Annotated in this window: 44 protein-coding genes and 2 pseudogenes (2 of these 46 only partly in view); 34 read left to right on the top strand and 12 right to left on the bottom strand. The window is 72.2% G+C overall.

The genetic code is table 11. The annotated features are described in order from the left end of the window. On the top strand, window positions 1-157 hold the 3' end of the coding sequence (locus AAT21_RS27830) for a class III extradiol dioxygenase subunit B-like domain-containing protein (RefSeq protein WP_046779672.1). It extends 566 nt beyond the left edge of the window; the window shows 157 of its 723 coding nt (coding positions 567-723); its start codon lies off the left edge, out of view; its stop codon occupies window positions 155-157. Between the two features lie 89 nt (window positions 158-246). Here AAT21_RS27830 and AAT21_RS27825 read toward each other — a convergent pair whose 3' ends face one another. Then, window positions 247-492 (bottom strand): antitoxin, encoded by a 246-nt coding sequence (locus AAT21_RS27825; protein ID WP_046779671.1) that lies wholly within the window; start codon window positions 490-492, stop codon window positions 247-249. A 23-nt stretch (window positions 493-515) separates the two neighbouring features. Continuing rightward, the gene (locus AAT21_RS27820; protein WP_235439237.1) at window positions 516-683 is read right to left on the bottom strand and encodes a gliding motility protein; all 168 of its coding nucleotides are present in this window, start codon (window positions 681-683) and stop codon (window positions 516-518) included. Between the two features lie 227 nt (window positions 684-910). Here AAT21_RS27820 and miaA point away from each other — a divergent pair, with 227 nt between their 5' ends. From miaA to hflX, 6 genes are all read left to right on the top strand, one after another. Beyond that, window positions 911-1,849, top strand: coding sequence for a tRNA (adenosine(37)-N6)-dimethylallyltransferase MiaA (gene miaA, locus AAT21_RS27815; protein WP_046779669.1), 939 nt, complete (start codon window positions 911-913; stop codon window positions 1,847-1,849). Window positions 1,850-1,981: 132 nt separating this feature from the next. Continuing rightward, window positions 1,982-2,494 carry a hypothetical protein gene (locus tag AAT21_RS27810; protein WP_107081408.1) on the top strand — a complete coding sequence of 171 codons (513 nt, stop codon included), beginning with the start codon at window positions 1,982-1,984 and terminating at the stop codon, window positions 2,492-2,494. Between the two features lie 42 nt (window positions 2,495-2,536). Then, entirely contained in the window at window positions 2,537-3,412 is an 876-nt protein-coding gene (dapF, locus tag AAT21_RS27805) for a diaminopimelate epimerase (RefSeq protein ID WP_046779667.1), read from the top strand. Between the two features lie 140 nt (window positions 3,413-3,552). Beyond that, on the top strand, window positions 3,553-5,634 hold the full coding sequence (locus AAT21_RS27800) for a RelA/SpoT family protein (protein ID WP_046779666.1): 2,082 nt from the start codon (window positions 3,553-3,555) through the stop codon (window positions 5,632-5,634). An 85-nt stretch (window positions 5,635-5,719) separates the two neighbouring features. Further along, window positions 5,720-7,189: a M1 family metallopeptidase gene (locus AAT21_RS27795; RefSeq protein ID WP_046779665.1), complete on the top strand. Its 1,470-nt coding sequence runs from the start codon at window positions 5,720-5,722 to the stop codon at window positions 7,187-7,189. A gap of 133 nt (window positions 7,190-7,322) precedes the next feature. Beyond that, window positions 7,323-8,828: a GTPase HflX gene (gene hflX, locus AAT21_RS27790; RefSeq protein ID WP_046779664.1), complete on the top strand. Its 1,506-nt coding sequence runs from the start codon at window positions 7,323-7,325 to the stop codon at window positions 8,826-8,828. Between the two features lie 151 nt (window positions 8,829-8,979). Here hflX and AAT21_RS27785 read toward each other — a convergent pair whose 3' ends face one another. Further along, entirely contained in the window at window positions 8,980-10,149 is a 1,170-nt protein-coding gene (locus AAT21_RS27785) for a trypsin-like serine peptidase (protein ID WP_046779663.1), read from the bottom strand. Window positions 10,150-10,388: 239 nt separating this feature from the next. Between AAT21_RS27785 and AAT21_RS27780 the strand changes: the two genes are divergently transcribed. The 6 genes and pseudogenes from AAT21_RS27780 (at window position 10,389) to AAT21_RS27760 (ending at window position 17,641) form a co-directional block, all read left to right on the top strand. After that, entirely contained in the window at window positions 10,389-11,774 is a 1,386-nt protein-coding gene (locus tag AAT21_RS27780) for a diaminobutyrate--2-oxoglutarate transaminase family protein (protein WP_200904471.1), read from the top strand. Between the two features lie 432 nt (window positions 11,775-12,206). After that, window positions 12,207-14,171 (top strand): IucA/IucC family protein, encoded by a 1,965-nt coding sequence (locus AAT21_RS27775; RefSeq protein WP_412180349.1) that lies wholly within the window; start codon window positions 12,207-12,209, stop codon window positions 14,169-14,171. Between the two features lie 32 nt (window positions 14,172-14,203). Beyond that, the gene (locus tag AAT21_RS27770; RefSeq protein ID WP_079025999.1) at window positions 14,204-14,920 is read left to right on the top strand and encodes a GNAT family N-acetyltransferase; all 717 of its coding nucleotides are present in this window, start codon (window positions 14,204-14,206) and stop codon (window positions 14,918-14,920) included. A gap of 184 nt (window positions 14,921-15,104) precedes the next feature. Then, window positions 15,105-15,338 (top strand): annotated as a pseudogene (locus AAT21_RS38480) (IucA/IucC family siderophore biosynthesis protein); the annotation flags it as partial. A 4-nt stretch (window positions 15,339-15,342) separates the two neighbouring features. Next, window positions 15,343-15,616, top strand: a pseudogene (locus AAT21_RS38475) (IucA/IucC family C-terminal-domain containing protein); the annotation flags it as partial. Window positions 15,617-15,670: 54 nt separating this feature from the next. Next, complete coding sequence (locus AAT21_RS27760; RefSeq protein ID WP_046779660.1) at window positions 15,671-17,641, top strand: ATP-dependent DNA helicase; 1,971 nt, start codon at window positions 15,671-15,673, stop codon at window positions 17,639-17,641. 109 nt (window positions 17,642-17,750) lie between these two features. Here AAT21_RS27760 and lexA read toward each other — a convergent pair whose 3' ends face one another. Continuing rightward, complete coding sequence (lexA, locus tag AAT21_RS27755; RefSeq protein WP_030961945.1) at window positions 17,751-18,548, bottom strand: transcriptional repressor LexA; 798 nt, start codon at window positions 18,546-18,548, stop codon at window positions 17,751-17,753. A gap of 469 nt (window positions 18,549-19,017) precedes the next feature. Between lexA and nrdR the strand changes: the two genes are divergently transcribed. From nrdR to AAT21_RS27725, 6 genes are all read left to right on the top strand, one after another. Further along, complete coding sequence (nrdR, locus tag AAT21_RS27750; protein WP_046779659.1) at window positions 19,018-19,530, top strand: transcriptional regulator NrdR; 513 nt, start codon at window positions 19,018-19,020, stop codon at window positions 19,528-19,530. A 145-nt stretch (window positions 19,531-19,675) separates the two neighbouring features. Then, the gene (locus tag AAT21_RS27745) at window positions 19,676-22,567 is read left to right on the top strand and encodes a vitamin B12-dependent ribonucleotide reductase (RefSeq protein WP_046779723.1); all 2,892 of its coding nucleotides are present in this window, start codon (window positions 19,676-19,678) and stop codon (window positions 22,565-22,567) included. A 625-nt stretch (window positions 22,568-23,192) separates the two neighbouring features. Beyond that, entirely contained in the window at window positions 23,193-23,798 is a 606-nt protein-coding gene (locus AAT21_RS27740; protein WP_063838155.1) for a YdbC family protein, read from the top strand. Between the two features lie 72 nt (window positions 23,799-23,870). Further along, a complete protein-coding gene (locus AAT21_RS27735; RefSeq protein ID WP_046779657.1) occupies window positions 23,871-24,530 on the top strand; it encodes a histidine phosphatase family protein in 660 nt (219 codons plus the stop codon). Window positions 24,531-24,541: 11 nt separating this feature from the next. After that, the gene (locus AAT21_RS27730; RefSeq protein ID WP_046779656.1) at window positions 24,542-25,459 is read left to right on the top strand and encodes an ADP-ribosylglycohydrolase family protein; all 918 of its coding nucleotides are present in this window, start codon (window positions 24,542-24,544) and stop codon (window positions 25,457-25,459) included. A gap of 184 nt (window positions 25,460-25,643) precedes the next feature. Next, window positions 25,644-27,353: a DUF4153 domain-containing protein gene (locus tag AAT21_RS27725; protein WP_046779655.1), complete on the top strand. Its 1,710-nt coding sequence runs from the start codon at window positions 25,644-25,646 to the stop codon at window positions 27,351-27,353. Window positions 27,354-27,427: 74 nt separating this feature from the next. On the opposite strand, the gene AAT21_RS27720 is transcribed toward AAT21_RS27725, so the two are convergent. After that, on the bottom strand, window positions 27,428-28,981 hold the full coding sequence (locus AAT21_RS27720; RefSeq protein WP_046779654.1) for an MFS transporter: 1,554 nt from the start codon (window positions 28,979-28,981) through the stop codon (window positions 27,428-27,430). A 141-nt stretch (window positions 28,982-29,122) separates the two neighbouring features. Between AAT21_RS27720 and AAT21_RS27715 the strand changes: the two genes are divergently transcribed. From AAT21_RS27715 to AAT21_RS27705, 3 genes are all read left to right on the top strand, one after another. Next, the gene (locus AAT21_RS27715; RefSeq protein ID WP_046779653.1) at window positions 29,123-29,725 is read left to right on the top strand and encodes a TetR/AcrR family transcriptional regulator; all 603 of its coding nucleotides are present in this window, start codon (window positions 29,123-29,125) and stop codon (window positions 29,723-29,725) included. 115 nt (window positions 29,726-29,840) lie between these two features. Further along, complete coding sequence (locus AAT21_RS27710; RefSeq protein ID WP_046779652.1) at window positions 29,841-30,551, top strand: ribonuclease HII; 711 nt, start codon at window positions 29,841-29,843, stop codon at window positions 30,549-30,551. A 59-nt stretch (window positions 30,552-30,610) separates the two neighbouring features. Next, complete coding sequence (locus AAT21_RS27705; RefSeq protein WP_046779651.1) at window positions 30,611-31,243, top strand: hypothetical protein; 633 nt, start codon at window positions 30,611-30,613, stop codon at window positions 31,241-31,243. A gap of 252 nt (window positions 31,244-31,495) precedes the next feature. Here AAT21_RS27705 and AAT21_RS27700 read toward each other — a convergent pair whose 3' ends face one another. Both AAT21_RS27700 and AAT21_RS27695 read right to left on the bottom strand, forming a co-directional pair. Beyond that, the gene (locus tag AAT21_RS27700) at window positions 31,496-32,122 is read right to left on the bottom strand and encodes a hypothetical protein (RefSeq protein WP_046779650.1); all 627 of its coding nucleotides are present in this window, start codon (window positions 32,120-32,122) and stop codon (window positions 31,496-31,498) included. 215 nt (window positions 32,123-32,337) lie between these two features. Further along, window positions 32,338-34,497 carry a RecQ family ATP-dependent DNA helicase gene (locus tag AAT21_RS27695; protein WP_046779649.1) on the bottom strand — a complete coding sequence of 720 codons (2,160 nt, stop codon included), beginning with the start codon at window positions 34,495-34,497 and terminating at the stop codon, window positions 32,338-32,340. Window positions 34,498-34,619: 122 nt separating this feature from the next. On the opposite strand from AAT21_RS27695, the gene AAT21_RS27690 reads away from it, so the two are divergent. The 7 genes from AAT21_RS27690 (at window position 34,620) to AAT21_RS27660 (ending at window position 45,130) form a co-directional block, all read left to right on the top strand. Continuing rightward, on the top strand, window positions 34,620-35,885 hold the full coding sequence (locus tag AAT21_RS27690) for a DUF4192 domain-containing protein (RefSeq protein WP_052758004.1): 1,266 nt from the start codon (window positions 34,620-34,622) through the stop codon (window positions 35,883-35,885). 209 nt (window positions 35,886-36,094) lie between these two features. After that, window positions 36,095-38,083 carry an amylo-alpha-1,6-glucosidase gene (locus AAT21_RS27685; RefSeq protein ID WP_046779648.1) on the top strand — a complete coding sequence of 663 codons (1,989 nt, stop codon included), beginning with the start codon at window positions 36,095-36,097 and terminating at the stop codon, window positions 38,081-38,083. A gap of 168 nt (window positions 38,084-38,251) precedes the next feature. Continuing rightward, the gene (locus tag AAT21_RS27680; protein ID WP_046779647.1) at window positions 38,252-38,998 is read left to right on the top strand and encodes an NUDIX hydrolase; all 747 of its coding nucleotides are present in this window, start codon (window positions 38,252-38,254) and stop codon (window positions 38,996-38,998) included. Between the two features lie 224 nt (window positions 38,999-39,222). After that, window positions 39,223-41,013, top strand: coding sequence for an ATP-binding cassette domain-containing protein (locus tag AAT21_RS27675; RefSeq protein ID WP_046779646.1), 1,791 nt, complete (start codon window positions 39,223-39,225; stop codon window positions 41,011-41,013). A 137-nt stretch (window positions 41,014-41,150) separates the two neighbouring features. Continuing rightward, on the top strand, window positions 41,151-42,092 hold the full coding sequence (locus AAT21_RS27670; RefSeq protein ID WP_327152762.1) for a FadR/GntR family transcriptional regulator: 942 nt from the start codon (window positions 41,151-41,153) through the stop codon (window positions 42,090-42,092). 391 nt (window positions 42,093-42,483) lie between these two features. Beyond that, window positions 42,484-44,067 carry an RNA polymerase sigma factor gene (locus AAT21_RS27665; RefSeq protein WP_268768207.1) on the top strand — a complete coding sequence of 528 codons (1,584 nt, stop codon included), beginning with the start codon at window positions 42,484-42,486 and terminating at the stop codon, window positions 44,065-44,067. Window positions 44,068-44,203: 136 nt separating this feature from the next. Beyond that, a complete protein-coding gene (locus AAT21_RS27660) occupies window positions 44,204-45,130 on the top strand; it encodes a S1 family peptidase (RefSeq protein ID WP_046779643.1) in 927 nt (308 codons plus the stop codon). A gap of 116 nt (window positions 45,131-45,246) precedes the next feature. Here the strand turns inward: AAT21_RS27660 and AAT21_RS27655 are convergent, their stop codons facing one another. Next, the gene (locus AAT21_RS27655; RefSeq protein ID WP_030028922.1) at window positions 45,247-45,480 is read right to left on the bottom strand and encodes a DUF7455 domain-containing protein; all 234 of its coding nucleotides are present in this window, start codon (window positions 45,478-45,480) and stop codon (window positions 45,247-45,249) included. A gap of 447 nt (window positions 45,481-45,927) precedes the next feature. Here AAT21_RS27655 and AAT21_RS27650 point away from each other — a divergent pair, with 447 nt between their 5' ends. From AAT21_RS27650 to AAT21_RS27640, 3 genes are all read left to right on the top strand, one after another. Continuing rightward, window positions 45,928-48,048: a DNA gyrase/topoisomerase IV subunit B gene (locus AAT21_RS27650; RefSeq protein ID WP_046779642.1), complete on the top strand. Its 2,121-nt coding sequence runs from the start codon at window positions 45,928-45,930 to the stop codon at window positions 48,046-48,048. 176 nt (window positions 48,049-48,224) lie between these two features. Then, window positions 48,225-48,710, top strand: coding sequence for a DUF485 domain-containing protein (locus AAT21_RS27645; protein ID WP_046779641.1), 486 nt, complete (start codon window positions 48,225-48,227; stop codon window positions 48,708-48,710). Beyond that, window positions 48,707-50,299, top strand: coding sequence for a solute symporter family protein (locus AAT21_RS27640; protein ID WP_046779640.1), 1,593 nt, complete (start codon window positions 48,707-48,709; stop codon window positions 50,297-50,299). The genes AAT21_RS27645 and AAT21_RS27640 overlap by 4 nt, the downstream gene beginning before the upstream one ends. A 67-nt stretch (window positions 50,300-50,366) precedes the next feature. Here AAT21_RS27640 and AAT21_RS27635 read toward each other — a convergent pair whose 3' ends face one another. The 3 genes from AAT21_RS27635 to AAT21_RS27625 all read right to left on the bottom strand — a co-directional run bounded on the left by AAT21_RS27635 (window position 50,367) and on the right by AAT21_RS27625 (window position 54,035). Further along, window positions 50,367-51,068 (bottom strand): DUF7342 family protein, encoded by a 702-nt coding sequence (locus AAT21_RS27635; protein ID WP_079025995.1) that lies wholly within the window; start codon window positions 51,066-51,068, stop codon window positions 50,367-50,369. Then, a complete protein-coding gene (locus AAT21_RS27630) occupies window positions 51,065-52,666 on the bottom strand; it encodes a sensor histidine kinase (protein ID WP_235439235.1) in 1,602 nt (533 codons plus the stop codon). Before AAT21_RS27630 ends, AAT21_RS27635 begins: the two co-directional genes overlap by 4 nt. A gap of 133 nt (window positions 52,667-52,799) precedes the next feature. Next, window positions 52,800-54,035: a citrate synthase gene (locus tag AAT21_RS27625; RefSeq protein WP_046779721.1), complete on the bottom strand. Its 1,236-nt coding sequence runs from the start codon at window positions 54,033-54,035 to the stop codon at window positions 52,800-52,802. Between the two features lie 65 nt (window positions 54,036-54,100). On the opposite strand from AAT21_RS27625, the gene AAT21_RS27620 reads away from it, so the two are divergent. Together AAT21_RS27620 and AAT21_RS27615 are read left to right on the top strand one after the other, a co-directional pair. Further along, window positions 54,101-55,276, top strand: a complete 1,176-nt coding sequence (locus AAT21_RS27620) for a citrate synthase (RefSeq protein ID WP_200904470.1) — start codon at window positions 54,101-54,103, stop codon at window positions 55,274-55,276. A gap of 31 nt (window positions 55,277-55,307) precedes the next feature. Beyond that, complete coding sequence (locus AAT21_RS27615) at window positions 55,308-56,435, top strand: CobW family GTP-binding protein (protein ID WP_046779636.1); 1,128 nt, start codon at window positions 55,308-55,310, stop codon at window positions 56,433-56,435. 164 nt (window positions 56,436-56,599) lie between these two features. Here AAT21_RS27615 and AAT21_RS27610 read toward each other — a convergent pair whose 3' ends face one another. Further along, window positions 56,600-57,671 carry the 3' portion of a restriction endonuclease gene (locus tag AAT21_RS27610; RefSeq protein WP_200904469.1) on the bottom strand. Its footprint extends 1,019 nt past the window's final position, so 1,072 of the gene's 2,091 nt are visible here — the last part of the coding sequence; its start codon lies beyond the right edge, outside the window; the stop codon is at window positions 56,600-56,602.

The following is a 57,671-nucleotide window of genomic DNA, read 5'->3' as shown; positions in this document are numbered from 1 at the left end:
CGGTATCGACGCCGCGCTCGCGGCCGACCTCCAGGCCGCCGGCCGGGCCCCCTGGCAGGTGCTGGCCGGCGCCGCCGAGGGTGCGGACCTCACCGGACGCCTGCTGTACGAGGACGCCCCGTACGGCGTGGGGTACTTCGTCGCCGCCTGGTCGTAGGGCGCGGGCAGGGGCGGCCCACGGGTCCGGGAATGCCGAAGGGGCGCGGAACCGGACGATGCCGGTTCCGCGCCCCTTCCGTGAACGCGTCAGGGGCCCGTCGGCGGCGTCGGCCCGCCGGGAGCGTCCTTGTGCGCGATCTTGCCCAGAGCGTCCTTCGCCTTGCCCGTCCCGCTCGTGATCTGGCCGCTGTACTTGCCCTTGGTCTTGGAGTCCACGGCCTTGGCGACCTTGTCCAGACCCTCGCTGATCCTGCCCTCGTGCTGGTGCGCGAGGTCACCGACCTTGTCCTTCGCCGGAGCGAGCTTGGCCTTCAGATTGTCCAGCAGGCCCATGGGTCACCTTCCGTTGGCGTGTCCTACGTCCGGGCGCCCTCGCCGGCCTCGCTGTCCGCGGCCACCTCGGCCGACTGCTGCTTCGGAATCTCCACGGCTTCCACCGGCTCGCTCTCCGCGACAGCAGCTCCGGCCTCGTCGGCCGCACCGGACTCCGCCGCCGGAGCCGCGGCCGCGACCTCCTCGGTCACGGCCTCGCCCCTACGACGGAAAAACCGATCAAAAACGCCCATGTCTACTCCCGTAACGTTACGCGTGCGAGTGAAGTTCCGCGGTGGCCGAACCGGTCTGCGCCGGGCGTGCGTACGGCGTGCGCCCGGCCGGAACCCCGCCAGGGCAACGACCCCCCTCCGGCCCCGTCACGTAGCTCGATCGGGTACATGGACGTGTCTTGACCGGGGGCTGAGAGACTGGGGCGGTGAGGAAAGCAGCCCCCGCCCCGCGGGTCATCGCCGTCGTCGGTCCCACCGCGGCAGGAAAGTCAGACCTGGGCGTAGCCCTGGCACGCCGGTTCGACGGCGAAGTCGTCAACGCCGACTCCATGCAGCTGTACCGGGGGATGGACATCGGCACCGCCAAGCTGACGACCGAGGAGCGCGGCGGTGTCCCGCACCACCTCCTCGACATCTGGGACGTCACCGACACCGCCAACGTCGCCGAGTACCAGCGGCTGGCCCGCCTGGAGATCGACAGACTGCTCGCCGAGGGCCGCACTCCCGTCCTCGTCGGCGGATCCGGCCTGTACGTCCGGGGCGCCCTCGACGTCATGGAGTTCCCCGGCACCGACCCCGAGGTCCGCGCCCGGCTGGAGGAGGAGGTCACCCTGCGCGGCCCCGGCGCCCTGCACGCCCGCCTCGCCGCCGCCGACCCGGAGGCCGCCCGGGCCATCCTGCCCAGCAACGGCCGGCGCATCGTCCGCGCGCTGGAGGTCATCGAGATCACCGGCAAGCCGTTCACCGCGAACCTGCCCGGCCACGAGTCCGTCTACGACACCGTCCAGATCGGCGTCGACGTGGCCCGGCCCGAGCTCGACGAGCGGATCGCGCTGCGCGTCGACCGGATGTGGGAGGACGGGCTGGTGGACGAGGTCCGCGCGCTGGAGGCCCGCGGGCTCCGGGACGGCATCACCGCCTCCCGCGCGCTGGGCTACCAGCAGGTGCTCGCCGCGCTCGCCGGCGAGTGCACCGAGGACGAGGCCCGGGCGGAGACGGTCCGGGCGACCAAGCGGTTCGCCCGCCGCCAGGACTCCTGGTTCCGCCGTGATCCGCGGGTGCACTGGCTCAGCGGGGCCGCCGCGGACCGGGGGGAACTCCCCGGACTTGCCACGTCGTTGGTCGAACGAGCGGTTACAGCCTGATCACGTGATGGCATCGGGAAGCCCCGGGCGCCCGTAGCGGGCCCGAGGGCGTGCCATCATCAAACTCCAGCGGGTGCGATCACCTGCGATGCATGGCGGCGTACTGAGTCCGAGTAGGGAGGGCGCGTGGCGATGGAGGCCGGCCCTCGCGACACCGGGCGGGACGACACCCGGCGGGAGGCGGATCCGATGCTTCTCGGCGGGACGGACGGGACCGCGGGCCTCGGGCTGCCCGCTGACCCCGCGCGACTGACCCCCGACGGCCCGGACGCCCCGGACACCGCCGAGGCCGAGGCGGCCGCCGGACCCGAGTTCGAGGTCGAACTGCGACCGCAGCGCCGTCTGCGCGTCTGGCAGATCGCCCCCATTGTGATGCTCGCCGCGGCCGGTTCGCTGATGTTCGCCTTCCCCCTCGCCTTCGAGTTCGGCGACGGCGGAGCCGTGGTCGCCATGCTCGGCTTCCTCATCAGCTGCTGCGCCGGAGGCTGGGGGATGATGGCCGCCCGACGGGTCGGCTACACCTGGCCCGGCCTCCCCGCCCGGGGGAGCGGCCGCCGCGCCGACTGGCGCATGGCCGCGCTGTACGCCGTGGTCGCGCTGGTCGTCGTGGGCCTCGCCGTGTACCGGGTCGCCCGGCTCCGCTGACCTCCACCGCGGCTCCGAGCAGGTGCTCGGTACGATGGGCGGGTGACGCAGACCACCCTCCCCTTCCTCAAGGGCCACGGCACCGAGAACGACTTCGTGATCGTCCCGGACCCGGACAACGCCATCGAGCTGCCCGCGTCCGCCGTCGCGAAGCTCTGCGACCGGCGCGCCGGCATCGGCGGCGACGGGGTCCTCCACGTCGTCCGGTCCGCCGCGCACCCCGAGGCGGCGCACCTGGCCGACGAGGCGGAGTGGTTCATGGACTACCGCAACAGCGACGGCTCCATCGCCGAGATGTGCGGCAACGGCGTACGCGTCTTCGCCCGCTACCTCCAGTACGCCGGTCACGTCGAACCGGGTGACCTCGCCGTCGCCACGCGCGGCGGCGTCAAGCACGTGCACCTCGACAAGGCGGGCGACGTCACCGTCTCCATGGGCCGCGCCGAGTTCCCCGAGGGCGAGGTCACCGTCAGCGTCGGAGCGCGCAGCTGGCCCGCCCGCAACGTGAACATGGGGAACCCGCACGCGGTCGCGTTCGTCGACAGTCTCGACGACGCCGGGAATCTGGACACCGCCCCGCCCTTCAGCCCGGCGTCCGCCTACCCGACGGGTGTCAACGTCGAATTCGTCGTCGACCGCGGCCCCCGGCACGTCGCCATGCGCGTCCACGAGCGCGGCTCCGGCGAGACCCGCTCCTGCGGCACCGGCGCCTGCGCCGTCGCCGTGGCCGCCATCCGCCGCGACGGCGTGGACCCCGCGACCACCGGCGAACCGGCCACGTACACCGTCGACCTCCCCGGCGGAACGCTCGTCATCACCGAACACCCCGACGGCCGGATCGACATGACCGGACCGGCCGTGATCGTGGCCGCGGGCGCGTTCGACGAGGCCTGGCTCACCGAAACGGCTTTCTCCTGAAGCTTCCCTCTAATGGGTGATCCGTTTCACGCTGCGCGAGAGGTGGACTGCGCCACGTGGTGGGGTCGGTAACATCAGGCACCGGCCCTGAGGGCTCACCCCATGCCCCCCACCGCCGGTCGAAGCCGCCGGAGGTGCCCATGAGTGCAGAGGCCACGAACCCCGAAGCACACCCCGAAGCGCGCCCTGAGCTCCGCAGACGGGGCCGGAGCAGGCTCGATCTGCGCCGGCTCGGGCGCGCGGCCCTGCTCGGGCCGACGTCCCGGGACCGGCTCCCGGACGCGATCGGCCACGTCGCCGAGGCCCATCGCGCCCACCACCCGGACGCCGATATGTCCATTCTGCGACGTGCCTATCTCCTCGCGGAGAGCTCCCACCGCGGCCAGATGCGAAAAAGTGGTGAGCCGTACATCACACATCCGCTCGCCGTTACCCTCATCCTCGCCGAACTGGGCGCCGAGACAACCACTTTGACGGCCTCTCTGCTGCACGACACCGTCGAGGACACCGACGTGACCCTCGATCAGGTCCGTGCCGAGTTCGGCGACGAGGTCTGCTTCATCGTCGACGGCGTCACCAAGGTCGAGAAGATCGACTACGGCGCCGCCGCCGAGCCGGAGACCTTCCGCAAGATGCTCGTCGCCACCGGCAACGACGTCCGCGTGATGTCCATCAAACTCGCCGACCGGCTGCACAACATGCGCACCCTGGGCGTGATGCGCCCCGAGAAACAGGCACGCATCGCCAAGGTCACGCGGGACGTCCTGATCCCGCTGGCCGAGCGGCTCGGCGTACAGGCCCTCAAGACCGAACTGGAAGACCTCGTCTTCGCGATCCTGCACCCCGAGGAGTACGAGAGCACCCGCGCCCTCATCGCCGCCCACGCCGGCGAGAGCGACCCGCTGCCCGGCATCGCCGACTCCGTACGGACCGTCCTGCGCGAGGCCGGCGTCGCCGCCGAAGTACAGGTCAGGCCCCGGCACTTCGTATCCGTGCACCGGATCTCCCGCACCCGCGGCGAGCTGCGCGGCTCCGACTTCGGCCGCATCCTCATCCTCGTCGGCGAGAACGCCGACTGCTATGCCGTCCTGGGCGAGCTCCACACCTGCTTCACCCCGGTGGTCTCCGAGTTCAAGGACTTCATCGCCACCCCCAAGTTCAACCTCTACCAGTCGCTCCACACCGCCGTGGCCACCCCCGAGGGCTACGTGGCCGAGGTCATCGTGCGCACCCGGCAGATGCACCGCGTCGCAGAGGCCGGCGTGGTCGCGCTCGGCAACCCGTACGCCACCGCTACCCCGGACGCCACCGCCCACCCGGACGAGGAGCGGGCCGACCCCACCCGGCCCGGCTGGCTCTCACGGCTGCTCGACTGGCAGCAGTCCGCGCCCGACCCCGACACCTTCTGGACCGTGCTCCGCGCCGAGCTCGCACAGGACCGGGAGATCACCGTGTTCCGGGCCGACGGGGGCACGCTGGGCCTCCCGGCCGGAGCCAGCTGCATCGACGCCGCCTACGCGCAGCACGGCGAGGCGGCCCACGGCTGTATCGGCGCCCGCGTCAACGGGCGCCTCACCTCGCTGTCCTCACCGCTGTCCGACGGGGACACCGTCCAGCTGCTGCTCGCGCAGGACACCTCCTCCGGACCGGCCGCCGAATGGCTGGACCACGCCAGGACGCCCGCCGCCCGCATCGCCATCAGCAGCTGGCTCGATGCCCACCCCGACCGTGCCATGGCCACCACCACGGCCGCGCGGGCCCCGCTGTCGGTCGTCGGGGCCCGGGGCGGCGGGGCCAACGCCGTCGCCGACCTGCCCGACGCCACCGTACGGCTGGCCGGGTGCTGCACCCCGGTCCCGCCGGACGCGGTGGCCGGCTTCCTGGTCCGCGGCGGAGCCGTCACCGTGCACCGCGTCCAGTGCGCGGCCGTGGCACAGATGCGCGCCGTGGGCCGGACCTCCGTCGCCGTGCACTGGCGGGCCACGGCGGACTGCCGGGTCACCCTGCTCGCTGAATCGTTCGGCCGCCCCCATCTGCTCGCCGACCTGACCGAGGCCATCGCCCGCGAGGGCGTCGAGGTGGTCTCCGCGACCGTGGAACCGCCCGTCGAGGGGCGGGTCCGGCACACCTACACCCTCCAGCTGCCCGACGCGGCCGGACTCCCGGCGCTGATGCGTGCCATGCGGGACGTGCCGGGCGTGTACGACGTCAGCCGGGCGTAGGGGGCGGCCGCCGGAAGATCCCGTTCGGGTGGACCCGTCGCGCGCCGTGCACGGCCCCGCGGCGGGCCCTGGTAAGCGGTGGTGGATGCAGCTCTCCTCGCCCCGCCTGCGCGCCGCCCTGCTCGCCGCGGCCTCCCTCACCCTCGTCGCCGCGGTACTGCCCCCGCCGAAGCCCCTGGGCATCGGCGACCGGCTCTTCCCCGAGCTCGGGAACCCCGGCTACGACGTGCTCTCGTACGACCTGTCCTTCTCCTACAAGGACAACCTGACCCCGCTCGACGCGGTCACCGTCATCGACGCCCGGGCGCTGGAGCCGCTGGAGCGGATCAACCTGGACTTCACCCACGGCAAGGTGGCGTCCGCCGAGGTCAACGGGGAGCCCGCACGGTTCGAGAGCGTGGGGGAGGACCTCGTGCTGACCCCGCGGCGCGCGGTCGCCGACGGCGGCGCGCTGCGCATCACCGTCCGGCACACCAGCGATCCCCGCGGCCGCGGGGACGGCGGCTGGGTGCCCACCGAGGACGGTCTGGCCATGGCCAACCAGGCGGACGCCGCCCACCGCGTGTTCCCCTGCAACGACCACCCCGCCGACAAGGCCCTCTTCACCTTCCGGATCAGCGCCCCCGCCGGGCTCACGGCCGTCGCCAACGGGCTCCAGTCGGGACCGGCCCGGCGTACGGGCGCCTCGACGACGTGGACGTACCGGACCCGGCACCCGATGGCCACCGAGCTGGCCCAGGTCTCCGTGGGCCGCTCCGTCGTCGTGCACGGGACCGGCCCGCACGGACTGCCGCTGCGAGACGTGGTGCCCGCCGCCGACCGGCAGCGCCTCGACCCCTGGCTGAAGAAGACCGCCGGCCACATCGCGTGGATGGAGGAGCGGGTCGGCCGCTACCCCTTCGAGAACTACGGGATCCTGATCGCCCGGGCCACGACCGGCTTCGAGCTGGAGACGCAGACCCTCTCGCTCTTCGAGAGCAGCCTGTTCTCCGGCGAGGGCTACCCCGAGTGGTACGTCGAGGCGGTCATGGTCCACGAGCTCGCCCACCAGTGGTTCGGTGACAGCGTGAGCCCCCGGACCTGGTCCGACCTGTGGCTCAACGAGGGACACGCCACCTGGTACGAGGCCCTGTACGCGGACGGGCTCGGCAAGTACTCCCTGGAGCGGCGCATGCGCGAGGCGTACCAGCGCTCCGACCAGTGGCGGGCGGCGGGCGGCCCCCCGGCCGCCCCGAAGGCGGCCGCGCCCGGCGAGAAGATCGGACTGTTCCGGCCCGTGGTCTACGACGGCTCCGCGCTGATCCTCTACGCACTGCGGCAGGAGATCGGCGCCGCCGCCTTCGATCGGATCGAACGGCGCTGGGTCGAGCAGTACCGGGACGGCATCGCGGGCACGGCGGACTTCGTACGCCTCGCCTCGCAGGAGGCGGGCCGTGACCTGGGGCCCTTCCTGGAGCCGTGGCTGTACGGGGCCAAGACCCCGCCGATGCCGGGGCACCCGGAGTGGAGCGCCCCGGCGGCCGACAAGGCCGCGCCCGCCGGGAAAAGGGTGTGACCGCCGAGGAACGGGCATGTCACCATCGACGGGTCCGTTCGGGGAATCCCCGGGTGGTGTGACACGTTGGACGAGACAGCTACCGTGTCCCCGCCGGACGTGACACGGCTATTCGAATCGACGTAAGGATCCAATGACCTCCTCTTCTTCCCCTTCCCAGGACGCGCGGGACGCATCCGAGATGCGTGATTCGCAGAGCTTCACCGAGAGCCTTCGGGCCGATGCCCTGATGGAAGAGGACGTCGCCTGGAGCCACGAGATCGACGGAGACCGGGACGGCGACCAGTTCGACCGCTCCGAGCGCGCGGCCCTGCGCCGCGTGGCCGGCCTCTCCACCGAGCTCGAGGACGTCACCGAGGTCGAGTACCGACAGCTCCGCCTGGAGCGCGTCGTCCTCGTCGGTGTCTGGACCTCCGGCACGGTGCAGGACGCGGAGAACTCCCTCGCGGAGCTCGCCGCCCTCGCCGAGACGGCGGGTGCTCTCGTACTGGACGGCGTCATCCAGCGCCGCGACAAGCCGGACCCGGCGACCTTCATCGGTTCGGGCAAGGCCCGCGAGCTGCGTGACATCGTCATGGAGAGCGGCGCCGACACCGTCGTCTGCGACGGCGAGCTCAGCCCCGGTCAGCTCATCGCCCTCGAAGACGTCGTCAAGGTCAAGGTGGTCGACCGGACCGCGTTGATCCTCGACATCTTCGCCCAGCACGCCAAGTCCCGAGAGGGCAAGGCACAGGTCGCGCTCGCGCAGATGCAGTACATGCTGCCGCGACTGCGTGGCTGGGGTCAGTCGCTGTCCCGGCAGATGGGTGGCGGCGGCGGTGGCGGCATGGCCACCCGAGGCCCCGGTGAGACCAAGATCGAGACCGACCGGCGACGGATCCGCGAGAAGATGGCGAAGATGCGCCGGGAGATCGCGGAGATGAAGACCGGACGTGACATCAAGCGGCAGGAACGGCGCCGCAACAAGGTGCCCTCGGTCGCCATCGCCGGTTACACCAACGCGGGCAAGTCCTCGCTGCTCAACCGCCTCACGGGCGCGGGCGTCCTGGTGGAGAACGCGCTGTTCGCCACCCTCGACCCGACCGTACGCCGGGCCGAGACGCCGAGCGGCCGGGTCTACACCCTGGCCGACACGGTCGGCTTTGTCCGGCACCTGCCCCACCACCTCGTCGAGGCGTTCCGCTCCACGATGGAGGAGGTCGGCGACTCCGACCTGATCCTGCACATCGTCGACGGTTCGCACCCGGCGCCGGAGGAGCAGCTGGCGGCGGTGCGCGAGGTCATCCGGGAGGTCGGCGCGGTGAACGTGCCCGAGATCGTGGTGGTCAACAAGGCCGACGCCGCGGATCCGCTCGTGCTGCAGCGGCTGCTGCGCATCGAGCGGCACTCCATCGCCGTCTCGGCGCGGACGGGCATGGGCATCGAGGAACTCCTCGCGCTCATCGACTCCGAGCTGCCGCGGCCCGAGGTCGAGGTGGAGGCCCTCGTGCCGTACACGCGCGGCTCGCTCGTCGCCAAGGCGCATGCCGAGGGCGAGGTGATCTCCGAGGAGCACACCGCGGAGGGCACCCTGCTCAAGGTGCGCGTCCATCAGGAACTGGCGGCGGACCTGGCGCCGTACGCGCTGGCGAAGCAGTAGCCGGGCGGTGCCCATCGCCTGACGGTGTGGGCATGACGGCGTGACGTTCGAGGGCCCCCTGCGGTGCAGGGGGCCCTCGGCCGTTCACTCTCGTCCTCGTCCCCGTCCTTGTATCGCTCCGGGACGGGGCGGGACGGTACGGAGGCGGGAACTACTTGAACTTGCGGCTGACGGCGTCGAAAATGCCCTTCGCCTCCGGGCCCAGCCGCGGTCCGGCCAGCCATCCGGCCTTGGCCGGGCCGATCGAGGTGTTCGACACCAGCGCCGGCTTGCCGTCGGAGCCCGTCGCGACCCAGCCGCCACCGGAGGCGCCGCCGGTCATCGTACAGCCGATGCGGTACATCACCGGCTCGTTCGCCCGCAGGGTCAGCCGGCCCGGCTTGTCCACGCACTGGTAGGCCTTCTGGCCGTCGAAGGGGGCCGCTGCCGGGTAGCCCGTCGCCGTCAGGCTCGCGACCTTCGGCACGGCGGGGGCGGTGAACTCCACCGGGAGCGCCGAACCGACCGTCTCCTCAAGAGACTTCCCGCTGCCCTTCTCGGGGGTCACGTGCAGCACGGCGAAGTCGTACGGAGCACCCGCGCCGCCGGTCGGACCGCCGGTCGCGATCCACTGGTCGGAGGTCTGTGCCCAGTCGCTCCACCACACGCCGAACGGAGCCACCTGCTCGCGGGGCGCGCCCTTGAGCTGCGCCGACGGCTTGCCCGCGTTGTTGTAGGAGGGGACGAAGGCTATGTTGCGGTACCAGCCGCCCGCCTTGCCCGCATGTACGCAGTGGCCCGCCGTCCAGACCAGGTTCGACTTGCCGGGGTGCGCGGGGTCCTTGACCACGGTCGCCGAGCAGACCATCGATCCCTCGGGGCCGTCGAAGAAGACCTTGCCGGACTCCGGAACGCTCTTGTTGTAGGGCGCAGTGGCGGGCTTGGCCGCGACCGGCACCGGGGTCGGGTCGGTGACGCCCTGGTCCTTGCCCGCGTCCGGGTCGACCGACGGACGCTGCGGCTGCTCGGCGTCGCGCATGCGGTCGGGGTTCCAGAGGTCCTCGATGACCGGGTTGATGTAGTCCCCCGCCTCGCGGAGCCAGTCCTCCTGCTTCCAGTTCTTCCACTCACCCCCCTTCCACTTCTCCAGGTCGATGCCGCGTTCCTTGAGCTTTTCCTTCAGCTGGTCCGGGATCTTTATCCCGTCCGTGTTCGGCAGGCTCGCCGCCACGGTCGGCTTGGCGTCGCCGCCGGCCTCCCCGTCGCCGGGGCCGCAGGCAGCGGCGGTCAGCACGAGGGCGGCCGCGCACAGCGTCGCGGTGACCGGTCGGTTCGGTCGCATGTCGTTCGTCCCCCTGGAGGTTCGAGGCTTGGAGTGGAGCCCCCCACTATGCCGCTGCCGCCTTGGACGACACAGCCCGGGTCAGCGGTTCCTTTTACTCACATCTTGAGTACCAAGGATCTTGCGTCCACCCGTGATCCGTCGCCTTCACCGTCGTTGGTACGTACGGGGGATGGAGGGGAGCGTCGGTGTTCGAAGGGCAATCCGTCAGCGCAGTCAGTGTGGGAGGAGCGGCACTCGTGGCTTTCACCGAGCCGGCCGGGGCGGCGGCGGCCGCGACACAGAGCCCGCCGCGAGCGACGCCCCAAGTGCCCCCGCAGGGCGCCCGCGCAGCAGGTCACGAGGGCATCCTGCGACGGCAGGCGCAGCGGGAGTCCGCCGCCCGGACCTATGCCCGGTCCCTGCCCATCGTCCCCGTGCGGGCCCGCGGACTGACCATCGAGGGGGCCGACGGCCGGCGTTACCTCGACTGTCTCTCCGGCGCCGGCACCCTCGCGCTCGGACACAACCATCCCGTGGTGCTGGAGGCAGTCCGCGGTGTCCTCGACTCGGGTGCGCCGCTCCACGTGCTGGACCTCGCGACACCGGTCAAGGACGCCTTCACCACGGAACTGTTCGCCAACCTGCCGCCGGAGCTGGCTGCCGACGCGCGCATCCAGTTCTGCGGGCCCGCCGGCACGGACGCCGTCGAAGCCGCCCTGAAACTGGTCCGCACCGCGACCGGGCGATCCGGACTGCTCGCCTTCACCGGGGCGTACCACGGGATGACCGCCGGAGCCCTGGAAGCCTCGGGAGGCGCTGCCGAGACCAGGGTGACCCGGCTTCCCTACCCGCAGGACTTCCGCTGCCCGTTCGGCGTCGGCGGCCCGGAGGGAGCCGAACTCGCCGCGCGCTGGACGGAGAACCTGCTCGACGACCCCAAGGGCGGTATCCCCCTCCCCGCGGGCCTGATTGTCGAACCCGTGCAGGGCGAGGGCGGGGTCAACCCCGCCCCGGATGCCTGGCTGCGTCGCATGCGCGAGATCACCGCGTCGAGGGGGATCCCCCTCATTGCCGACGAGGTGCAGACGGGGGTCGGCCGGACCGGAGCCTTCTGGGGCGTCGACCACGCCGGGGTGGTGCCCGACGTGATGGTCCTGTCCAAGGCGATCGGAGGCAGCCTGCCCCTCGCGGTGATCGTGTACCGGTCGGGCCTGGACGTCTGGACCCCCGGAGCCCACGCCGGAACCTTCCGCGGCAACCAGCTCGCCATGGCCGCCGGCACCGCCACGCTCACCTTCGTCCGTGAGAACCGGCTCGCGGAACGCGCCGCCGTCCTCGGCGACCGGATGCTGGCCGCCCTGCGCGGTCTGGCCTCAGGCCACCCCTGCATCGGGGACGTCCGGGGCCGGGGCCTGATGATCGGCCTCGAACTCGTCGATCCCGACACCGGGGCCGCCGCACCGGCCCTCGCCGCGGCCGTCCGCCAGGAGTGCCTGGAGCGGGGCCTGATCGTCGAACTCGGCGGCCGCCACGGCGCCGTAGTACGCCTGCTCCCACCGCTGACCCTGACCGACGAGCAGGCCGCGGCGGTCCTCGACCGCCTGGCCGACGCCATCCCGGCCGCCGCCCGCCGGACCCGCTGACCTGCCACCCGAGGACCCGCGATGCCCGAGCCGCACCAGTCCACCCCGACCACTCCCCTCACCCCGACGACACCGATCCGCTCCAACCCCCTTCCGGTCACCCCGGCTTCCGCTGTCTCCCTGCCCGCCGCCCTCGAATGGCAGGCGCCCCCGCAGCCACAGCAGCCACCGACACGGCCGCAGCCCGACCCGGTCCGCACGGCTCTCCCACACCCAGAGCCCACAGCCGCCGCCCCGGGGCAGCCGTCACCGGACCCCGGTCCCGAACCCGCGGCGTCCGCCGCCGCCCCCGTACGGGACCCTGCTCCGCCGCGGCCGTCCCCCGGGCCCGTCCCGGCCACCAGCACACCGGCATCGCCGGCCCCCGCGACGTCCCGGGGCGCGGAGCACGTGCAGGCGGCGGCCCCGGAGCCCGGCCCGGCCGACCCGCACATCCCCTCGGCCGAACCGGCCCCCGTACCCCGCTCCGATGCCGCCGCCCCCACCGACGGGCACACGACCGAGCACCCCCTGGGCCAGGAGGCCGCGCCCGGCACACTGCCCCCGCAGTCCGGCGCGGCCGACGCCGGGGCGACCGCCACCGTGCCCCGCCAGAAGGACGGCACCCCCAGAGCGCGCACCGGTTGGCCCGGCTTCATCCGACCTGAGCCGATCGCCGGCCCCGACCCGCTGGACGACCCCGACCCGGCCCGCGCCGCCGAAGCCGCGGCTGTGGAGAACCTGCTCCGGTGCTGGGTCCGCGAATCCGGACTCCACCGCCCCGACGGCCCCGCCGGGAGCCCGCTGCGCATCCCCCTTCCCGCGTCCGGTACCGCCGTGCTGGCCGGCGTACGCCACTGGTCCCACGCGGGCTGGCACCGCTTCGGCCCCGCCCGCCTGGAAGGCGCGGCCCCCACCGCGCCCTGCCTGGACGCCGTCACCCTTGCCGCGCTCATCGCCCGCGAGGGCGCGGGCGACGGTCACGGCAGCGCCGATCTCGTCGGCCGGGTCGCCGACTCGGTGCGCCGTACCACCGAGTTCATCGCCGACCGGCGAGAGCGCCCCACCGCCCCGGCCCCTGTCTCCGCGGACCGCTTCCTCACCGCCGAACAGTCGCTCCTGCTCGGTCACCCCCTCCAGCCCGACCCGAAGAGCCGTGAAGGACTCTCCGAGACCGAGGCCCGTCGTTACTCACCCGAACTCCACGGCTCCTTCCCCCTGCACTGGTTCGCGGTCGCTCCCTCCGCGCTCGCCACCGAATCCGCCTGGACCGAGCGCGGCCGGCCCGTCTCAGCACCGCAACTCCTCGGCCGGCTCGCCCCCGGACTCTCCATGCCCGACGGCACCACCCCTCTTCCCCTGCATCCCTGGCAGGCCCGAGACCTCCTCCAACGCCCCTCCGTCACCGCCCTTCGCGACGCAGGACTCCTGCACGACCTGGGTCCGCACGGCGAGGCCTGGTACCCGACCTCCTCCGTCCGCACCGTCCACCGGCCCGGCGTCCCCGCGATGCTCAAGCTCTCCCTCGGCCTGCGCATCACCAACTCCCGCCGCGAGAACCTCCGCAAGGAACTCCACCGCGGCGTCGAGGTGCACCGGCTGCTCCGCACCGGCCTCGCCGAGCAATGGCAGGCAGCCCACCCCGGCTTCGACATCGTCCGCGACCCGGCCTGGGTGGCCGTGGACGCCCCCGACGGCACCCCCGTCCCCGGCCTCGACGCCCTGCTCCGTCACAACCCCTTCCGCTCGGGCGACGACGCCGTCTGCATCGCCGCGCTCACCTCCCCCCGCCCATGGCCCGGCCGGACCACCATGAGCTCCCGACTCGCCGAGATCGTCACCGGTCTCGCCTACGCCACCGGACACACCACCTCAGCCGTCGCCGCCGAGTGGTTCCTGCGCTACCTCGACCACGTGGTCCTTCCTGTCCTCGCCTTCGACGCCCTCGCCGGCATCGCCCTCGAAGCGCACCAGCAGAACACGCTGGTCCTCCTCGACCAGGCCGGCTGGCCGGCCGGCGGCCGCTACCGCGACAACCAGGGCTACTACTTCCGCGCATCCCGCCGCGCGGAACTGGAGCAGAGGCTCCCCGGCATCGGCAGCCGCAGCGACACCTTCGTGTCTGACTCCGTCACCGACGAGCGCTTCGCCTACTACCTCGGCATCAACAACGTGCTCGGCCTGATCGGTGCCTTCGGCTCCCAGCGCCTCGCCGACGAACGCGTCCTCCTGGCCGCCTTCCGCCGCTTCCTCGCCAAGGCAGCGGGCCTCGGCCCGCTCCCCACCCGGCTCCTCGACTCGCCCACCCTGCGCTGCAAGGCGAACCTGCTCACCCGCCTGGGCGGCCTCGACGAGCTGGTCGGTCCCGTCGACACCCAGTCCGTCTACGTCACCATCACCAACCCCCTTCACGATTGACGCGTCGGCGCCCGACGCGGAGGAGATCCCCGATGCGCCTCACGGACACCGCCGCCGTTGCAGCCGGACCCCGTCTCGACGCCCCGCGCGACGTCGATGCCTTCGAGGTCCTCGGCCTCGTGCAGCCGACCGCCGCGACTCGTCTCAACGCCGACCTGTTGCCCCTGCTTGCCGAGGCCGACCTGCTGGATTCACCGGCCACCTGGGGCAGCGTCACCACCCGGGCCGGAGCCTTCCGCCTCGAACCCGTACGGCCGGGCCGAGACCTGCCACTCCTCACCCGCTGGATGAACGACCCCGAGGTGGCCGCCTACTGGGAACTCGACGGGCCCGCCGCGGTCACCGCGGCCCACCTGCGGTCCCAGCTCGACGGCGACGGCGAGAGCATCCCCTGCCTCGGCCTCCTCGATGGCACACCGATGAGCTACTGGGAGATCTACCGGGCCGACCTCGACCCGATCTCCCGGCACTACCCGGCGCGCCCCCACGACACGGGTATCCACCTGCTCATCGGAGACGGCACGAACCGCGGCCGCGGGCTGGGCACGGCTCTGCTCCGCGCCGTCGCCGACCTCGTCCTCGGCAACCGTCCCCGCTGCACACGCATCGTCGCGGAACCGGACATCCGCAACACCCCCTCCGTATCGGCCTTCCTCAGCTCAGGCTTCCGCTGCCATGCGGAAATCGACCTCCCCGAGAAGCGCGCCGCCCTGATGGTCCGGGAACGGGCCCTGCGCAATCTCCTCTGATCGCCGTACCCGCTCGCCCGACCGTCGTGGCCGCTTGCACCTCTCCCCTCGAAAACTCTGCGCCGCGCAGCAAAGTTCCCGATCTCCGAGGAGTCCGTGCCGAACTTCCCAGCAGCCCCGACCCGACGGAGCCCGTCCTGCCGCCGTCGCCCCACCGCCCCCACCCGCATCGGCGTCCCCGACCTCCTTCGGGGACCCGTACGCCTTCCTCGTCCGCGCCCGCACTCTCCTCGGCCTCGACGGAGCCACCCTTGGTCACCTCGTCCGCGAACGCAGCGCCACCCTTGCCGCCGACGCCCGGCTCGACCACACCGCCCTCACCGCCGACGTCCTCGCCGACCTGGACCACGCGGCCCTCGAAGGCCACCAGACCGGCCACCCCTCGCCCGTCCTCACCAAGGGCCGCATCGGACTGTCCGAACATCGGAGTCTTCCGCTACCTGTCCGCTCTGTGGAGGACCGCCTCGACGTCCCGGAGGACGATTTCTGGTCGCTCGTGAGGGCCGAGATCAGGCGCCACCAGGCGCGCTTCGACGAGCTCAAGGAGCGCTACGAGCCCTTCGACCTGCTCGGCGAGCGCATCGCGAGGCTGTGTCTGAACAGGAACGGCTCTACGAGGACGGCTACCGCGACCGTCCCGACCGCCCGCACGCCCTGCGGTACGGGACCGCGCCCAACCTTCTCCACCGGCCATGAATCGCCGTCGGTGTGCGCCCGCTGTCAGCGGGGCCCCGTAGGGTTGTCAGTGCTATGACGAAGCCCTCCCTCCCCGACCTGCTGCACGCCGCCGTCTCCGCCGTCGGCGGTACGGAGCGCCCCGGCCAGGTGGCCATGGCCGAAGCCGTCGCCGAAGCGATCGACGACAACTCCCACCGGCTCATCCAGGCGGGAACCGGCACCGGTAAGTCCCTCGGCTACCTGGTGCCGGCCCTCGCCCACGGCGAGCGCGTGGTCGTGGCCACCGCGACCCTCGCACTCCAGCGGCAACTCGTCGAGCGCGACCTGCCCCGGACAGTGGAGGCCCTGCACCCGCAACTGCGCCGCCGGCCGCAGTTCGCCATGCTCAAGGGCAGGTCGAACTATCTCTGCCTGCACCGCCTGCACGAGGGTGCCCCGCAGGACGAGGAGGAGGGCCTCTTCGACCAGTTCGAGGCGGCCACCCCCACGAGCAAGCTCGGCAAGGACCTGCTGCGCCTGCGCGACTGGGCCGACGAGACGGAGACCGGCGACCGGGACGACCTGACCCCGGGCGTGTCCGACAAGGCGTGGTCGCAGATCTCGGTCTCCTCCCGAGAGTGCCTGGGTGCGACGAAGTGCGCGTACGGAGCCGAGTGCTTCGCCGAGGCGGCGCGCGAGCGGGCCAAGCTCGCGGACGTGGTCGTCACCAACCACGCGCTGCTCGCCATCGACGCCATCGAGGGGGCCCCCGTGCTGCCGCAGCACGAGGTGCTGATCGTGGACGAGGCCCACGAGCTGGTCTCCAGGGTGACCGGGGTCGCCACCGGCGAACTGACCCCCGGCCAGGTCAACCGGGCCGTGAAGCGCTCCGCCAAGCTGGTCGACGAGAAGATCGCGGACGCGCTGCAGACCGCCTCCGAAACCTTCGAACGCGTCATGGAGCTGGCGCTCCCGGGCCGCCTGGAGGAGATCCCCGAGGACCTCGGTTACGCCCTGATGTCCCTGCGGGACGCCTCGCGCAATGTGATCTCGGCGATCGGTGCCACCCGGGACAAGTCCGTCCACGACGAGGACGCGGTCCGCAAGCAGGCCCTGGCGGCCGTGGAGAACATCCACTCGGTGGCGGAACGGATCACGAACGGCTCCGAGTACGACGTCGTCTGGTACGAGCGCCACGACCGCTTCGGCGCCACCCTCCGGGTCGCCCCGCTGTCGGTGTCCGGGCTGCTGCGCGAGAAGCTCTTCGAGGACCGATCGGTGGTCCTCACCTCCGCCACCTTGAAGATCGGCGGTGACTTCAACGGCGTCGCCGCGTCCCTGGGGCTCTCTCCGGAGGGCGTCGAAGGGGACGACGTGCCCCTGTGGAAGGGCCTGGACGTCGGCTCGCCCTTCGACTACCCGAAGCAGGGCATCCTCTACGTCGCCAAACACCTGGCCACGCCGGGCCGGGAAGGCACCCGCGGCGACATGATGGACGAGCTCGCCGAGCTGATCGAGGCGGCGGGCGGCCGCACCCTCGGCCTGTTCTCCTCCATGCGCGGTGCCAAGGCAGCCGCCGAGGAGCTGCGCGCCCGGCTCGACAACCCGATCTTGCTTCAGGGCGAGGAGACACTCGGCGAGCTGATCAAGAACTTCGCCGCCGACCCGAAGACCTGCCTGTTCGGGACGCTGTCGCTGTGGCAGGGCGTGGACGTGCCCGGCCCCAGTTGCCAGCTGGTGATCATGGACCGGATCCCCTTCCCGCGCCCCGACGACCCGCTGATGAGCGCCCGCCAGAAGTCGGTGGAGGAGCACGGGGGCAACGGCTTCATGGCCGTCGCCGCCACGCACGCGGCCCTGCTGATGGCTCAGGGTGCGGGCCGGCTCGTACGGGCCTCGGGTGACCGGGGTGTCGTCGCGGTCCTGGACCCCCGCCTGGCCACGGCCCGGTACGGGAGCTTCCTGCGGGCCACGCTGCCGGACTTCTGGTACACCAACGACCGCAACCAGGTCCGCCGTTCGCTGGCCGCGATCGACGCCGCCGCTCAGGCGGACGGCAAGTAGTTCGCGGACGCGGAAACAGGGGCAGCAGCAGAGGCAGTGGGGGCCGGGAACAGAACAACCCCCGGGACCGGCGCAGTGGGTCCCGGGGGCTGGCTAGGGAGGGGCGGGGTCAGACGCGGCGCAGGACCGCGACGACCTTGCCGAGGATGGTCGCCTCGTCACCGGGGATCGGCTGGTAGGCGGCGTTGTGCGGGAGGAGCCAGACATGGCCGTCCTCGCGCTTGAAGCGCTTGACGGTGGCCTCGCCGTCCAGCATCGCGGCGACGATGTCGCCGTTCTCCGCGACGGGCTGGCGACGGACCGTGACCCAGTCGCCGTCACAGATGGCGGCCTCGATCATCGAGTCGCCGACGACCTTGAGGACGAAGAGCTCACCGTCGCCGACGAGCTGGCGGGGGAGCGGGAAGACGTCCTCGACCGACTCCTCAGCGAGGATCGGGCCGCCGGCGGCGATTCGGCCGACGAGGGGAACGTAGGAGGCGGCGGGCTTGCCGGTGGTGTCCGTGGGCTGCGAGCTGGGCTGGTCCGAGCCGCGCACCTCGTAGGCCCGGGGCCGGTGCGGGTCGCGGCGCAGGAAGCCCTTGCGCTCCAGAGCCATCAGCTGGTGCGCCACCGACGACGTGCTGGACAGGCCGACCGCCTGGCCGATCTCGCGCATCGACGGCGGGTAACCCCGGCGCTGCACGGAGTCGCGAATGACCTCGATGACCCTCCGCTGCCGGTCCGTGAGTCCGGAGCTGTCGGCGCGGATGCCTGGAGGTCGACCTGGCAGCGAGCGCGCGGGACGCACAGCGGCGTCCGCATCCGGGTTCAGGTTTGCGTCGTTCATGGCATGCACCGGCTCGAGTCGGCTCTGGGAGCGGTTCTGGGCAGTGATGGCGGCGGCACTGTCTGCGGTGGTGGTCACGTCGGCCCCTCTCGAAATGTTCTCCCTAGCTGGACAACGGTAGTTGCTTTCGAAAGGTTGCGCCAAACACACGTTCGAGTGAAAAATCGCAGATCGCCCTGCGTGGGTATATCGCGGGGTGTATGGGCGAAGGAACGACGAACGCGGGTTCGGTCCGGCTTCCGCTGCTTACGGTACCCTTCCGGGTCGGATCCCGGCCGTGCGGCCCCTGTGCCCAGTGTGGCACCGGGAGGCTCCGTATCCGGCTATCGGACGCTGCGACACGCAGAGGCATCCAAATCCACCGCAACCCAAGATCTAGTGGTTGGATGGGCGCGGCCACCCAGAAGTTGTGGTCCCTGGGTCCGCTGAGGCCTCCGGGATCGCATATGCTTGTGCCTGCTCCGCGAGCCCCCGACAGAGTCCGTCTCCGTCGTTCAGGGGCTCGGTGGGGTGATTCGGTCGTGTCAAGAAGGAGGGTGAGGGAACCATGCACTGCCCCTTCTGCAGGCACCCCGACAGCCGCGTCGTCGACAGCCGCACCACGGACGACGGTACGTCGATCCGCCGGCGCCGTCAGTGCCCCGACTGCTCCCGTCGCTTCACGACGGTGGAGACGGCCTCGCTGATGGTGATCAAGCGCAGCGGAGTGACCGAACCCTTCAGCCGTACCAAGGTCATCTCCGGTGTGCGCAAGGCGTGCCAGGGACGGCCGGTCACCGAGGACGCCCTCGCCAAGCTCGGCCAGCGGGTCGAGGAGGCGGTGCGCGCCACCGGGAGCGCCGAGCTGACCACCCACGACGTGGGTCTGGCCATACTCGGCCCGTTGCAGGAGCTCGACCTGGTCGCGTACCTGCGGTTCGCGTCCGTCTACAAAGCGTTCGACACCCTCGAAGACTTCGAGACCGCCATCGCGGAACTCCGCGAACGGCGGCCTCGCCCTGAAGAGTGCGAGCACGGCGGGGCCGGTTCGGTCCCCGTGCCCGCCTCCGCCGCCGACTGACCGGGCTGCCCGCGGCACGGTGCTCATATACCGGGTCGCGGCCGGTCGGCCGCGCGAAGAGACGTAGATACAGAGACACAGCACTGTGCCGCGGAATATCGCTGGCACTTTAGGGCGTTTTTGCCCGCATATGGGAGGCAGCGGCATGACAGAGACGGCGAGCAGCTCGGCACGTGGTTCCCGCGCCAAGGGAACCAAGGCTGCCAAGGGCGGCCTGCGTATCGAGCGCATCCACACCACCCCCGGCGTGCACCCTTACGACGAGGTGAACTGGGAACGCCGTGACGTCGTCATGACCAACTGGCGCGACGGCTCGGTCAACTTCGAGCAGCGCGGCGTCGAGTTCCCCGACTTCTGGTCGGTGAACGCGGTCAACATCGTCACCAGCAAGTACTTCCGCGGCGCCGTCGGCACGCCGCAGCGCGAGACCGGTCTGAAGCAGCTGATCGACCGGATCGTGAAGACGTACACGAAAGCCGGCGAGGACCACGACTACTTCTCGTCGCCCGCCGACGTGGAGATCTTCGAGCACGAGCTGACCTACGCCCTCCTGCACCAGATCTTCAGCTTCAACTCCCCGGTGTGGTTCAACGTCGGTACGCCCCAGCCGCAGCAGGTCTCCGCCTGCTTCATCCTGGCCGTCGACGACTCCATGGAGTCGATCCTCGACTGGTACAAGGAAGAGGGCATGATCTTCAAGGGCGGCTCCGGCGCCGGCCTGAACCTCTCCCGCATCCGCTCCTCCAAGGAGCTCCTCTCCTCCGGCGGCAACGCCTCCGGCCCGGTCTCCTTCATGCGGGGCGCCGACGCGTCCGCGGGAACGATCAAGTCGGGCGGCGCCACCCGCCGCGCGGCCAAGATGGTCGTCCTGGACGTGGACCACCCGGACGTCGAGGCCTTCATCGAGACCAAGGTGAAGGAGGAGGAGAAGATCCGCGCCCTGCGTGACGCGGGCTTCGACATGGACCTGGGCGGCGACGACATCACGTCCGTCCAGTACCAGAACGCCAACAACTCCGTCCGCGTGAACGACGAGTTCATGACGGCCGTCGAGAACGGCACCGAGTTCGGCCTGCGGGCCCGCATGACCGGTGAGGTCATCGAGAAGGTCGACGCCAAGGCGCTCTTCCGCAAGCTCGCCGAGGCCGCGTGGGCCTGCGCCGACCCGGGCATCCAGTACGACGGCGTGATCAACAACTGGCACACCTGCCCCGAGTCCGGCCGCATCACCGCGTCCAACCCGTGCAGCGAGTACATGCACCTGGACAACACGTCCTGCAACCTCGCCTCGCTCAACCTCATGAAGTTCCTCAACGACGACGGCAAGGGCAACCAGTCCTTCGACGCCGTGCGCTTCGCCAAGGTCGTCGAGCTCGTCATCACTGCGATGGACATCTCCATCTGCTTCGCGGACTTCCCCACGCAGAAGATCGGCGAGAACACCCGCGCCTTCCGCCAGCTGGGCATCGGCTACGCCAACCTCGGCGCCCTGCTGATGGCCACCGGTCACGCGTACGACTCGGACGGCGGCCGCACCCTCGCCGCCTCGATCACCTCGCTGATGACCGGCACCGCGTACAAGCGCTCCGCCGAGCTGGCCGCCATCGTCGGCCCGTACGACGGCTACGCCCGCAACGCCGAGGCGCACAAGCGCGTCATGAAGCAGCACGCCGACGCCAACACCGTCGCGCCGCGCACCGAGGACCTGGACAACTCGATCTGGGCCGCGGCCACCGAGGCCTGGCAGGACGTCCTGCGACTCGGCGAGAAGAACGGCTTCCGCAACTCCCAGGCCTCCGTCCTCGCGCCGACCGGCACCATCGGTCTTGCGATGTCCTGCGACACCACCGGTGTCGAGCCGGACCTGGCCCTGGTCAAGTTCAAGAAGCTCGTCGGCGGCGGCTCGATGCAGATCGTCAACGGCACCGTCCCGCAGGCCCTGCGCCGCCTGGGCTACCAGGAGGAGCAGATCGAGGCGATCGTCGCCCACATCGCCGAGCACGGCAATGTCGTCGACGCCCCCGGTCTGAAGACCGAGCACTACGAGGTCTTCGACTGCGCCATGGGCGAGCGCTCCATCTCCCCGATGGGCCACGTCCGCATGATGGCCGCGATCCAGCCCTGGATCTCCGGCGCGATCTCGAAGACGGTCAACATGCCGGAGTCGGCGACCGTCGAGGAGATCGAGGAGATCTACTTCGAGGCGTGGAAGCTCGGCGTCAAGGCGCTCGCGATCTACCGCGACAACTGCAAGGTCGGCCAGCCCCTCTCCGCCAAGAAGAAGGAGGAGGAGAAGGAGGAGGTCACCGCCAGGACGGAGGAGACCATCCGCGCCGCCGTCGAGAAGGTCATCGAGTACCGCCCCGTCCGCAAGCGCCTCCCGAAGGGCCGTCCGGGCATCACCACCTCCTTCACGGTGGGCGGCGCCGAGGGCTACATGACCGCGAACTCCTACCCGGACGACGGTCTGGGCGAGGTCTTCCTGAAGATGTCCAAGCAGGGCTCGACCCTCGCGGGCATGATGGACGCCTTCTCGATCGCCGTCTCGGTCGGCCTCCAGTACGGCGTGCCGCTGGAGACCTACGTCTCGAAGTTCACGAACATGCGCTTCGAGCCGGCCGGTATGACGGACGACCCGGACGTGCGGATGGCGCAGTCGATCGTGGACTACATCTTCCGTCGCCTGGCACTGGACTTCCTGCCCTTCGAGACCCGCTCGGCCCTCGGCATCCACACCGCCGAGGAGCGCCAGCGTCACCTGGAGACCGGCTCCTACGAGCCGCTCGAGGAGGAGGTGGACACCGAGGCGCTGGCCCAGTCGGCCCCGCTCGCCGCGGTGCCGTCGGCGCCGAAGCCGGCCCCGGTCGCCGTCCCGGTCCCGGAGCGGAAGACGGCCCACAGCAGCGCCGAACTGGTCGAGATGCAGCTCGGTGTCTCCGCGGACGCCCCGCTCTGCTTCTCCTGCGGTACGAAGATGCAGCGCGCCGGCTCCTGCTACATCTGCGAGGGCTGCGGCTCCACCAGCGGCTGCAGCTGACACCGGGCGGAGTAGTCCGCACGGGTAGCTGACCCACGGTTCCCACGGTTCACGAAGGGGACCGGCCCATGGCCGGTCCCCTTCGTGCGTGCGCCGACAGTGAGGGAAGCGACGGGCGGGGCGGATGACGAGATCCTCACGGAACTCCGCGATCCGGGAGTGGACCTGGCGCATCAGATGGATGTCCTCGATGCGGTCCAGGTAGAGGCAGCGCGCGGCGGGGCCCGGCAGGTCGAAGGCGAAGCACTGCGACATCAGGGGGTTCACGAAGAGTTCGCCGCCACTGGTGCGGGAGGGGAACCGGACATCGCCGAAGGCCCCGCCTATCTGGAGCGGATCGGCCTTCGGGAGAATTGCCTGGCTACGGGGGAACTCCGGGCAGACCTCGCCACGTTGTACGCAGTGCACCGGGCTCATACCGCCGCCATCACCTTCGAGAGCCTGGACGTCCCGCTCGGCCGCCCCGTCGCGGGACCGAGCGGCGGCTCGTCGGCCCGGACGAGATCCTCACCGTGCTCGACCGGGAGTTCGGTCTTCGGCTGCCTGATCGGGAAGCGGAAGAACTGGTGGGGATGTACCTCGCCGGGGACTGACCGGGGCCGCGCCCGGCCCGTACGATGGCGCAGTGCTGGTCAAGTGGATTCGCTGCACGGTGACGGACCGACGCGGGTTCGAGCGGGGGCAGCGAAAATGGGCGGGGCTGCCGGGCGAGCCGGGATTCCGGGGGCAGGGCGGCGGTTGGAGCAGAGGCCGGCAGGGGGTCGCGCATGTCTTCGCGTTCTGGGAGAGCCGGTCCTTCTACGACTCCTTCATGGCGCGCTCGCACGACAGACTGGCCGCCGCGCAGCACGGCACCTACACCGACCTGCGCGTCACGCTCTTCGACCACCGCTTCGACGTGAAGACCGGCTTCGAGCCGCGCTTCACCGATGCCGATGTCGTCCGGGTCGCGCACACCCGGGTCCGGGAGGGCAGGGTCGATCACTTCGCCCTCATGCAGGAGAAGGTGTGGAACCCGGCCATGGCGGGTTCGCCCGGGATGGTCCGGGGTCTCTTCGGGGAGGCGCCGGGCCGCGAGTTCCTGGTCCTCTCCATGTGGCACGCCGCCGCCGAGCACGGCAAGTACCGGCAGGAGCGGGTCGAGCGGCTGTCCCTGCGCGCCCAGATCCAGGCCGACGTCGAAGCCCTCACCGGTGACGTCGTCGACCTCGAACCGTCCTGGACGGTGTGACCGTACGACAAGCGCCAGGCCGACCGGCGTGCCCGGTCGGCGGGCCCGGCCGTGGCCGAATAGGGTCGTGGGATGGTCCGACCACGGCGCATCGTCCTTGTCCGACACGGGGAATCGGAGGGAAACGCCGACGACACGGTGTACGAGAGGGAACCCGACCACGCCCTGCGGCTGACCCGGAAGGGCCGTGAACAGGCCGCGGCGTCCGGGGTCCGGCTGCGCGAGATCTTCGGTAACGAGACCATCAGCGCGTACGTCTCCCCCTACCGGCGGACCCTCCAGACCTTCCGCGAGCTCAGGCTCGACCCCACACGGGTCCGGATGCGCGAGGAGCCGCGGCTGCGCGAGCAGGACTGGGGCAACTGGCAGGACCGGGCGGACGTACAACTCCAGAAGGCGTACCGGGACGCGTACGGGCATTTCTTCTACCGGTTCGCGCAGGGCGAGTCGGGGGCCGACGTGTACGACCGGGTCGGAGCCTTCCTGGAGAGCCTCTACCGCAGTTTCGAGGCCCCGGACCATCCCCAGAACGTGCTGCTGGTGACGCACGGGCTGACCATGCGGCTGTTCTGCATGCGCTGGTTCCACTGGTCGGTGGCCGAGTTCGAGGCCCTGTCCAATCCGGCGAACGGCGATTTCCGGATGCTCCTGCTGGGCCCCGATGGCCGGTACCGGCTGGACCGCCCGTTTGAGCGGTGGACCACACCCGAGCCTTATGACCTGGACGGCTAGAGTGACCCGCGATGACGCCTGACTCCACTCCCGAACGGCGCTACGCACGCGCCATGGCCAGCCTCCGAGGGCTGGCGCTGGGTGATGCCCTCGGCTCCCAGTACTTCGTCCCCGTGAACTACCCGCTGCTCAAGCGGCGCGAGCTGCCCGCCGGCACCGAGACGTGGCAGTGGACCGACGACACCGAGATGGCCTGCTCGGTGGTGGCCGTGCTGGCCTCGCACGGGCGGATCGACCAGGACGCGCTCGCGAGTTCCTTCGCCCACCACCACGACTTCGACCGGGGCTACGGCCCCGCCGTGAACCGGATGCTGCGTCTGGTGCGGGAGGGCGAGGACTGGCGCACGCTGGCCGCCGAACTGTTCAACGGGCAGGGCTCGTGGGGCAACGGCGCCGCCATGCGGATCGCACCGCTGGGCGCCTGGTACGCCGACGACCCGGAGCAGGCCACGCACCAGGCGGAGATCTCCGCCTACACGACGCATCAGCACCGCGAGGCCGTCTGCGGGGCGATGGCCGTCGCCGCGGCGGCCGCGCTGGCCGCGGGTACGGACACCCCGCCGAAGGCGGCCGATCTGCTGGACGGAGTGATCGCGCTCGTCCCCCGCAGCGCGGTCGGCGCCGGGCTGCGGCGTGCCCGGGACATGCTGGACTACGGCGACGCGACCACCGTCGCCGCCGTGCTGGGCTGCGGGCGGCGCACGAGCGCCCACGACACCGTGCCCTTCGCCCTCTGGTCGGCGGCGCGGGCACTGGACGACTACGAGCGGGCGTTCTGGACCACCGCCCAGGTGGGCGGGGACGTCGACACGACCTGCGCGATCGTCGGCGGAGTGCTGGGCGCGCGCGGCGACGCCGTGCTGCCGGCCGAGTGGCTGGCGCGCACCGAGGCGCTCCCGGCCTGGGTGCCACCGACGCCCGCCCGGTAGAGGGTGCCCGGCGGATCGGGGCCGGGCCTTGGGCCGTGGCGAAGGCGGGAGTCCGCCTTCCGATTGTCACGGTCCTGCCACAGCGTGCTTTTGATCCTGTTCAAAACCGCCTGCCGGCTGCCTAACCTGTCCTCATCGCCGCCCCGATCTGAACGCCGGGGCGGCCGACAGGGGAGGGGACCCGATGTCAGAGAACACCGGCGGGGCGAACGAGGCCCAGCCGAAGGCGGCCGACGCGGAGGCCGCGACAGAGGTTTCGCCCGTACACCCGGCTCCGGCCGGTAGCCCGACCGCCGAGGCGACCGGGCCCCGGCCGGGCGCGCACACCGGCCGGCCGGGCTGGCAGCCACACCACCACCCGCAGCAACCGCAGCCCTGGGGACCGCCGCACCCGAGGCAGCCCGCCAAGCCCTCCTGGGCCACGGTGGTGCGCCCGGCCGAGGCCGCCCCGATCCGGACGGTGACCCTCGTCGCCGTGCTCGCCTCCGGGCTCGCGGCCGCGCTGCTCCTGGCCGACGGCGTGGGCCCCGGCCTGCTGCTGGCGGTGGTGCCCGCGGTCGTCGCCGCGTACGCCGCCGCCCGCGTGGCCGGCCGTACCGCCCGGCCCTGGACCCTCGCCTGGGTGATCGGCTGCCTCGCGCTCCTCGCCGTACCCGCCCTGCGCGACTCGGCCTGGCCGTCCACGCTGGCGGTCCTGGCCGCCGTGCTGTTGGGCGCGCTCGCCCTCCACGGCAGCCGCACCTGGCCCGGGGTCTTCCTCAGCCCGCTCGGGTTCGCCGACTCCACCGTGTCCGGCATCGCCTGGGTCCTGAAGGGACTTCGCTCACGGGGAGGGGTCGGCAAGGACCGCTGGCTGCCCGTCGTCAAGGCGGCGGCCGTCGCCGTGGCGCTGCTCGTGCTCTTCGGCGCGCTGTTCGCCTCCGCAGACGCGGCCTTCGCCGACCTCCTCGGCGGCCTCGTGCCCGACGTGTCGGTCGAGGACGGGCCCATCCGCTTCATGCTCTTCGTCCTCGGCGCGGTGATCGCGGTCGCGGCGGCCCGCACCGCGGCCGCCCCGCTGCGCTGGGACCGGATCCAGGTGGCCCCGGGCAAGCCACGCTCCCGGATCGAATGGGCCCTTCCGCTCGTCGTGCTCAACCTGCTCTTCGCCGGCTTCAACGCCGTCCAGGCGACCGTCCTGTTCGGCGGCTACGACAAGGTCCTGCGGAGCACCGGCCTCACCTACGCCGAGTACGCCCGTCAGGGATTCTGGCAGCTGCTCTGGGCCACCCTGCTCACCCTCGCGGTGATCGCGCTCGCCCTGCGCTGGGCCCCGCGTTCCGGGGCGGGCGACCGGCGCCTCGTCCGTGTCGTCCTCGGGACCCTGTGCGCGCTGACGCTCGTCGTGGTCGCCGCCGCGCTGCGCCGCATGGACCTCTACGTGGACGCGTACGGGCTGACGAGGCTGCGCGTCTCGGTGGCCGCGATGGAGCTGTGGCTCGGCCTGGTCATCGTACTGATCATGGCGGCCGGGGCGTTCGGCGCGCGCTGGCTGCCCCGCGCGGTCGCCGGCAGTGCCGCCGCCGCGGTCCTGGCCTTCGGCCTGCTGTCCCCGGACGGGATGGTCGCGGAGCGGAACGTGGCCCGCTACGAGAAGGACCAGAAGATCGACCTGGCCTACTTCCAGTCCCTGTCGGCGGACGCCGTTCCCGCACTGGACCGGCTGCCCGAGCCCCAGCGGTCCTGCGCCCTGCGCGGGATCAACGACGACATGTCCCGGGCCGGCGACGTCCCCTGGTACGCGATGAGCATGGGCGAGTACCGGGCCCGGCAGATCCTGCGCGAGCGCCCGGTGACGGCGTCGTACGAGGTCTGCTCCCGCCTGGGCACCTTCGGCAGCCGCACCGAGTACTGAGGCCGGCGCGGCAGCGGGTACCGGGCCGGGCGCGGGAGAGATCCCCGCGCCCGGCCCTTGTGTACGGGAGCCGGTCAGGCGGCGGGACCGGCCTTGGCGGCGGCTCCGGCCAGTGCTTCCAGGTCGCTCTTGCGCACGCGGATCACCAGCAGGGCCGTGGCCAGGGCGAGGCCGGCCATGGCCACGGCCGCCATGAACGATGTGGAGATGCCCTGGGCGAGGACGAGGTCTCCCCAGGGATCCGGCAGCCGCCCGGTCTCCTGGAAGGCGGTGGCGGCCGCGGGATCCGCCTGGGCCAGGAAGGCCGGGACCTGCTGCGTGGCCTCCTCGCGGCTGGCCGTGCCGAAGACGGTGACCAGGATGGACAGACCGAGGGAGCCGCCGACCTGCTGGCTGGCGTTCAGCAGTCCGGAGGCCGCACCGGCCTCCTTCGGGTCCACCCCGGAGACGGCGGTGAGGGTCAGCGTCACGAAGTTGAGGCCCATGCCGAAGCCGAACAGGAGCATCGGTCCGAGCACGCCGGACAGGTACGAGCTGTCGGTCCGCAGCAGGGTCAGCCAGGCCAGCCCGGTGGCGGTGAGCGCGGACCCGATGACCATGAAGGGCTTGGGGCCGAAGCGCGGCAGGAAACGCTGGGAGAGGCCGGCGGCGGAGACGATGGCGACCGTGACCGGCAGGAAGCCGAGCCCCGACTGGATCGGGGAGAAGCCCAGCACGTTCTGCACGAACTGCACGATGAAGAAGAACATGCCGAACATGGCCGCGGCGAGGCCGAGCATGATCACGTAGGTGCCGGTGCGGTTGCGGTCGGCGAACATGCGCAGTGGGATGATCGGTTCGCGGGCCCGGGACTCGATGACGACGAACAGCGCCAGCAGCACCAGGGCCGCAGCGAACGAGCCGAGGGTGAGCCGGTCGCGCCAGCCCTCCTCCGAGGCGCGGATGAAGCCGTAGACCAGCGAGGCCATGCCGCCGGTGGAGGTGAGGGCCCCGGCGATGTCGAAACGGCCGGGGTGGCGCTCGGACTCGCTGATGTAGAGCGGGGTGAGCACCGCGATCAGCACGCCGATCGGCACGTTGACGAAGAGCACCCAGCGCCAGTCGAGCCACTCCGTCAGCATCCCGCCCGCCAGCAGGCCGATCGCGCCGCCGCCCGCTGAGACGGCGGCGAACACCCCGAACGCCCGGTTCCGCTCGGGGCCTTCGGCGAAGGTCGTCGTGATCAGGGCGAGCGAGGTCGGGGAGGCGATCGCGCCGCCCACCCCCTGAAGGGCCCGGGCGGCGAGCAGCTGCCACGGCTCCTGGGCGAAGCCGCCGAGGAGGGAGGCCAGGGTGAAGAGAAGGATTCCGGCCAGGAAGACCCGGCGCCGGCCGAGGATGTCGCCGGCCCGGCCGCCGAGCAGCAGCAGTCCGCCGAAGGTGAGGGTGTAGGCGCTGAGCACCCAGGAGAGGTCGGTGGTGCTGAAGTCGAGAGCGGTCTGGATGTGCGGGAGCGCGATGTTCACGATGGTCGCGTCGAGGACGACCATGAGCTGGCAGGCGGCGATGACGGCGAGGGCCACGCCGGGGCGCCCCTCCCGGCGCGCCGCGCCCGGTATCCGGGGCGCGGCGAGTTGAGAGCTTGTCACTGAGGATCCCCCCAAAGTGAAATAGTGAACGCTGTCGTTCACTACGGGACCCACGGTAGGAGCCGGGGTTAGTGAACACAAGCGTTCACTAAGGCTGGAAATGTATGCGGCGGCCTCTCGGGCCGGTCGGAAGGTGGAGAGATGATGGGTTCGCGCTGGTCGTCGGCATCGCCGGGGCGCAGGCGGGGTCCCGAACTCGAACGGGCGATTCTCGACGCGGCGTTGGAGCAGCTGAGTACGGTCGGATGGAACGCGCTCACCATGGAGGGCGTCGCCGCCGGAGCGCAGACCGGCAAGGCCGCCCTCTACCGGCGCTGGCCCTCGAAGGCGGACCTCGTGGCCGAGGCGCTGCGGACCGGCCTGCCGGGCATCGGTGAGATTCCCGACTCCGGTTCGATCCGTGAGGACCTCCATCTGCTGTGTGTGCGGGCGAGGGACGTCATGTACTCGCGTGCCGGGCAGGCTCTCTGGTCGGTGCTTCACGAATGCGATCACAAGACGGCGGAACGGTTCCACGGGGTTATCTGGTCCGGGCTGCGGGAGCCTGTCCAGCGCCTGATCAGGGAGCTTGTTCTGCGCGGAATCGAGCGGGGGGACGTGAGACCGGACGCTACTGGTCCGTTTGTCGTGGATGTCATTCCGGCGATGCTGATGTACCGGGCCAAGGTGTGCGGTAGCGAATGGGCGGAGGGGGACATCGCCGAGTTGATCGACGAGGTGATGGTGCCGCTGCTCAGGGTGTGAGACGGGAAGGTGTCGCCGGGGGGCCGGTGGGACGGGGCCCGCGGCCGGTCCCGTGCCGGTAGGGGTGGGGCGGGGGTGTGCAGTGGGCTCGGGGCGGCGTAACCTTGCTGGCGCCATGCCGTACGAAGCACCCACCCACACCGTCGAGCGCTCCCTCCGTGCAACCACCGGCGCCAAGATCGTCGCCGGGGTCGACGAAGTCGGACGAGGGGCCTGGGCCGGTCCCGTGACCGTGTGCGCGGCGATCACGGGCCTGCGCCGGCCGCCCGCCGGTCTCACCGACTCCAAACTGCTCACCCCCAAGCGACGCGACACCCTGCTCGATGTCCTGGAGGACTGGGTCACCGCGTACGCGCTCGGGCACTCCACGCCCGAGGAGATCGACGAACTGGGGATGACGGCCGCGCTGAGGCTTGCGGCGGAGCGCGCGCTGGAGGCCCTGCCGGTGCGGCCCGACGCGGTGATACTCGACGGCAAGCACGACTATCTCGGCCCGCCCTGGCGGGTTCGTACGGTGATCAAGGGCGACCAGTCCTGCATCGCCGTCGCCGCGGCTTCGGTCATCGCCAAGGTCCGTCGCGACCGCATGATGGCCGAACTCGGCGAACAGGGCGGTGGAATCGAGGACTTCGCCTTCGCCGCCAACGCCGGATACCCCTCGCCCGTGCACCGGGCGGCCCTGGAGGAGCGGGGGCCCACCCCCTACCACCGGCTGTCGTGGTCGTACCTGGACGCGCTGCCCAGGTGGCGCCACCTGAAGAAGGTGCGCCGCAGCGAGGAGTCGATGGAGCTGGAAAACGGAGGCCAACTCGGCTTCGATTTCTGATCGCACCCATGTGCCGCCGACCGGTACGTTTCGTACCGGTGTTTGATAGACATCAACTCATGCCTCTCACCCCCGCCATCGAGGAGCCTCAGATTCACGAGAGTGCCCAGGGTCCCCGCGTCACGCCGGCCGCGAGCCGCACCGCGCAGACCCCCCGCCCCGTACCTGGTCCGCGTCCCGCCGCCGTTCCGCGGCCCGGCCGCCCCGGTCCTGCCCGGCCCGCACCCCCCGCGCAGCGTGCGGCGCAGGCCACCCCCGGACCCGTTCCCGCAGTCCCCACCGCACCGTCCGTCTCCGCGGCGGTGCCGCAGGTCCAGCTGATCCCGGCGTCCGCCGAGGGTGCGCTGGACGCGGCCGAGGAGGCCGTGGACCTGCTGCTCGACACCGGGCGAGCGCCCGGCGACATCCTGGTGCTCACCACCGGCGACCCGCACCCGTGGGCCGCCCACGAGCTGTCCTTCGGCGAGGCCGCGTACTGGGCCCTGCACGACGCCGGGGACGACGTCTTCTACGCGGACGCGGCGCAGGTCGAGCGTGCCGCCGGCCGTCCCGTCGTGGTCTTCGCGGCCAACGGCGGTTCGGCCGAGTCCGTCGCGGGCTCCCTCCCGGTCGCGCTCACCCGGGCGGGTGCGCTGCTGATCGTGTGCGGTGACCCGACGCAGATCAACTCCGTGCTGGGTGCGGGCGTCTGACGCCCTGTACCCCGGCACGGGCGAGGGGCGGGGCAGGTGTGGAGCCGGCCCCGCTGAAGCCCGGTCAGCGATCCGGGCCGAGGCGCGAGCCGCGGCCTGAGTCGAGGCCCGTGCTTGCGCCCGTGCGGATGCCGGTCGCCTGATCCGCCGTACGCCCGGTCCCGGGTGTACGGCCGTGAGGCCTGCCCGCGAGCAGGCTGTGCCAACGCGAACGAGGCCGCAGGCCGCGTGGGGCCGCGTGTCGCTACGGATTCACCGCGCGGCGGTCCGGCGCAGGGCCTCGGCCGAGCCGCCACCGGTGTGCAGGGCGAGAGGGGCGAATTTGGCCACCGTGTCGCCGAGCCGCTGCGGGCGCGAGTCCGAGCTGGGCCGCCGGCCGCCCCGGCCTTCGCCCAGCACCTGCCAGCCGTCACGGGTCAGCGTGATGTACGCGCCGCAGCGCAGCCCGTGCAGCGTGCAGGCGTCCCGCAGCCCCCACATCCACGCCCCGTCCTCCGGGGTCCACCGCTCGTCGCCCTCGCGGCAGTAGAGCAGGACGGCCGTCCGTACCGGCGTCCGTCGCCGCAGGTCGTGCGGGAGGACCCGGCGCAGCCGGGACAGCAGGGCATTGCGGTACTCCCAGCCGTCGGCCGACGCGGAGGGCTGCACGAAGGAAGCGCTCGCCACCAGCTGTTCCTCCGGGCCGAGGACGGCGATCACCGCGGTCGAGGGAACCGGGCTGTGCCGGGAGTGCAGCCCGCTGACGACCTCGCGCGGATTGCGCAGCAGGGGAATGCCCGCCGACATCCACTCGGACGGTTCCAGCAGTCTGCCGTGCCGGCTCGCGCCGGTGGCAGTTGCCAGAGACGAAGTCGAAGGCGGCGTGAATCCGAAGGTCACGTTCCTCCCTTCGGGTACACGCCCGCGGACGGGCACGGCTGGAGTCAGGGCGCGCCGCAGCGCGGCCCAGGAGGGTGCCGAGGAGCCGAGCGGGAGCACTCCAATTCTCGCGTGGGTTCCGAGCATGCGGCAACGAGCAATTGATGACGCCGACCGGAATTCGCCGGTATGCCGTTCATATCCTTGCCCCGCCACGCCGAGAACGACGCATCAGGTCACCCCTGGAGCGCCAGCACCAGCGGGAACACCTCCTTTGCGCCTGCACGTCGCAGGAGCCGGGCGGCCACGGCGAGTGTCCATCCGCTCTCCGCGCGGTCGTCCACGAGCAGTACCGGCCCGGGAGTCCGCTCCAGCGCCGCAGCCAGCTCCTGCGGGACGGCCAGGGCGTGGTGGAGACCTCGGACCCGTTGGGCGCTGTTGGACGACGCGAGCCCGAACTCGGGTACCTGATCGGTGTAGGCGACCGTACCCAGCAGGGGCATCCGCCCCACCTCGGCGATCCGTGCGGCCAGCGAACCGACCAACTGGGGGCGGCTGCGCGACGGCAGCGCGACCACGCCCACCGGACGTTCCGGCGCGTCCGGGGCTCCGGAGGCCCAACCGCCCGGGCCCCGGGCCCAGTCGGCGAGCACCGCGACCACGGCCTGCGCGACATCGTCCGGAACCGCTTGGTCGGGAGCGTGTGGGGCGAGCATCGGGCGCAGCCGGTTGCCCCAGCCGATGTCGGACAGACGGCCCAGGGCCCGGCCCGTCGAGGCCTGTTCCCCGGCGGGGATACGCCCCTTGAGGTCCACACCGACCGCGGCGAGCCCGGTCGGCCACATCTTGCGCGGCTCCAACTCCACACCGGGGCGACCGAGCTCACCACGCGCAGTGTCCAGAGCCGTGGTGGACACCTCGGCGGCGAACCGTGCCCCCGCGCAGTTGTCGCAGCGGCCGCAGGGAGCGGCCTCCTCGTCGTCGAGCTGCCGGCGCAGGAACTCCATCCGGCAACCCGTGGCCGCCGCGTAGTCGCGCATGGCCTGCTGCTCGGCGGCCCGCTGGCGGGCCACCCAGGCGTAGCGCTCGGCGTCGTACACCCACGGCTCACCCGTCGAGGTCCAGCCGCCCTTGACGCGGTGCACGGCGCCGTCGACATCGAGGACCTTGAGCATGGTCTCCAGGCGCGTGCGGCGCAGATCGACCAGCGGCTCCAGGGCGGGCAGCGACAGCGGACGCCCCGCCTGGGCGAGGACGTCGAGGGTGCGGCGCACCTGCTCCTCGGGCGGGAAGGCGACCGACGCGAAGTACTGCCAGATCGCCTCGTCCTCCCGGCCGGGCAGCAGCAGGACCTCCGCGTGCTCCACACCACGGCCCGCACGGCCGACCTGCTGGTAGTAGGCGATCGGCGAGGAGGGCGACCCCAGGTGGACGACGAAGCCCAGGTCGGGCTTGTCGAAGCCCATCCCGAGGGCGGAGGTCGCCACCAGCGCCTTGACCCGGTTCGCCTGCAGGTCGTCCTCGGCCTGCTGGCGGTCCGCGTTCTCCGTTTTGCCGGTGTACGAGGACACGGTGTGCCCACGGTGGCGCAGGTACGCGGTGACCTCTTCGGCCGCCGCCACCGTCAGCGTGTAGATGATCCCCGATCCGGGCAGCTCTCCGAGGTGGTCCGCGAGCCAGGCCAGCCGGTGCGCCGCGTCGGGCAGGGTCAGGACCGCCAGGCTGAGGCTCTCGCGGTCCAGCGGGCCGCGCAGCACCAGCGCGTCCGTGCCGGCGCCGGTGCCCAGCTGCTCGGCGACGTCGGCGGTCACGCGGGCGTTGGCCGTGGCGGTCGTCGCGAGGACCGGGACGCCCGGCGGGAGGTCCGCCAGCATGGTGCGCAGCCGGCGGTAGTCGGGGCGGAAGTCGTGCCCCCAGTCGGAGATGCAGTGCGCCTCGTCCACCACGAGCAGGCCGGTGGCCGCCGAGAGCTTGGGGAGTACCTGGTCGCGGAAGTCCGGGTTGTTCAGCCGCTCCGGGCTCACCAGCAGGACGTCGACCTCCCCCGCCGCGACCTCGGCCTGGATCCCTTCCCACTCTTCGGGATTGGCGGAGTTGATGGTGTGGGCGCGGATCCCGGCCCGGGCCGCCGCCTCGACCTGATTGCGCATCAGCGCGAGGAGCGGCGAGACGATCACGGTCGGTCCGGCACCCGCCGCCCGCAGCAGCGACGTCGCGACGAAGTACACGGCGGACTTGCCCCAGCCCGTGCGCTGGACCACGAGGGCCCGTCGCTTGTGCGCGACGAGGGCCTCGATCGCGAGCCACTGGTCCTCGCGCAGCCGGGCGGTACCCGTGGGGTCCCCCACGAGACGGGCGAGTACGGAGTCGGCCGAGGACCTCAGGTCTGCGTTCATGCCCCCATGCAACCCGATGCCTCCGACATTGCGCCAATGCTGCTCGCGCGCTGTGGAAGTTGAAGCGTCAACACTTATCCACAGGGCTTTCGGGATCTGATCACGCACGGGACCTTCGGGGCATGACGAACAACAGCGAATCCCGCCGCCCGTCCGACCGGTCCTTCATCAGCCCGTCCGGAACCACCGACGAACCTCAGATCACCCTGCGCAGCCCGGCCGAACTGGCCGACGCGCTGCCCTACATGCTCGGCTTCCACCCGTCCGACTCCCTTGTCATGGTCGCCGTGCACGGCGAGGGCGGGCGTTTCGGCGGCCGGCTCCGTGTCGGCATCCCCACCGCTCCCGCCGAGTGGGAGGACACCGCACGACAGGTCGCGGACTGCCTCGTCCGGGGCAGCGAACGACGCGGGGGCAAGCCCGACGGCATCGTCGTCTACCTCTGCCAGGAGCCGCGCGGGGAGGAGGACGGCCAGGGCGTGATGACGCGGCTGCGGCCGTTCGCACAGCGGATCAGGCTGGCCTGCGGCGCCCTGGACGTGCCGGTGCTGGAAGCTCTGTGCCTGTCAGCGGGCCGCTTCTGGTCCTACGTCTGCCCCGACGAACGGTGCTGCCCCGCCGAGGGCAGTCCGCTCGCCCCGGTCGGCACCTCGGTGATGGCAGCCGCCGCCACCTTCGCCGGGCTCCGCATCCGAGGCTCCCTCGAAGAGATCGAAGGCAGGCTGGCGCCCCTGCGCGGGGCCCTGGCCGAGGAGACGGAGCGGGCTCTGGACCGGGCCGCTGCCGCCCTGATGCCGAGGATCCTGCACGGGGCCACCCGGGAGGAGGTCGGAGCCGAGACCATCACGCTGGCACAGGACCTGATGCGGCGCATGACCCTCGCGCCGCCCGTCGAGGGCGGCACCCGGGGCGACGACTGGGACGACGCGCTGCTCGGCCACGACGAGGCCGCCTCACTGATCCTCGGCCTCCAGGACCGCGAGGTCCGGGACATCGCGGCCGAATGGATGGAGGGGGAGGAGGCGGCCCCGGCCCTGCGCCTGTGGCGGGCCCTGGCCCGCCGCTGCGTCGGCGCCTACGGTGAGCACGCTGCGGCCCCCCTCACCCTGGCCGGCTGGGTCTCCTGGTCCACCGGCGACGAACCGACCGCCCGGATCGCCCTCGGCCTGGCCCTGCGGGCCGACGCCGAATACCGCTTCGCCCAACTGCTCCACCACGCCTGCAACGAGGGGATCGACCCCGAAGGACTGCGGCAGTGCCTGAGGGAGGAGCGGCGCCGCCGGGAGCCCAGGCGCAGCCGGTCCGCCGCCGTCACCAGGCCGCCCGGCCGACGGGGCCGGACGGCACCCGGCCGCGGATCCCGCCGCACTGCGGGGAGTGGGCAGTGAGCGCGCGCCGGCCGCTGTACGGCCGACCCGCGCGGGTGCTCCGCGGCGCGCCGAGCCCGGCCTCGCGCAACGGGCACGGTCCCCAGGACACCCGGCCGGAGCCACGGCCCGTGACCCGGGCGGGGGCGGGGGCGTTCAGCTGGGGGGAGGTGCCGCCCCGGCGGCGCCACCGCCCAGCTGAACCCACCGGAGCGCAGACAAGGCGACACATGTCTCACCCCGCACCTCCCCGCCCAGCCGGCGTGCCCGCGGCCCGCAGGCCCGAGCTGCCGCCCGTGCACGGCGCCGTCGTCTGCGTCGCCGCTCCCTGTCTGGTCATCTCGCCGGAGCACGGCCAGCTGACCGGGCGGGGGATCGACGGGTTCTACCGCTCCGGGCGCCGGCTCCTTTCCCGCTGTGTGCTGCGTGTCGGAGGCCGGGAACCGGTTGCCCTCCAGGGGCGCAGCCTCGGAGCGGACCGTGCCGCCTTCACCGCGACCGTGCGCACCGGCGCCGAGCCCGGCCCCGACCCGGACATCGGCGTGGAACGGGTCCGCCACGCCGACGGCACCGAACGGATCACCCTGCGCAGCTTCTCGCCCCGGCCGGTACGCCTCCCCGTGGAGGTGCTGCTCGGCACCGACCTGGCGGAGCTGGCCGCGGTGGCCGCCGGCCGCTCCGGGCCGGAGCTGCCCGCCGGAGTGCACGCCGCCGGCCTGCGCTGGAGCGCGGGCGGAGCACAGGCCGTCACCACGGCGGAGCCCGCGCCCGACGACGCAGTGGCCTCGGCCGGGCTGCTGCGCTGGCAACTCGAACTGGGCCCGGGCGAATCCCGCACGATCGAGCTGCGGACCGCACAGGACCGGGTGGTGCGGGCTCCTGTCGGCCAAGTGGCGAACCCGCTGGCCGACGCCCGGGCCGAAGGGGACGACCCGAGGACCGAGGCATGGTTCCGCGCGAGCGTCGAGGACCTGGGCGCGCTGCTCTCGCGGGACCCGGAGCAGCCCGGCGACGTCTTCGCGGTGGCCGGGGTGCCCTGGCGGCTCGGGCTGGCACCGGCGGAGTCGCTCTGGGCCGCCCGTATGGCCCTGCCGCTGGGGACCGGGCTCGCCGCCGCCACCCTGCGCATCCTCGCCCGGACACAGGCCGAGGGACGCGAGGCCGACGGCGGAAGGATCCCGGGGCCCCTGCGCGGAGCGGGCCCCCAGCTGCCGCCGGCCTGCACCGGCACCGAGGCGACCCTCGCCTTTCCGGCGGTGCTCGCCGAAGCCCGCCTCTGGGGCATGGCGCAGGAGGAGGTCGCCCGACTGCTGCCGACGGCTGAACGGTGCCTCGACTGGCTGCGCGGCGCCTTCGGCGAGGACGGCTTCCTGGCCGATCCCGACCCCGGCCCCCGGCGCTGTGAGACCCAGGCCCACGCCCACCGGGCCGCAGTGCTCGGCGCGGACCTCCTCGCCGGATGCGGACGACCCGGTGCCGAGGAGTGGCGGGAGCGGGCGGCCGCGCTGCGCGAGCGATTCCGGGAGAGGTTCTGGATCGACGGCCCGGACGGCGGCCGTCCGGCTGCCGCCCTGCACCCCGACGGGCGGCCGCTGCCGCGACTGACCGGGGCCGCCTGCCACCTGCTCGACACCGGGCTCATCGGCGGCGGCCGGCTCGCCCCCGGGCTCCTCGACCGGCCCCGGACCGAGCAACTGGCCCGGCTGTTCGGTGCCCCCGCCATGGACTGCGGATGGGGACTGCGGAGCATGGCCCTCAAGGAGCCCGGACACAACCCCTTCGGCCACCGCTCGGGTGCGGTGCGTGCGTACGAGAGCGCCGTCGCCGTGTCCGGCCTGGCCGCGGCGGGCTTCGAGAAGGAGGCGGCAGGCCTGCTCCGGGGCCTCCTGGACGCGGCGGAAGCCTTCGGGTACCGGCTGCCGGAGATGTTCGCCGCCGAACAGCGCACCGCCGGCAGCGTTCCCGTCCCGCACCCGGCGGCCTGCCGCCCCGCCGCCGTGGCCGCGGCGGCGGGGATCCATGCACTGACCGCCCTCGCCGGAATCCGCCCCGACGCCCCAGCCAGCACCGTCGCCCTCGTACCGCTGCCCGGCGCCCCCCTCGGCGCGATCCGGCTCGCGGGTCTGCGGGTGGCGGGGGAGCCCTTCTCCGTCCGGGTCAGCCGACTCGGCCTCGGCATGGTGGAGGAGGCCGCGGATGCGCTCCAACTGGGTGGGTAGGCGGGCGCCGTGGCCGGGCTTCGTGCAAGCTGTGGCGTTCCGGCCGGGGCTCGCGGACCGCGCACATCGCGGGCCGCGCCGACCCGGCGCATCCATCGGCCTGCGGGCCATTGTCTTCAAGGTCACCAAAGCGCTGTTTATCGTCAGGCAGACGACTATGATCGCGGCATGTCGCCCTACGACCCGTCGGCCTATCCGCCCTTCGCAGTCACCGTCGACCTGGTCGTGCTCACCGTGCGGCGCCACGCGCTCTGCGCGTTGGTCGTCCGGCGGGGTGAGCAGCCGTTCCAGGGGCGCTGGGCGCTGCCCGGTGGATTCGTCCGCGACGAGGAGGATCTCGCGGCCGCCGCCGCCCGGGAGCTCTCCGAGGAAACCGGCCTGTGCGCGCACGACCCCGCCATGCCGGGCGCGGGCAACGGAGCGCACCTCGAACAGCTGGCCACCTACGGTGACCCGAAGCGGGACCCGCGCATGCGGGTCGTCAGCGTGGCGCATCTGGTGCTGGCTCCGGACCTTCCGGCACCCCGGGCCGGCGGCGACGCCAACAGCGCGCGCTGGGCCCCCGTCGACGAGCTGCTGGCCCTCGGCGACGAAGGCTCCGCAGGGCTCGCCTTCGACCACGCGCAGATCCTCGCCGACGGTGTGGAGCGGGCCCGCTCGAAGATCGAGTACTCCTCCCTGGCCACGGCCTTCTGCCCGCCCGAGTTCACCGTCGGGGAACTGCGCAGGGTGTACGAGGCCGTGTGGGGGGTGGCCCTGGATCCGCGCAACTTCCACCGCAAGGTCACCGGCACCCCCGGCTTCCTGGTGCCGGCCGGCGGAACGACGACCCGTCAGGGCGGGCGCCCGGCCCAGCTGTTCCGGGCCGGCGGGGCGACCCTGCTCAACCCGCCGATGCTGCGCCCGGAGGTCTGACGCCGCGGCGCACGCGCCGCCGGTCCCGCACCGGCCGATGACCGAATCCGGCCCCTGCCTGAAGGCGGACCTCTGGCCGGGGGCGGGCTCCCGGTTGGGGGTGAACCCGACGGAACGATCGGCATCCCACCGGACCGGTTGCGCCGAAAATCGGACATATCGCGTTATCTTGCTTGGGGTACTCACTCTGCCGCTGAGCGGTCTCACCCCCCGCGAGAGAAGCGATGCTCCAGGCCATCGGACTCACCAGCAAACCACGTTCCGACGCCCCGCCCCTTGTGGACGACCTCACCTTCGAGGCCCGCCCGGGGCATGTGACCGCCCTGCTCGGCGAGCCGGGATCGGGCAAGACGACCGCCCTGCGGCTCATGCTCGAACTCGAACCGGGCCGCGGCGTCACCTACTTCCGCGGCCGCCCGCTGCACCGGATCCCGCACCCCGGCCGTGAGGTCGGAGTGGTGCTCGGAGACGTCCCCGGCAACCCGGCGCGGTCCGTCCGCAACCAGCTGCGGATGCTCTGCGCCGCCGCCGGGGTGCCCGCCTCCCGGGCCGACACCATGCTCGAGGTCGTCGGTATCGCGGGCCTGCGCGACGAGCGCCTCGGCTCACTGTCGCTCGGCATGGAGCGCAGGGTCGCCCTCGCCTCGGCACTGCTCGGCGACCCCTGCACCCTGCTCCTCGACGAGCCCGCCGCGGGCCTCTCCCCCCGGGAACGCGGCTGGCTGTACGGGCTGCTGCGCGGCCACGCCTCCCTCGGCGGTGCCGTGCTCTTCACCACCGCCGACGCCAAGGAGGCGGCCCGCAGCGCCGACCGCGTCGTCAGCATCGAGGCGGGCCGCCTCGTGGCCGACCAGGAGGCCGGGGAGTTCGCGCGCACCCGGCTGAGGCCCAGGGTCGCCGTGCGGACCCCGCACGCAGCCCGGCTGGCCGACGTACTGGGCAGGGAAGCCCGCGCCGCCCAGCGCGCGGTGGAGATCGTCGAGGAGAGCGGCAGCCGCCTGTCGGTGTACGGGAGCAACTGCGCCGAGGTGGGCGAGGCCGCGTTCCGCCACGGCGTGCTGGTCCATCAGCTGGCCGACGAGACGGGCGACGCCGGCGGGCCGGCCTCGCCGGTCCCGCACGCCAGGGCCGCGGCCGCCACCGGGACCGGCGCCGCGCCGGAGCGTGCCGAGGCCTCCGAGGACTCCGGCGGCCGTTCCCGGCGCGCCCGCTCCGAGGGCCCGGTCTCGGCCGTGCGGCGCGTGGGCGGGCCACTGCGGCCCCTGCGCTACGAGCTGCTCCGTGTGTTCGGTACCGCCACCCCCGCCCTCACCGCCGCCCTCGTGCTCGTGGTCTCCGTCCTCACCGCCCTGGTGCTCGCCCGGGCCGGGCAGACCCCGCAGGCCAGGCTGCTCGCGGCGTGGCCCGAGCTGCTGCCGCTGCCCCCCGCCGCCCTGGGCGCGGGACTGCTCGGCGCGCTGGCCTTCGGCGAGGAGTACCGCTACCCCGCCCTCGCCGCCGACCGGGGCACCGTGCCCCGCCGGCTGGGGCTGCTCACCGCGAAGCTCGGCGTGTGCGCCGCCCTCGCCCTGTTGCTGGGCGCCGCGGTGGTCGCCGCCGACGCCGCCGCCCTGGCTCTCGTCTTCGACAGCGGCCCCCTGCGGGCCCCGGTGGAATGGCTCTCCCCGGCGGCGAGTTGGGCCGGCCTGCTGATCGGCTGCGCCTGGGCCGGCGTACTGGCCTCCGGCGTCTTCCGGTCGGCCACCGCGGGACTGGCGGCGGTGCTCGCCGTGCCCGTGGGAGTGGTTCCGCTGGTGCGCGAGGCACTGGAGGGCTCATCCGCGTACCCGGTGACCGGACTGGCGTCCAGGCTGCGGGGCCTGTCCTGGGTGCAGTGGCCGCCGGAGGCGGACCGGCTGCTGGTGGGGGCCCTCCGGGTGATGACCCAACCCGTCGCGACCGCTCTGCTGCTGTCGCTGATGGTCCTGTTGTGCGCCTATGGGTTCACCGGACTGCGCAGCAGGGTCCGTTGGTGATCGTTCCGGCGCCGGAGCGGTCACCAACGGGACCGTTGTCGTCCATGTCGCGGCAAGCGGACCGTAACTCCCCGCAATAGGCCCGGTTCTTTACGATAAGTCGTCAATTGCGTAGGTGGCACCGATCACCCTTTCGTGTGCTTTTCACCAAAGACCTCAAGGGTCATGGAGGCACGACCGACAAAGGATTCGTGAGTCCCCTTGCGCACACCATGATGCCCGCCGCCCGCCATGCCGACTCCGGCCTCGCCGGCGCGGGCGAACTCGACCGCTACCCCTACGCGGAGGCCCCCGGGCCCGACCGCGTCGGACCACCCCACTGGGACGGCGCCGACGTCGAGTTGAGCCGGGTCGGCCGCCGCGCGGCAGGCAGCCGCGGCCGTGGGCTGCACGGCCAGCTCGTGCAGCAGCTCGGCCAGATGATCGTCTCCGGCGATCTCGGTGCCGACCGCCCGCTGGTCCCCGAGGAGATCGGCCAGCGCTTCGAGGTCTCCCGCACGGTCGTCCGCGAATCGCTGCGGGTCCTGGAGGCCAAGGGCCTCGTCAGCGCCCGCCCCAACGTGGGCACCCGGGTCCGCCCCGTCGCCGACTGGAACCTGCTCGACCCCGACATCATCGAGTGGCGCGCCTTCGGGCCCCAGCGCGACGACCAGCGCCGCGAGCTCGGCGAGCTCCGCTGGACGATCGAACCGCTTGCCGCCCGCCTCGCCGCCGGCCACGGCCGCCCGGACGTCCAGCAGCGCCTGGCCGACATGGTCGAGATCATGGGACACGCCCTCGGCCAGGGGGACTCGATCACCTTCGCGCGCGCCGACAACGAGTTCCACGCACTCCTCATCCAGGTCGCCGGCAACCGCATGCTGGAGCACCTCTCCGGCATCGTCTCGGCCGCCCTCCAGGTCTCCGGCAGCCCGATGACCTCCTGCGACCGCCCGAGCGAGACCTGCGTCGCGCACCACGCACGGATGGTCGAGGCCCTCGCCGCCGGTGACGCGACGGGCGCCGAGAACGCGATGCGCCAGCTTCTGACGGTTCATCCGGAGGTCGAGCGCGTGGTTCCCGCCCCGCGCGAGCACTGACGGCGGGCGCGCGGGGGTGTACGACACGTCGCCGGGCCCGGCCGGGCCCGGCGACACCGGCGTGCGGGCCCCCTCCGGATCTCCCTCCGGATCTTCCTCCGGAGCAGCCGCGGCCCCTCCGCGACCGCGAGGGTGCGACCGTATGACCGGCGCTCGCGCATACGGGGTGTGACTCGGGCCACGAAGATTGGGCGTAACGCTCCGCGAGGTCGCGCGATGACTTAAGAGGTGATGGCCGACGGAGGGAAGACAGCAGCCCTTGGGGGTGCTGTGCAGCTCCCCGGCCCCTGCCCGCGCCGCCGGCCCATCCCCGGTCGGTGGTCGTCGGCTCCGGTCCAGCACCACCAGGCCCGGGGTCGGAAGCCGTTCCCATCGTTCCGAGAGGTTGTTCGTGTCGGCCAGCACATCCCGTACGCTCCCGCCGGAGATCGCCGATTCCGAGTCTGTGATGGCGCTCATCGAGCGGGGCAAGGCCGAGGGGCAGATCGCCGGCGATGACGTGCGTCGGGCCTTCGAGGCTGACCAGATTCCTGCGACCCAGTGGAAGAATGTTCTGCGCAGCCTCAACCAGATCCTCGAGGAAGAGGGTGTGACGCTGATGGTCAGTGCCGCGGAGTCGCCCAAGCGCACCACCCGCAAGAGCGTCGCAGCGAAGAGCCCGGCCAAGCGGACGGCCACCGAGCCCGTCAGGAAGACGGCGGCCAGGACGACGGCGGCGCAGCCCGCGGCCCCCGCGGTCCCGGCGGCCGGGTCGGTGGACCCGCAGACGCCGGACGACCTCGTCGAGGAGGCCGCGGCGGAGCCCGTTGCCAAGAAGGCGGCGGCGAAGAAGACGGCCGCGAAGAAGGCCGCGCCCGCCAAGAAGGCCGCAGCGAAGAAGACGGCGGCGAAGAAGACCGCGGCCAAGAAGGACGCTGACGAGGCCGGCGAGGACGAGAACACGGACGAGGGGCCCGACGCGGTCAAGGCCGAGGGCGAAGAAGACGAAGAGGGCGGGGAGAACAAGGGCTTCGTCATCTCGGACGACGAGGACGACGCCCCGGCCCAGCAGGTCGTGGTAGCCGGTGCCACCGCCGACCCGGTCAAGGACTACCTCAAGCAGATCGGCAAGGTCCCCCTCCTCAACGCCGAGCAGGAGGTCGAGCTCGCCAAGCGGATCGAGGCGGGCCTGTTCGCCGAGGACAAGCTGGCGAACTCCGACAAGCTGGCACCCAAGCTCAAGCGCGAGCTGGAGATCATCGCCGAGGACGGCCGCCGCGCGAAGAACCACCTGCTGGAGGCCAACCTCCGCCTCGTGGTCTCCCTCGCCAAGCGCTACACCGGCCGCGGCATGCTCTTCCTGGACCTGATCCAGGAGGGCAACCTGGGCCTCATCCGCGCGGTCGAGAAGTTCGACTACACCAAGGGCTACAAGTTCTCGACCTACGCGACGTGGTGGATCCGCCAGGCGATCACCCGCGCCATGGCCGACCAGGCCCGCACCATCCGCATCCCCGTCCACATGGTCGAGGTCATCAACAAGCTCGCCCGCGTGCAGCGCCAGATGCTCCAGGACCTGGGCCGCGAGCCCACCCCGGAGGAGCTGGCCAAGGAACTCGACATGACCCCCGAGAAGGTCATCGAGGTCCAGAAGTACGGCCGCGAGCCGATCTCCCTGCACACGCCGCTGGGCGAGGACGGCGACAGCGAGTTCGGTGACCTCATCGAGGACTCCGAGGCCGTCGTCCCGGCCGACGCCGTGAGCTTCACGCTCCTGCAGGAGCAGCTCCACTCGGTGCTCGACACCCTGAGCGAGCGCGAGGCCGGCGTGGTCTCGATGCGCTTCGGTCTCACGGACGGCCAGCCCAAGACCCTCGACGAGATCGGCAAGGTCTACGGGGTCACGCGTGAGCGGATCCGTCAGATCGAGTCGAAGACGATGTCGAAGCTGCGCCACCCCTCCCGCTCCCAGGTGCTGCGCGACTACCTGGACTGAGCAGGCCCGGCGGGCCTCGGCTGCGAAGGCGCCGAGGCCTGGCGTCGGCAGCCGCGGCGGTGGCCGCGCGGGTGCGCTCGGCCACGTGGCATCCCACTCTGGGTGGAGTCATGCACACTCGGAGTCAGGAGGCCTCATGCGTCGTCCCTTTGCCCGTGTCCTGGCGGGCGCGCTGACCCTGGCGGCGGGAGCGGCCGCGGCGCCGCTCGCCCAGATGCCCCAGGCGGCCGCGGACAGCGTGGTGATCGGCGGGAAGCCGGTGAAGGTGGCCGACAGCCCCTGGGTCGTGGCCCTGGCCAGCCGTGACCGGTTCGGGGGTACGCGGGACGGGCAGTTCTGCGGGGGTGTCGTCGTCGCGCCGACCAAGGTGGTCACCGCGGCGCACTGCCTGGGCCGGCAGGTGCTCGGCGGCCCGGTCGAATCAGTGTCCGATTTCCGGGTGATCGCCGGCCGTACGGAGCTCCGGGCGGCCGACGGCCGGGAGATCGCGGTGCGGGGTGCGCGGGTGAACCCTGACTACGACCCGCAGAGCAACGCCGGGGACCTGGCCGTGCTGGAGCTGGCGGAGGCCGTACCGGCGGACCACGTGCTCCCCATGGCGGAGGCGGGGCACCCCGCGTACGAGGCCGGCACCGCGGCGGACGTCTACGGCTGGGGCGACACCAGCGGCTTCGGTGACTATGCGTACGCCCTGCGTGCGGCGCGCGTGACCGTGCTGGCGGACGAGATCTGCGGGCGTGCCTACCCCGGCGACGCGGACGGACAGTACCGGGCCGAATCCATGGTGTGCGCGGGGGACGGCGGGGGCGGCAAGGACGCCTGCCAGGGCGACAGCGGCGGACCGCTGGTGGCGCAGGGGAGGCTCATCGGGCTGGTCTCGTGGGGCCGGGGGTGCGGCCGCGCCGACAGCCCGGGCGTGTACACGCGTATCGCACCGCTGGCCGGCTTCGTGACGGCCCCGGAGAGGGCCGCGCAGCCGCGCGGCGTCCAGGACGCCGCGTGGGCACCCGGGAGGACCTCCGGAGCCCGGGCAGGGTCCGTGCAGGGGCATCGTGCCGACTAGCTAGGAGCGACCGGCGGCGGACGTGAGGACGGGCGGCACCCCTGGGTCTCAGGGGTGCCGCCCGTCGACCGGCCTGGCCGGTCCTGGCTCGTCGGATGCGAGGTTCGGCCTGTGTGTCAGCGGTCCTCGGGTTCGGCGTGGGCAGCCGGAGCGGACGTGAGCCGCTCGGTCTCATCCTGTATTTCCGCGGCGATCTTCTTGAGTTCCGGCTCGAACTTGCGCCCGTGGTGGGCGCAGAAGAGCAGTTCACCGCCGCTCAGCAGGACGACGCGCAGATATGCCTGGGCGCCGCAACGGTCGCATCGGTCAGCGGCCGTCAGCGGGGTCGCGGGTGTCAGAACAGTAGTCACGTCGCCTCTTCTCTAGCTCGACGAGCTGTCGTACCAGGGTCAACATCCAACCAGGCCGAAAACGTTCCCGCTCGCGGCTTTTCCTCGAAACTTCCTTCCGAAGCTGGCCGGCTGTTGCCGGTTGGCGGCGAAGGAGCCGTATTGCGTTGCTTTACGGTTTCGCGTTGTCACTCGTGCGCTTGTTGCAGTTCCATCCTCCCCGGCGTGAGTGCCAGGTTGTTCATGAGGACGTGCCCGAACCCTAAATGGTTCATGCGCGGAAGGGAACGTGATGTTTCCTTCACCCGCCCGGGGGATCGAACATCCGTGCGGATCTGGACTAGGCTGAGGAAAGGGCGAGGGTGGCGTTGCATCGGCTCTACCTGGCCTCGGTACCCTTCGACGGGCACCCGAGCCACCCCTGCGCCCGACCGGGCCAGAAAAGAAATTCAGCGAGGAGCGAACTGCGTGACCGCCGACACGTCCGTGCCTTCCAGCGCGCTGCTGTCCGGAGCAGACCGGGACGGTTCCAACTACACCGCGCGGCACCTGCTCGTCCTCGAAGGGCTTGAGGCCGTCCGCAAGCGCCCCGGCATGTATATCGGCTCGACCGACAGCCGGGGCCTCATGCACTGCCTGTGGGAGATCATCGACAATTCCGTCGACGAGGCCCTGGGCGGGTACTGCGACCACATCGAAGTGATCCTCCACGAGGACTCCTCGGTCGAGGTCAGGGACAACGGCCGCGGCATCCCCGTGGACGTCGAGCCCAAGACCGGCCTGTCCGGCGTCGAGGTCGTCATGACCAAGCTGCACGCCGGCGGAAAGTTCGGCGGCGGCTCCTACGCGGCCTCCGGCGGCCTGCACGGCGTCGGCGCCTCGGTGGTCAACGCCCTCTCCGCCCGTCTGGACGTCGAGGTCGACCGGGGCAGCTCCACCCACGCCATCAGCTTCCGCCGCGGTGTCCCCGGCCTCTTCACCGAGCAGGGCCCCGACAGCCCCTTCGACCCGGCGAACGGCCTGCGCAAGGTCAAGCGCATCGCCAAGGGCAAGACCGGCACCCGGGTCCGGTACTGGGCCGACCGCCAGATCTTCCTCAAGGATGCCCGCCTCAGCCTGGAGACGCTCTACCAGCGCGCCCGCCAGACCGCCTTCCTCGTCCCCGGCCTGACCCTGGTCGTCCGCGACGAGCGGGCCATCGACGGGGCCGGCAAGACCGAGGAGACCTTCCGCTTCGACGGCGGCATCAGCGAGTTCTGCGAGTACCTCGCCCAGGACAAGGCCGCCTGCGACGTGCTGCGGCTGACAGGATCGGGCACGTTCAAGGAGACCGTCCCGGTCCTCGACGACCGCGGCCACATGACCCCCACCGAGGTCACCCGCGAGCTCGGAGTGGACATCGCGCTGCGCTGGGGCACGGGCTACGAGACCAACCTCAAGTCCTTCGTGAACATCATCGCCACCCCCAAGGGCGGCACCCACGTCACCGGCTTCGAACGCTCCGTGACCAAGACCGTCAACGAGGTGCTGCGCTCGGCCAAGCTGCTGCGCGTCGCCGAGGACGACGTGGTCAAGGACGACGCGATGGAGGGCATGACGGCCGTCGTCACCGTCCGCCTCGCCGAGCCGCAGTTCGAGGGCCAGACCAAGGAGGTGCTCGGCACCTCCGCCGCCACCCGGGTCGTCGCCGCCGTGGTCGCCAAGGAGCTCAAGGCCTTCCTGACCTCGACGAAGCGCGACGACAAGCAGCAGGCCCGCGCCGTCATGGAGAAGATCGTCGCGGCCGCCCGGACCCGGATCGCGGCCCGCCAGCACAAGGAGGCGCAGCGCCGCAAGACCGCGCTGGAGACCTCCTCGCTCCCGGCCAAGCTCGCCGACTGCCGCAGCGACGACGTGGACCGCAGCGAGCTCTTCATCGTCGAGGGCGACTCCGCGCTCGGCACCGCGAAGCTCGCCCGGAACTCCGAATTCCAGGCGCTCCTGCCGATCCGAGGCAAGATCCTCAACGTCCAGAAGTCCTCCGTCTCGGACATGCTCAAGAACGCCGAGTGCGGGGCGATCATCCAGGTCATAGGGGCCGGCTCGGGCCGGACCTTCGACATCGACGCGGCCCGCTACGGCAAGATCGTGCTGCTCGTCGACGCCGACGTGGACGGCGCGCACATCCGCTGCCTGCTGCTCACGCTCTTCCAGCGGTACATGCGGCCGATGGTCGAGGCCGGCCGGGTCTTCGCGGCCGTGCCCCCGCTGCACCGGATCGAGCTGGTCCAGCCGAAGAAGGGCCAGGACAAGTACGTCTACACGTATTCGGACAACGAGCTGCGCCAGACCCTTCTGGAGTACCAGCGCAAGAACATCCGGTACAAGGACTCGATCCAGCGCTACAAGGGCCTCGGCGAGATGGACGCGGACCAGCTGGCGGAGACCACCATGGACCCCCGCTTCCGTACGCTGCGCCGGATCAACATCGGCGACCTGGACTCGGCCGAGCAGGTCTTCGACCTGCTCATGGGCAATGAGGTGGCGCCGCGCAAGGAGTTCATCACGAGCTCCGCGGCGACGCTGGACCGCTCGCGCATCGACGCCTGAGCCGAAGGGCACCGGTGGCCCGCGACGCCTGACACGGGCGGGCGCCACGGCATACCGGTGCCCTTCGCCCCATCACCTGTTGGAGTGAAGAGCGCCGGTACACCAGTCCGGAAACCGTCCATTCCGCACATCCTTGTGGGCACGCGGCCAATGCGGCAGCGGACAAGGAGAGTTCGGTGGACAAGCACGAAGGTCGTGATGCCGGAACGATCCGGCTGGACGACCCCTGGTACGACGCGCTGGCCGTCGGCTGGGGCGAGGGCGAGGAGCCGTCCCCGCCGCGTCCGGCCGCTGCCGGCCCTCAGGCACCCGGCGCATCCGACATCTACCTGGAAGTGCAGCGCAGTGCCGCCTTCCAGGAGGTCCGCAGCCGATATCGCCGGTTCGTCGTCCCCGCGACCGCCGGGTTCCTCCTCTGGTACGTCGCCTACGTCGTCGCCGCGACGGCAGCGCCCGGCCTGATGGCCCGGCCCGTCCTGGGCGCGGTCAACGTGGCCATGCTGGCGGGGCTCGGCCAGTTCCTCAGCACCTTTCTGCTCACCTGGGCCTACGCCCGGCACGCCCGGCTGCGCCGGGACCGGGCCGCGCTGGACCTGCGCTGGACGGTCTTCGAGCAGGAGCGCGGCCAGGACCGCAACCGGGCGAGGAGGGCGGGCCGGTGACCTCCGAGCACCAGACCCTGGCGCTGATGCTGTTCAGCCTGTTCATCGCGGTGACCCTGGGCATCACCACCTGGGTCAGCCGCAACCGGCACGGCTCGGCCGAGGAGTTCTACGCCGGCGGGAGGCTCTTCTCGCCGATGGAGAACGGTTTCGCCATCGCGGGCGACTACATGTCCGCCGCCTCATTCCTCGGCATCTCGGGTCTGATCGCCCTTTTCGGCTATGACGGCCTGCTCTACTCGGTGGGATTCCTCGTGGCCTGGCTGGTGGTGCTGTTCCTCGTCGCCGAACTGGTCCGCAACTGCGGGCGCTTCACCCTCGCCGACGTGGTCGCCGCCCGGATGAGCGAGCGCCCGGTGCGGATCGCCGCCGGTACCTCCTCGGTCGTCGTCTCGGTGCTCTACCTGGTCGCGCAGATGGTCGGAGCGGGCAGCCTGGTCGGGCTGCTGCTGGGCAACTCGAGCGCCGCGGTCCGGACCCTCACCGTGATCGGGGTGGGCGCCCTGATGGTGGTCTACGTGTCCTTCGGCGGCATGCGGGCCACCACGTGGATCCAGATCGTGAAGGCCGTGCTGCTGATGGGCGGTGCGATCACCCTGACCGTGCTCGTGCTGCTGCGCTTCCACGGCGACTTCGACCGGCTGCTCACCACCGCCGCCGAACGCAGCGGATACGGGCTCGACTTTCTGAGTCCCGGCCTCAAGTACGGCGGGGACTGGACCGCTCGCTTCGACTTCATCAGCCTCGGTCTCGCGCTGGTCCTGGGGACCGCCGGACTGCCGCACATCCTGTCGCGCTTCTACACCGTGCCCACCGCCCGCGCGGCCCGCCGCTCGGTGGTGTGGGCGATCGCGCTGATCGGCGGCTTCTACCTGATGACCATCGTGCTCGGCTTCGGAGCGGCGGCCCTGGTCGGTCCGGACGAGGTGCGGGCCTCCAACGCGTCGGGGAACACGGCCGTGCCCTTGCTCGCGGCCTACCTCGGCGGCGGCGCCGAAACCACCGGTGGCGCCGTGCTGTTCGCCTTCGTCGCCGCCATCGCCTTCGCCACCATCCTGGCCGTGGTGGCCGGCATCACCCTCGCCTCGTCCGCCTCCGTCGCACACGACCTGTACGCCTCCCTCAAGCGCAGGCGCGCCAGGCAGCGCAGCGAGGTCTCGGTGGCCCGGGCCGCGGCCGTCGGCATCGGGGCGGTGGCCATCGCCCTCGGACTGCTCGCCCAGGACCTGAACGTGGCGTTCCTGGTGGGACTGGCCTTCGCGGTGGCCGCCTCGGCCAACCTGCCGGTGCTGCTGTACTCGCTCTTCTGGCGCGGATTCACCACGCGGGGAGCCGTCTGGTCGGTGTACGGGGGCCTGGTCCCGGCCGTGCTGCTCGTGGTGGTCTCGCCCGTGGTGTCGGGCAGCCCGGAGTCGCTGTTCCCGGCTGTGGACTTCCAGCTCTTCCCGTTGCAGAACCCGGGTATCGTCTCGATCCCGCTGGGCTTCCTGGCCGGCTGGCTGGGCACGGTCACCTCGGGCGAGGAACCGGACGAGGCCAAGTACGCGGAGACGGAGGTCCGTTCGCTGACGGGCGCCGGAGCGGTCTGAGCCGCGGGCATCCGAGCGGAGGCGCGGCAACCGGAGGGGCCCGGTCGACGGAGCCCGGCCGGAGGCGTCAGGCCGGGCCCTGCGGCGGGAGCCAGGTGTAGCGGTGCTCCGGGCGGCCGGTCTCCCCGTAACGCAGGGCCAGCGAGACGCGGCCGGAGCGTTCGAGGAGTTTCAGGTAGCGCTGGGCGGTCTGCCGGCTGATGCCCGCCCGGTCGGCGATCTGCTGGGTGGACAGGGGGCCGTCGGCGGAGCGCAGGACCTGGCGGACCAGCTCCGCCGTGGTGGGGGAGTGGCCCTTGGGGAGTTCGTTCACGGAGCTCGCACCGGCGAGGGCGCCGAAGATCCGGTCCACCTCGGCCTGTTCGGCCTCACCGCCCGTGTCCAGGGTGCGGCGCAGCGAGCCGTACGCCTCCAGCCGGGCACGCAGCCCGGCGAAGGTGAACGGCTTGACCAGGTACTGGAGGGCCCCGAGGCGCATGGCTGCCTGCACGGTGGCGAGGTCCCGGGCGGCGGTGACCATGATCACATCGGTGCCGTCGCCGCGCTGGCGCAGGCGGCGGACCAGGTCCAGGCCGCTGCCGTCGGGGAGGTAGTGGTCCAGGAGGACCAGATCCACGGGGTGGACGGAGAGGAAGTCCAGTGCCTCCGCAGCCGAATGGGCCTGCGCCACCACCCGGAAACCGGGAACCTTCGCCACGTACGCCGCGTTGATCAGGGCAACACGCATGTCGTCGTCGACGACCAATACGTGGATCGGGGTCTCGTTCATCGCAGGGCCTCCGGGAGTACGACGGAGAATTCCGCCCCTCCGTCCGCTGCTTCACCGGCCCGGGCGCTGCCGCCCTGCCGCTCCGCGAGGCGGCGTACGAGGGCGAGGCCCAGCCCGCGCTCGCGGTGGGCCCTGGGCTGCTTGGTCGACCAGCCCTCGGTGAAGATCTCCTCGCGGCGCCCGGCGGGGACTCCGGGGCCGCTGTCGCGCACCCGCAGGACGGCGGTGCGGCCCTCCGCGCGCAGTTCCACCTCGACCCAGGGCGCCGCTCCGCCGGCGGCGGCGTCCAGGGCGTTGTCCACCAGGTTGCCGACGATCGTGACGAGCCCGCCCGGGTCGACCAGGCGGTCGGGAAGGAGGGTGGCGGACGCCAGCCGCAGGGGGATGCCGCGTTCGGCGGCGACCGTCGCCTTGCCCACGAGCAGGGCGGCGAGCAGCGGGTCGTGGACCTTCTCGGTGACCTGTTCCGCGGTCGTGCGGTGCACGCCGACGACTTCGGTGACGAATTCCACCGCCTCCTCGTGCAGGCCCAGCTCCAGCAGGCCGAGGAGGGTGTGGAGGCGGTTGGCGTGCTCGTGGTCCTGGGCGCGCAGTGCGTCGATCAGACCACGGGTGGAGTCGAGTTCGCGGCTCAGGTGTTCCAGCTCGGTGCGGTCGCGCAGGGTGGCGACGGCGCCTCCGTCCGCGGTGGGCATGCGGTTGGCGACCAGGACGCGGGGGCCCTGGACGGTGAGCAGGTCCCGGCCCGACACGCGGCCGGAGAGCACGTCGGCGGTGCGGCCGGCGGTGAGGACGTCGTCCAGCGGGCGGCCAGCGAAGGCGCCGGGGGAGTCCGGGGCGAGGCCCAGCAGGCGGGCGGCCTCGTCGTTGACCAGCCGGACGCGGCCGTCCGGGGCGAGGGCGATCACGCCTTCGCGGATGGAGTGCAGCATGGCCTCGCGTTCGGCGAGCAGGCCGGCTATGTCGGAGAAGGCCAGGTCACGGGTCTGGCGCTGGATCCTGCGGGAGAGGAGGTAGGCGGCGAGGGCGCCCGCGGCCAGGGCGCCGCCGGCGTAGGCGAGCAGGCCCGGGACGGCCCCGAGCAGGCGGTCGCGGACGCTGTCGTAGGCGATGCCGACGGAGACCGCGCCGACGATCTCGCCGTCGGCGGCGAGGAGCGGGACCTTGCCGCGTGCGGAGCGTCCCAGGGTGCCGTCGTCGATCTCCATGACCTCGCGGCCGGCCAGGGCGTCGCCGGGGTCGGTGGAGACGGGCAGCCCGATCCGGTCGGGGCTGGGGTGCGAGCGGCGGATGCCGTCCAGGTCGAGGACGACCACGTACTCGGCGCCGGTCGCCCGGCGGATCCGTTCGGCGGAGGCCTGCACCGGGCCGTCCGCCGATGCCTCGGAGTCCAGGAGGCCGGCGGCGATCGCGGGGTCGGCGGCGGCGCTCTGTGCGATGGCCAGGGCGCGCCGCATGGCCTGGTCGTCGAGCTGGGCGCCGAGCGGCGCGAGGAACAGTCCCGTGGCCAGGACGACGACACCGGCGGCGATGGCCAGCTGGGTCAGGAGGATCTGCGAGACCGCCCGTCTGGGCAGCCCGAGGCGCCGAGCGCTCATGTGGGGGAACCGCATGGGCAGCAACGGTAGGTCGGCCCCGGCCCGAGCGGAACGTTCGCGCCCCGCTTGTCGGATACGCCACTCACGTCCCGCGTGGTCCGGTCGCCACCGGTGGGACGGCGGCGGACGTCGTTCAGGGCATCGGCCGGGGCGGGCGGGGCCCGTGGTACTGGCCGCTCGGCCGCATGCGCAGGGGGCGTTCCTGGTACTCCTCCAGCGCGTGGGCGATCCAGCCCGCCGTGCGGGCCACCGCGAAGACCGTCTCCCCGGCCTCGGCGGCCATGCCGCACGACACCGTCAGGACCGCCAGCGCCAGGTCCACGTTGGCGTGCGGCCCGCCCTGACGGGCCATCACCGAGGCCACCTCGCGGGCCGCGGCCAGAGCGGGACCGGCCTGGTCCAGCCCTTCCAGGCGGGCGAACAACGCCCCCGCCCGGGGGTCCTGGCCCTGGTAGAGGCGGTGGCCCAGGCCCGGGACCCGGCGTCCGGCCCGCAGGTACTCGGCGATCACCGGCGCGGCTCCGCCCTGTTCGAGGACCTCCACCAGCATCCGGTGCGCGAGCCGCCCGGCGGCGCCGTGCAGCGGCCCTTCGAGGGCGCCGAGCCCGGCCGACACCGCCGCGTACGGATGCGCGCGCGCCGACGCCGCCACCCGTACGGCCAGTGTGGAGGCGGCCAGGTCGTGGTCGACCAGCAGCGCCAGCGCCAGGTCCAGCACGGCGAGGGCGTCCGGGTCCGGCTCCCGCGGGGTCAGCCGGGACCACAGCTGCCGGGCGATCCGGCCGTCACCGGCCCACCCGGCGCCCACCGCGGGCAGTGCGCCGGCCAGCGTCGGGATCAGGCAGCGGGCGGAGCCGAGCACGGCCTCCTCCGACAGGTCGAAGCGCAGCGGATCCGCGACCGCGGCGGCGGCGACCGCCACCCGCAGACGGTCGACCGGGCCGCTGTGCGCCGGCAGGGCGTCCACCGCCCGGCGGGCCGCCTCCAGCACCTCCGGGGGAGCGGTGAACCGGGTCCCCGGGGTGAGCGTTCCCGTCCAGAGCCACTCGGCGACCTCCTCGTAGCGGTACCGCGAGGCCAGGGCCACGGCATCGACGCCCCGGAAGTAGAACCGGTCGGGTTCGATGAGGGTGAGCGCCGTGCGGACGGAGAGCTCGCCGGCGGCGGGAGCCGCCGCCTCGCGCCGGCTGCGGCGGGCCAGCGCCTCCACCTCGGCGGCGTCGAAGCTGCTGCCCCGCCCGGCCGGATCGCGGCGGCTGGCCAGCTGGCCCCGGCTGACATAGGCGTACACCGTCGCCGGCTTGACGCCGAGCACCCGCGCCGCCTCCTGCGTGCTGAGCCTGCGTCCGCCGTCCGTCTGGTCACTCATGCCGAACACCCTACAGATGGACGCATGCATTGATTCAATCAACATTGACACGGATTGAATCCATCATGGATGGTCGATGCATGAACACCACCGACACCACCATCGAAGGACCGCGGGGCCTCGCGGGAGTCGTGGTCACCGAGACCGAGCTGGGCGACGTCCGGGGCCGCGAGGGCTTCTACCACTACCGCCAGTACTCGGCCGTGGAGCTCGCCGCCGGCCGCAGTTTCGAGGACGTGTGGCACCTGATGTTCCGCGGCACGCTCCCGGCGGACGCCGCCGAGCGGGCCGCCTTCGCCGCCGAGACCGCCGGGCTGCGCCGACTGCCCGACGAGGTGCGCGAGGCCCTGCCGGGCATCGCCCGCGCCGGCCGGCTCTCCGGACCGCTTGCCGGGCTGCGCACCGCGCTCTCGCTGCTCGGCGCGTCCGCCGGCTTCCGTCCGGTGTACGACCTCGACCCGGCGCGCCGCGCGGCGGACGCCCTGGCCGCCTGCGCCGCGGTGCCGACTCTGCTGACCGCCCTGCACCGGCTGGGCCTGGGCCTGGAGCCGGTCGAGCCTCGCGAGGACCTCCCGTACGCCGCCAACTACCTCTACATGCTGACCGGCGAGGAGCCCGATCCGGTCCGCGCCCGCGCGGTCGAGCGGTACCTGATATCCACCGTCGACCACGGCTTCAACGCGTCGACGTTCACCGCCCGCGTGATCGCCTCCACCGGCGCCGACGTCGCCGCCTGCCTGACCGGGGCCATCGGCGCGCTCTCCGGCCCGCTGCACGGAGGCGCCCCCAGCCGGGCCCTGGACACCCTCGACGCGATCGGCACCGTGGACCGGATCGGGCCGTGGATCCGTGAACGGGTCCTCGCCGGCGACCGGATCATGGGCTTCGGGCACCCCGTCTACCGCACCGAGGACCCCCGCTCGCGCATGCTGCGCGACATCGCCCTCGGCTTCGGCGGCCCCCTCGTGGACTTCGCCGTGGAGGTCGAGCGCCAGGTGGAGGAGATCCTCGCCGAGCTGAAGCCGGGCCGGGAACTGCACACCAACGTGGAGTTCTACGCAGGCGTGGTCATGGAGCTGTGCGGACTGCCGCGTGAGATGTTCACCCCGACCTTCTGTGCCGCCCGGGTCGTCGGCTGGAGCGCGAACATCCTGGAGCAGGCCACCGATTCGAAGATCATCCGGCCTGCCGCCCGGTACACGGGACCCACCCCGCCGCAGCCGGTGCCGCTGCTGGACTGACCGGGCGCCGGGCCTGACTACGATCGACCGGGTGAACAGCAGGCAGCCCATCCCCGTCGTCGTCCTCGCCGGATTCCTCGGATCCGGGAAGACCACAATGCTGAACCATCTCCTGGCGAGCCGCGGCGGCACCCGCATCGGGGTCGTCGTCAACGACTTCGGATCCATCGAGATCGACGCGATGTCGGTGGCCGGCCAGGTCGGGGACTCGATGGTCTCCCTCGGGGGCGGCTGCCTGTGCTGCGCCGTCGACGGCAGCGAGCTGGACGCCTACCTGGAGAAGCTCTCCGCGCCCGTCCACCGGATCGACGTGATCGTCATCGAGGCGAGCGGCCTGGCCGAACCCCAGGAAATGATCCGCATGCTGGTGGCCAGCGAGAACCCGGCCGTCCGGTACGGCGGCATGGTGCAGGTCGTGGACGCGGCGGAGTTCGACGGGACCAGGGCCCGGCACCCGGAGACCGACCGCCACCTCGCCGTCGCGGACCTGGTGGTGCTCAACAAGACCGACCGGGTCGACGCGCGCGAACAGGCCAGGATCGAGACCGAACTGGCCGCGCTCTGTGGGCCGGGCACCCCGGTCGTGGGCGCCGACCACGGCCGTATCGACCCGGAACTGCTCTTCGACCGCCGGCCCTGGACCGAGACCCGGGGACAGCTGTCCTTCGAGGACCTCCTCGCGGAGGCCGAGGGTCACGACCACTGTGCCCACGCGCACACCGCCTACGAGAGCACGGAGTTCCGCTCGGAGCAGGCCCTCTCCCCGCGCCGGTTCATGGACTTCCTCGACCGGCGGCCGGCCGGGCTCTACCGGATCAAGGGCTTCGTGTGGTTCGGGGTCCCCGGACACGACGAGCGCTACGAGGTCCAGGCGGTCGGCCGCTTCCTGCGCTTCGCCCCGCAGCCCTGGGGGCGGGGCGAAGCACGCCTGACGCAGCTGGTCCTGATCGGCGCGGGCACCGACGGCGAGGGACTGGTGCGCGCGTTGGAGGCCTGCCGAGAGGAAGCCCCGCAGGACGCGAACCCCGAGAGCATGTGGGGCGTGCTCCGCTACGTGGACCGGCCCCGGCCCGCGGCCCCGCCCGAAGCTGAAGCAGAGGTCGAGATCGAGGCCGAAGGGGTGCCCGACCCGGACGCAGAGGTTGACGACAGGGTCTAGCCAAGGGCTGGCCCGTCATCCCCGGCGGGCGCACGACGACGGCTACGGCACCTCGCCGCGTTGTCGGAATGCCCGAATATGCCCGATATGAGGACGCCCCTCCGCCTTGCGATGCACCGCATCTGACGCCGCGCGCTGATCCGCCGGGGATGACGGGACAGTTCTTAGGCGACCTCGACGCCGTACTCGCGCAGCAGGTCCTCCAGGCCGCCCCGGTAGCCCTTGCCGCCGATCACGAAGTCCCAGTCGCCGTTCGACCGGCGCCGGAACGAGCCGAGCACCAGCGCGGTCTCCCCGGCCCGGCCGTCGGAGACCTCCAGCTGCCCTGCCTCCGTGCCCGCCGAGTCCAGCAGCCGGATCCGGGCATCGGTGAAACCGGCCAGGTCGGCGTGCGGATCGGCCTCCGGGTCGACGGCGGCCACGAGCACCAGCCGGTCGGCCTCGCGCGGCAGCGCGTCGAAGGAGACCTCCAGCGCCGCCTTGTCGGGCGCCGCGTGCGCCCGGGCGCGTACCGAACCGTCCGGTGTGCGCGGGTTGTTGAAGAACACGAAGTGGTCCTCGCTGAGCACCCGGTTGCCCGCGCAGACCAGGGCGCACACGTCCAGAGCGACCCGGCCGGACCAGGACATGCCGAGCACGTTGTGGTCGGCCGACGGCTCGGGATCGGGAGCGCGCCGCGCCGGGGCCGACGCCCCCGGGCCGCCGCCGAGGCGCCCGCGCAGCCCGTACTGGTGCAGGAGCTCCACCAGCTTCTCCCCGGGAACCAACTCCAGCGGCTTGCCGTTGGAGAATGTGTACGACGTCGGCCCGAAGGACGAGGTGGTGACCAGCACCCCCTTGTTCGCGCCCTTGTCCTGGACCGTGCCGTACAGGTCCCGTACCGCGGTGGGCGGCACGGTGTTGCGGTAGCGCTTGACCTGGACCACGATCCGGCCGCCGGTGATCGGGGAAGGGTCGTTCGCCTCGATGTCGACGCCGCCGTCGCCGGACCGCTGTGTGGTGACCGCCTCCATGCCCATCGCCCGGAAGAGCTCCGCCACCAGGTTCTCGAAGGCGATCGGGTCCATGGCGAAGAGGTCCGGCTCGTCCTCCTCGTCGCCCGTGTGCCCGCCGTGGCTGACGACTCCGCCGCCGACCTCGTCGGGCCTGCGCCCGGCGCGTACGGCCGTCAGCTGGTCGGGCCGCGCCGACAGCTGTCCGCGCAACCCCTCCACCAGGCAGTCCACCGCGCTGACT

The sequence above is a fragment of the Streptomyces yangpuensis genome, from assembly GCF_001005295.1.
Lineage (GTDB): Bacteria > Actinomycetota > Actinomycetes > Streptomycetales > Streptomycetaceae > Streptomyces > Streptomyces yangpuensis.
Note: the sequence above shows the minus strand (reverse complement) of the source record. Positions and strands in the feature narration are given on the sequence as shown.

Bases quoted from the DNA above. Each gene is read 5' to 3' on its own strand.
- AAT21_RS27825 (WP_046779671.1), bottom strand. From the start codon at position 492: ATGGGCCTGCTGGACAATCTGAAGGCCAAGCTCGCTCCGGCGAAGGAC.
- AAT21_RS27810 (WP_107081408.1), top strand. From the start codon at position 1,982: ATGGAGGCCGGCCCTCGCGACACCGGGCGGGACGACACCCGGCGGGAG.
- AAT21_RS27800 (WP_046779666.1), top strand. From the start codon at position 3,553: ATGAGTGCAGAGGCCACGAACCCCGAAGCACACCCCGAAGCGCGCCCT.
- AAT21_RS27795 (WP_046779665.1), top strand. From the start codon at position 5,720: ATGCAGCTCTCCTCGCCCCGCCTGCGCGCCGCCCTGCTCGCCGCGGCC.
- hflX (WP_046779664.1), top strand. From the start codon at position 7,323: ATGACCTCCTCTTCTTCCCCTTCCCAGGACGCGCGGGACGCATCCGAG.
- AAT21_RS27785 (WP_046779663.1), bottom strand. From the start codon at position 10,149: ATGCGACCGAACCGACCGGTCACCGCGACGCTGTGCGCGGCCGCCCTC.
- AAT21_RS27770 (WP_079025999.1), top strand. From the start codon at position 14,204: ATGCGCCTCACGGACACCGCCGCCGTTGCAGCCGGACCCCGTCTCGAC.
- AAT21_RS27760 (WP_046779660.1), top strand. From the start codon at position 15,671: ATGACGAAGCCCTCCCTCCCCGACCTGCTGCACGCCGCCGTCTCCGCC.
- nrdR (WP_046779659.1), top strand. From the start codon at position 19,018: ATGCACTGCCCCTTCTGCAGGCACCCCGACAGCCGCGTCGTCGACAGC.
- AAT21_RS27745 (WP_046779723.1), top strand. From the start codon at position 19,676: ATGACAGAGACGGCGAGCAGCTCGGCACGTGGTTCCCGCGCCAAGGGA.
- AAT21_RS27735 (WP_046779657.1), top strand. From the start codon at position 23,871: ATGGTCCGACCACGGCGCATCGTCCTTGTCCGACACGGGGAATCGGAG.
- AAT21_RS27730 (WP_046779656.1), top strand. From the start codon at position 24,542: ATGACGCCTGACTCCACTCCCGAACGGCGCTACGCACGCGCCATGGCC.
- AAT21_RS27725 (WP_046779655.1), top strand. From the start codon at position 25,644: ATGTCAGAGAACACCGGCGGGGCGAACGAGGCCCAGCCGAAGGCGGCC.
- AAT21_RS27715 (WP_046779653.1), top strand. From the start codon at position 29,123: ATGATGGGTTCGCGCTGGTCGTCGGCATCGCCGGGGCGCAGGCGGGGT.
- AAT21_RS27710 (WP_046779652.1), top strand. From the start codon at position 29,841: ATGCCGTACGAAGCACCCACCCACACCGTCGAGCGCTCCCTCCGTGCA.
- AAT21_RS27705 (WP_046779651.1), top strand. From the start codon at position 30,611: ATGCCTCTCACCCCCGCCATCGAGGAGCCTCAGATTCACGAGAGTGCC.
- AAT21_RS27695 (WP_046779649.1), bottom strand. From the start codon at position 34,497: ATGAACGCAGACCTGAGGTCCTCGGCCGACTCCGTACTCGCCCGTCTC.
- AAT21_RS27690 (WP_052758004.1), top strand. From the start codon at position 34,620: ATGACGAACAACAGCGAATCCCGCCGCCCGTCCGACCGGTCCTTCATC.
- AAT21_RS27685 (WP_046779648.1), top strand. From the start codon at position 36,095: ATGTCTCACCCCGCACCTCCCCGCCCAGCCGGCGTGCCCGCGGCCCGC.
- AAT21_RS27680 (WP_046779647.1), top strand. From the start codon at position 38,252: ATGTCGCCCTACGACCCGTCGGCCTATCCGCCCTTCGCAGTCACCGTC.
- AAT21_RS27675 (WP_046779646.1), top strand. From the start codon at position 39,223: ATGCTCCAGGCCATCGGACTCACCAGCAAACCACGTTCCGACGCCCCG.
- AAT21_RS27660 (WP_046779643.1), top strand. From the start codon at position 44,204: ATGCGTCGTCCCTTTGCCCGTGTCCTGGCGGGCGCGCTGACCCTGGCG.
- AAT21_RS27635 (WP_079025995.1), bottom strand. From the start codon at position 51,068: ATGAACGAGACCCCGATCCACGTATTGGTCGTCGACGACGACATGCGT.
- AAT21_RS27630 (WP_235439235.1), bottom strand. From the start codon at position 52,666: ATGAGCGCTCGGCGCCTCGGGCTGCCCAGACGGGCGGTCTCGCAGATC.
- AAT21_RS27625 (WP_046779721.1), bottom strand. From the start codon at position 54,035: ATGAGTGACCAGACGGACGGCGGACGCAGGCTCAGCACGCAGGAGGCG.
- AAT21_RS27620 (WP_200904470.1), top strand. From the start codon at position 54,101: ATGGATGGTCGATGCATGAACACCACCGACACCACCATCGAAGGACCG.